We start from the raw sequence: 57,671 nt of genomic DNA, 5'->3' as shown, positions 1-57,671 counted from the left end.
TCGTAAACGAACTTCTCGTTCGCCATGGTGTTCAAAAAGAATGGGTTGACCAGGTTGTCTACGGTCAAGTAGTACAAATGCCTGAAGCGCCAAACATTGCGCGCGAAATCGTGCTTGGCACGGGCATGAATATTCATACCGACGCTTACAGCGTATCTCGTGCATGTGCGACGAGCTTCCAGTCAACGGTAAACATCGCTGAAAGCATGATGGCAGGCACGGTACAGGTAGGCATTGCTGGTGGTGCTGATTCAACGTCGGTATCACCTATTGGGGTTTCTAAGAATCTTGCGCGTGCGCTGGTTGATTTACAGAAAACCAAGACCCTTGGCCAAAAGCTAAACATCTTCAAGCGTTTAAGCTTAAAAGACCTAGCGCCTGTTCCTCCTGCGGTAGCAGAGTACTCAACCGGTTTGTCGATGGGACAAACGGCAGAGCAAATGGCGAAAACGCATCAAATATCTCGTGAAGAACAAGACAAGCTCGCACACCGCTCGCACAGCCTAGCCGCTGAAAGCTGGGAAGCAGGCAAGCTGTCTAGCGAAGTGATGACCGCTTACGCAGAACCGTATAAAGGTGCGCTTGAGCGCGATAACAACGTACGTTTCGATTCTAAGCTTGAAGGCTACGCGAAACTTCGCCCAGTATTCGATAAAAAGTACGGCTCGGTAACAGCTGCAAACGCTACACCGCTTACCGATGGCGCCTCTGCAGTGCTTATGATGACAGAAAGCCGAGCGAAAGAGCTAGGTTATACGCCGCTTGGTTACATTAAGAGCTACGCGTTCTCGGCAATCGACGTGTGGGAAGACATGCTAATGGGGCCGTCGTACGCGACACCTATTGCGCTAGACCGCGCAGGCATGACGCTAAATGACTTAACGCTAATTGAAATGCACGAAGCGTTCGCAGCCCAAACCCTAGCGAACGTTAAAATGTTCGCAAGTGACAAGTTCGCTAAAGAGAAACTAGGCCGCGACAAAGCGACGGGCGAAATTGACATGGACAAGTTCAACGTAATGGGTAGTTCAATTGCCTACGGTCACCCGTTTGCCGCAACCGGCACACGTATGATCACGCAAATGCTTAACGAACTAAATCGCCGTGGCGGTGGTACAGGTCTTCTTACTGCATGTGCTGCGGGTGGTCTTGGTGCCGCAATGATTGTGGAGACAGAATAATATGAGTCAGGAACAAGAAATGACAAATGAAGTTCAGCCAACATCAGGCGCATTTACGTTAACTAAGCAAGATAATGGCGTTGCTATTCTTAGCATGGACGTACCTGGCGAGAGCATGAATACGCTTAAAGCTGAGTTTGGCGATGAGATATCTGCCATGCTTGATGATATTGAACGCGACAGCAGCATCAAAGGTGTGGTGTTAACAAGCGGCAAGCCAAGCTCATTCGTAGCAGGTGCCGATATCACCATGCTAGCAGCGTGTAAAACTGCGGAAGATGCCACAACGATTGCCGCTGGCGGCCAAGCCATTTTCGATAGAATTGAGAACATGAAGGCTACCTTTGTTGCGGCTATTCACGGCCCAGCGTTAGGCGGTGGTTTAGAACTAGCATTAGCGTGTCACTACCGTGTATGTACCGATTCACCTAGCACTCAGGTAGGTCTACCGGAAGTGCAGCTAGGCTTGTTGCCAGGCAGTGGTGGTACTCAGCGCCTTCCTCGCCTAATTGGCATTCAGCAAGCGATGAAAATGATGCTTACTGGGTCTCCAGCACGCGCTAAGCAAGCTAAAAAGTACGGTATTGTAGATGATGTGGTACCTCACAGTGTTTTGCTAAAGGTAGCTGAACAGTTTGCGCTTAAACGCAAACCAGAAAGAGAAGCGCCGCAAAAGAGTGTGATGGACAAAGTGTTAGAGAAAACCGGCCCGGGCCGTAACATGATGTTCAAAAAAGCGCGCGAAGCGACATTTGCCAAAACCAAAGGTAATTATCCAGCGCCAGGTTACATTATTGATGTAATTGAAACAGGCATGAACGAAGGGATGAAAGCGGGGCTTAAAGCCGAAGCTGAAGCCTTTGGTAAGCTTGTTATGACGCCGGAATCTTTCCAGTTACGTCAGATTTTCTTCGCTACGACAGAAATGAAGAAAGAAAACGGCGTTGAAGGTGTTAAACCTGAAAAAATGAAGAAAGTCGGTGTGCTTGGCGGTGGTTTAATGGGTGGTGGTATCGCCTATGTAACGTCGACCAAAGCCGGTGTACCTGTCCGTATTAAAGACGTGCGTGCTGAAGGCATAGCCAATGCAATGAAATATAGCTATGACATCTTAAACAAAAAGGTGAAGAAGCGTTTCATGCGCAATAGTGAAATGCAGAAACAGTTGGCGCTTCTTACCGGTACGCTAGATTATAGTGGCTACCAAGATGCTGATATCGTGGTTGAGGCGGTTTTTGAAGATTTAGATCTTAAGCAAAAAATGGTGGCGGATATTGAAGAGAACTGCAAAGAAAGCACGATCTTCGCGTCTAATACGTCGTCTATTCCAATTACACAAATTGCAGCTAAAGCAGCACGACCTGAAAACGTGATTGGTCTACATTACTTCTCGCCAGTAGACAAAATGCCGTTGGCCGAAGTTATTGCTCACGATAAAACGTCTGACCAAGTCATTTCATCGACGGTAGAGTTTGCTAAAAAGCAAGGCAAAACGCCGGTAGTTGTTAAAGACGGTGCGGGTTTCTACGTAAACCGTATTTTAGCGCCGTACATGAATGAAGCGGCAAACCTCATTCTTGACGGTGAGCCTATTGAGCACATCGATAAGTCATTGGTTAAGTTTGGCTTCCCTGTAGGCCCTGTGAAACTACTTGATGAAGTGGGCATTGATGTTGGTACTAAGATTATCCCATTCCTTGTAGAGGCGTTCGGCGAGCGCTTCACTGCGCCAAGTGCTTTCGATAAAGTACTTGCAGACGGCAGAAAGGGTAAGAAAAACCAAAAAGGGTTTTATTCTTATGAAGGCAAAAAACCAGGTAAAGAAGTGGATGAATCAATCTACGAATTACTTGGGCTATCGCCTTCTGCCAAACTAAGCGAAAAAGAAGTTGCTGAACGCTGTGTATTAATGATGCTTAATGAAGCAGCGCGCTGTTTAGACGAAGGCGTTATCCGTAATGCGCGCGACGGCGACATTGGCGCTATCTTCGGTATTGGTTTCCCTCCATTCTTAGGCGGCCCGTTCCGCTATATGGATACACTGGGAATTAAACACGTTGTTGCTCGTTTAAACCATTATGCTACTGCTGTAGGTGATAAATTTGCACCTGCTGAAGTGTTAGTAAAAATGGCAGAAAACGATCAAAAGTTTTACAGCTAAGTTTATAAAATGTTAAAAGCCGGGCGTTGCCCGGTTTTTTTATGTCTAATGGGTATTTTTGCTGGTTTATTGTTCTATTTTGGGTAGAATTCCTGCGGTTAAAAAATGAACGTGTCAAATTGTTGGCGTCAATTATCAGTAAGTTAAATTGAATAATTGATGGGGACAAGTAACCCCACGTAACTAGGTCAAACAGGCGGAGGCAGTGTGATTTCACTCGTAGTATTAAGCGTTATCTTCTCTCTATATTTTTATGTAGAAGCGTTTAAATGGGGGATGAGCGCGAAAAAGTGGGCGATAGCGGGTTTTGTGTTAGGTCCAATCTTACTGCCCATGTTCTCAATCTCTCGCCATATACATTGGCGCAATGCAGTAGGGTTTAACAACCTTTATATTTCTGCGTAGTCTTTCCTAGCGGTCTGCTGAAATAAGTAAGTGGGGCGTAAAATACAGGTATAAAAAAAGAGAGCGTTGCTCTCTTTTTTTGAAATACTGTGCTTCAGATTAGAAGCCAACGCCGTAGCCACCACCAGATTGTGGCTTAACATACTCTGGTTGAGAGATGGTTTCTTTTTGCGACTCAGGAGCTTGTTTAGCGCCTTCTTGCTTGTCGGCAGCAACTGGGGTAGCGGTAGAAAGTACTAGTGCAACTGCGTACTCTTTTAACATGTTAATTTCCTCTGATTATTTTGAACGAACAAACAAAACCGATTTTTTATATTTGTCATCGGTACTTAATACTTAGCTAAATGCGTGCCAGAAATAATATTTTTTAAGATTTCCTTTATATTCAATGGGTTATAGTTTGTTTTTGGTGCGGGGATTTATCGACGTTCATAAGCGCCATTTTAATGGCACTAGAGTTTAATAAACTAAGGTTGAATAGAGGCATGACTTTGCCTAAAGCTGCAATGAGTGGCGTCAAGGAGGGGAAAGTAAACGCCCTATACGCGAAGTAAAAGGTAAGGGCGGTTAAAAATTGGAGTGGCCGAGCAGCGTATGAAGTTTTTGATTCTCGGTGAGAAGCTTCTCGAAGCGCTCTGCATTTAATGGTCGGCTGTACAAGAAGCCTTGCAACATCTCACAATCGTAGCGACGTAAAATATCTAGCTGTGCTTCTTCTTCAACGCCCTCCGCTACAACTTTTAAGCCTAAATTGTGGGCAATATTTATAATGGCAGCTGCCATATGACGGTCCACATTACTTTTTGCAATATCGTCAATAAATGCTTTGTCAATTTTTAGTGTGTTTAGTGGGAAACGCTTTAAGTAGGCTAGCGACGAGTAACCTGTACCGAAATCGTCTAGCGCTAGGTGAATACCTCTTTCGCGAAGGCGAGTCATCATTTGAAGGCCGTTTTCAGGGCTTTCCATTAGCGTACCTTCAGTTATTTCGCACTCTAAATGTAGTGGTGACAAACCAATATCGCTTAAGATCTTGTTTATTCTATCGTCTAAGTCAGGTAGCTCGAACTGCTTTGCAGAAATATTAACGGCTACACGACCACTAAACAAACCTTGGTTTACCCAGCGTTTGGTATCTGCACAAGCCTTTCTTAGCACTTGTTCACCAATTTCTATAATTTGACCCGTTTGTTCTGCCAGAGGGATAAATTGCCCAGGGCTTACTATGCCCTTTTGGGGGTGCTCAAAGCGCACTAAAGCTTCCATGCTGACTAGCTTACCTGAGGCTATATCAACTTTCGGCTGGTAGTAAACCGTAAACAAGTCATCTTTAATACCTTGTCTTATAAGGTTTTCGATTTGCAGTTGCCTAACGGCGTTTTGATTCATCTCTCCGCTAAAGAACTGGTAGCTGTTACCGCCATTGTTTTTAGCGAAATACATGGCTGTGTCGGCGTTTTTCAGCATTTCTTGGGGAGAAGTGCCGTCGTCAGGGAAGAACGCGATACCAATACTGGCACCCAATACAAACTCTTGCTTATTAATGATAAAGGGGCGAGATAAAGTGTCTAATAGGTTCTGTGCGTAATGCGTTACCGTGTGGATATCGGCATTGTCTTCCATTAACACGCTAAATTCATCACCACCTAAACGATAGCAAGTCGCACTCTTACCCGTAATTCTCTGTAAGCGCTTTGCTATTTGTTTAATTAATATATCGCCCGTTTGGTGACCTAAAGAATCGTTTATTTTCTTAAAGTTATCCATATCCAAACAGAGCAGAGTATGTTGTGCTCCTTTCCGCACCAAGTTCTGGTGGCTAGCTTGGAAGAACGAACGATTCGGAAGCTCTGTGAGCGGGTCAGTATTAGCTAGTTTCAATAGTTCTTTTTCAGTACTTTTTCGTGACGTGATATCACTAAATACGCCTACAAAATGGCTTATTTTTCCGTCATCGTCATGGACGGCGTCTATATTTAATTCCATTTCATAGCGCTCGCCGTTCACTCGCACACTTTCTACTTCACCTGACCAGTTACCTTTCGCTTTTAGCGTTTTCTTAATTTCTTCTGTAAACGCGTCTGGATATAGATGGAAATGCATATAGCTTGCTAATGCTTGATCACGGGTTTCGCCGGTGTAACCGCAATATGCATTGTTTACACTTATGAATTTAAATTGGGTATTAGTTATGAATACACCTTCAGAAATATTCTCAATTGAACGCTTAAATAGATTCAGCTGCTCTTCAGCTTCTTTTAAGTGATGAATATTCTTAAGCGTACCAGTCATTCTTACCGGCTGAGAATTGTGGTCTCTTTCAACCACTTTTCCGCGGTCAAGTATCCAAATCCACTGGTTCTTAAATGTCTTTGCGCGGTATGCGAGCTCGTAGAAGTCGCTATTACCTTCAAGATGGTCTCTTAGAGCAGTTTTAACACGGCTTACGTCGTTAGGGTGTATGTTTGCATCGTAAGCGCCTGTAGTGCGTATATCATCTTGAGGAAAATCAAGAGTGCCCCACGTATTTGCACGGTAAACTTGGCCTCTGTATACGTCCCAGTCCCACAACTCATCACCTGAACTCCATAGCGTCAGTTTAAGGCGTTCTTCCGACTCTTTGATGGCAAGCTGATTGGCTTTTCTTATTTGATATTGGCGAACGATGAACGCAAATATCGCGAAAGCTATTAAACAATAAAATACCAAAGCGACGGTATGGAGCCATGGAGGACGTTCAATAATTATCTGCAAGTTTTTACTTTCAGACCATGATTTCCCGGGCTCTTTTGCTTGAACTGAAAAAGTGTAGCTTCCAAAGGATATATTGTTGAATTGTGCAGACCTTTCATCGTCAACATATATCCAATCATTTTCAAAATTAGAGAGCTTATAACGGTAAGTAACTTGATTAGGGTAAACAGGGTTTACTGAGCCGAATGAAATACTGAACCTGGTTTCATCGTGCTTAAGCGTTAACTGACTTACGTAGGTTATTATTTCCTTGGAAGAGAACGAATGAGTTGAATCATCTCCTTCCATTGAGTTTCTTTTGGATTTAGCGACTGAACCAAAGATGTTGATCTGATATAACTGAGGAGCTAGGGTTTGTAGGATGCCTTCAGCATCAGAGTTTGCGTTTTTGGATATTCTTATAAAGCCTTTGTTGCCACCAAAGTAAATAATGTTGTTTCTAGTAGCAATTACAGCGCCTTCACCCAGTGAGTTAAAGTCTAGTTGCTGATTTGGTATACTCTCAGCTTCTCTGAGTGAAGGAAGAAGCACTTTGTGGACACCCTTAGCGTCAGAGTACCAAATATTGTTGTTTATAGATGTTGTAGACGTGATAAATCCACTTTGGTTATCTCGCTTTTGTTTTTTGACCAAAACAAGGCTTTCTTCGTCTAGTTGGATGACACCGTCGGAACGAGTAGTTAGCCAAAGCCCATCACTTGTTTGGTGAATTCCATATACAAGAGAGTTAATGCCATTGGTTGAATCCAATACCTTTGTGATTTGCTGCTTTTCAACTGAATAAACAATTAGTTTTTCTCCAGCTCTAAACCAAACCCTCTTTTTGTCATCGGCATAGATAGCAAACATTTTTCCGTATTCTTGAGAAAGGTTTTTTTGAGGAGTTGCCGGCTCACTCTCATTAGGCACATCATCAAAATCTATTGAATGAACATCTTCATTAGGAAGTTGGAACCATATTGCAGATTCACTTTTAAAGATGTGATCAATGAATGAACCTTCGAAGTATTTTCGTAGTGTTACTAGTCCATTATCTGTTTCTGCAAGTACAATCAATCCTACCGACGAAGCAAGCCAAATATTGTTGTTGTTATCTATCTCAATGTCCCAGAATGAGCTATTGACATCTATATCTTGAGGCAAATTGAAAAACGATACATTACCGGTTTCTTTCGAAATTTTCCCCACGCCTTTTTGCTGAGAAACAAGAAACAGTTCGTTTGAGCTGTTTTCTGCGAAGCCCCAAATAGTTGAATAATTGTCTTCAGTATGCCGTTCCGAATTAAACACGGGTTGGAAGTGAACACTGGCAAAATCGGGGTGATATTTAAAAGCTCCCCGATGAAAGGTTGCAGCCCAAACAACACCCGTTCTATCTTCTATAACCTTAATTATGATTTCTGGTGGGATTCCTGTTGTGTTGTACGTTTCGGCGTTTAAATGTATAACTTCAGGGTTATAAGCTTCAGTTACTGGAACTGCTGCGCCGTCAGAAAGCAAAAACAACCCTATAAAAGTACCAATCCAAATATCGTCATCAACAACCGATATTGAAAATGAATTTACCTCTTCTTCAACACCTAAATCTTTACTTTCAATTTTCTTTAGAATTTTCCCATTTGACGCAATTACTATAAGTCCATTATTAGTCGCCAACCAATAGTTGCCGTTAATCACTGATATGTCATGGAGCGCTCGAATATCAAGTGAAACACCCCAAGGATTCACTTTTTTTACGTCATGAACCTCTAAGGTCTCTGTATCTATAAGTTTTGCGCCAAACTTATTTGAGCCCACCCAGATACGATTGGCTTCTTCGAAGATAACTTTAATGAAGCTTTCTTCATTGAAAACCTGAGTCAGAACACTTATTTGCGATCGTTGTTTGGAGTATCTATACAAGAATTTGCGATCCGCGAAGAGAATATCGCCATTTTTGGACTCTGTAATTGCTGTTATTAAATCAGTTTTTATTACCGAGTTTTCTTTATTGAAAACTTTGAAACTGTCGGTTTCAGGCTGATAAAGCGCTAGTCCCGAGTGTGTGCCTACCCATAATTGCCCCTCCGAATCCACAAACAAGGATTGAATGTACCCTGAAGGTAACGAATTCGGGTCTACATCTGAGGGATGGTATTGTTTTACATCATAACCAGAGTATCGGTTAAGGCCGTTTGACGTTGCAAGCCAAATGAAACCCATGTCATCTTCCACAATGTCTAATACTGCGGTATCCGATAGACCATGCTGCTTATTTAGCTCTGTAAAATGAAGATCAGAAACCTCTATCGCCTTTGCAGAAGAAAAAAGAATTCCTGACAAAGCCAACAAAAGAAGAGAAATTGAATAAATTAGGGTTGAGCGCACCTACACACCTTTGGCATACGCCATTTATTATTTTTTTATTTTACTGGCGGCATCCCTAACAGCCAGAATAATAAATATGCCGAATTAACTAAGCCTCTACAAGGACTTTTTAGTAATAACAAGAATGATGGTTTACTTATTAACCAACCTTGTCTGCGAATACCACTGGGTATCGGCAGATTGGTTAAAATCTTAACGACCGTGGCACGTGCCTACAATGCAGCTTTAGTAGTAAGGAATTTCTTTTTTGAATTCAGAAATACTGTTAATCGTTCGTTTTTCTTGCGTGGGAATACTCTCAAATTTTCCTCGAGAGAAAAGCACCAATTCCCCGCAGCGCTCTCGTTTAGCGAGTTGATGCGCGAAGTCTTGAATCTCTTCGAAACTCAAGCCTTTGATTCTTTCAGCAAGCTTTGCATTTCTATTAAACTCTAAATCTTGCGTACCCAAACTTACCCATAAACGCTGTGACTTCATCGAAAGTGTAAGGTCTCTCTCTTCTAACTGCTTAATAAGGTTTTGTTGGATAGTCGGCCAATAAAAACGATAGAACTCTATTTCATTGAGTTGCTGGAATAAAAAGGCGGTCATTGCATCTAGCAACTGCTTTGGACTGCATTGCGGGCTTTGTATGTAAAATGCCATTCCGGGGTGTTGATTATGTGGTACATAGCCTGTACCGACTATGTATCCCAATTGCTGTTCTGTTCTTAACGAATTGAAGAACGGTGCTGCCAGCATCTGTTCAAGAACCATACACAATGCGGTGTCGGTGAGGCTCGGAGAAGGCGCTTGTAAATAAAGTACGACCGCTGAGTCATCGTGATTACACAACACTTCGTGATAAAGAGTTCCGCCCACAGGCAGCTTAGATACGGCACGAGAAAGGGGACCTCCTCCTGCATTTTTACAATGGCTATGAAGCGATGTCGAAAACGCCTTTGCTTCATCGCTTGTCCAGTTGCCATGCATAAATGCCTCTACAAAATAATGCTCAAAAGCTGCACTGCGACAGCCTAGCATCTCGTTATAAGAGATGTTTTCTATCACGTCTAATAATTCAACTGGCGCTTGCGTGTTGCGTTGAATAAGAACACTTAAACGAGAGAATAAACGGTTAGTCGGCTTATTTAACAGTGAATTATGAAGGTTTTGAATTTGAAGTGCTTTGTGATGTTCAAAGGCTCTTTCGTCAGGAATAAAACCGAGAACGGCGTCAAGAAGTTGACTTGCTAACAATGTCTGCTGATTCGTAAAACCACGGGTGTGTAGGGTAAATCCAGCTTGATGCCCATAAATCCGATAGTGAAGTCCTGCTATTTCAGCTCGGTAGTATTTAGCTTGGAGATGATCGTTAAGTGCGCCGAGCCAAATTCGCTTGGCCGCAACAGAGGTCAAAGAGTCTGAAAACTGAGCGGCGTCGAAAGAGATATAAATATCGCCTTTGGGGCTATGGAATTGTTGGTCCTGAGCGAACCAAAATCGATAGCCACCATTATCTACCAACCTATTTGGAACATTAAACCCCGTTTCAGGGAGGATAAGCGTGTATTCGCTCGCCAAATAAGGGTTGGGTGGGGGAAGACACAATTCTGGAATTTTCTTTGCGCTTTCAAGTGAATGTATTAGCGCATCGTCGATGTCTTCAACGCTATATTCAGCCTCATAAAATGCGCAAACCTGAGTGGTTTTAACATCTTTTGATATAACCTTTAAACGAAGGTTCTTGGGCGTGAAAAAGGACAGAGCATGCTCAATTATGCTTCTGTCATAACTACCAATAGTAGAGCGAAGTCTATTTAATTCGTCAGGTTCGAATATAAATTGATGCTGTGCATACTCAGTTATGATCCCAAGCGGCTTCACATTTTCTTCGTACTCTAAAGCCAGCGCGTTTAGCTGCGACTTTTCGTGAAAGCGCCACTCTTCAGTCGATGCTTCTCTAATTAATTCGATGTAGCCAAATAGTGCCTCTAACACCTGCGCTTTGTGTTTAAGGCCTTCCTGGGTAAGCTGAAAGCTCACATTAAAATCTTTAAATTTATCGCCTTCTATGCCAGAGCCCGCTATCAGGTTTAACGCCCAATCTTTTTCTTTTAAATAGGCAAGTAGGCTTCCTTCACCTTCGTCACCAATCAAATGGCTGATGTAGTTCAGCGGTTTGGTTTTGTAGTCGTTCTGTAAAGCGGGGAGGGCAAATGTCACTATCATACGTCTAGCAGATTGCAGCGGATGAATGTTGATTTGAATGCCCAGTTCATTTTCTGTGTAAAGCGAAGGCCAGTCGTCAGAGGCTAACTGTCCACTTGGCAATGTCCCAAAACACTGATTCACTAACGCCTCGAGTTGACGTATTGGCATAGGACTGGCTATGCACAAGCGCATATTAAGCGCACAGTAATACGATTGGTGCAGTGCCTTTAGGCGCCGTTTAAGCTCTGTACATTCGTGTTGAGAAAAGGTATCGCAATTGCCTACAGAAAATTTTGCAAAAGGATGTTCTGGATTACATGTCTCTTTATGAATTTGATAAAGGCGGCGAAGGTCGTCTTTTTTCTTAAACTCAAATTCAGCATGAATGTTCTTTATTTCGTTGGTTAGTGCGTCTTCTTCAAATAAGGGTTGCCTAAGCATATCTGCAAATGCAGGCAATGTTTGCGCAATAGCGTCACCGCTGCAATTAAAATGGTAATTTGTGTACTCGGTACCTGTCCACGCGTTGATTGTGCCGCCGTGTTGCTCAATGAATCCATTTATAGCATTGGGTTTGGGCAAATGACGGCTACCCATAAAAAGCATGTGTTCAAGAAGATGGGCTAACCCTTGGCAATCGTTTGGGTCATAAAAGTGTCCGGCTCTTACCGCCATTGAAACAAAAGATTCACTCGCTTCTGGCGTGTGACATAACATGGCACGCAACCCATTAGGTAAAGTAACGTGATGTGCGTTTTCTAAATTTATGGTGTTGTTCACATTGTCTCGTTTTTGGTCAAGAGCACCTTACTGCTGGAGCGTCTATAAAGAGAAACTTCACAAAACGTTAAATAATGTACGAAAATTCTCACTATTCGCGGTTTAGCGCTAGGCGTAGTATCAGCTCTCTGATATCGTTAGCATACTTTCATTAATACTATGCGCAATGTTATGTCAGGTCAAAGTAGCAACGACGACATTTATCTTTTCATTATGCGTCACGGTGAAGCAGAAGCGCCCAGACTCGATGATAAAAGCAGGCAACTTACACCATTAGGTAGAGAGCAAGCCAAAACAGCAGCTTTATGGTTAAAAGACCAATATTGCCAGAAAGGCATTGTGGACTTAGCGCTTGTGAGCCCTTATCGTCGAGCCAAACAGACCCATGATATGGTATCGCTTGATATCATTGCGAACAAAGTTGAAAATAATGAAGATATTGTTCCGGAAGGCTCGCCAAGACTGGTGAGTGATTATATTGATGGACTTCTTCACGCCGCGGTCAATTCCAAAAAACCAATCAAAAAACTTCTTGTTGTTAGTCACATGCCGCTAGTTAGCTATCTCGTTGATGAACTGTGCCAGTCTTACACCACAAGTTTGTTTTCTACGGCCTCAATTGCTGTTATCAAGTACTCTTTAAAAGAGCACAAAGGCACGCTGGTAACGCATTATCAAGGACTGTAAACGCCTTGCTCCTTCTTAGCGATTAATTTCGGAAATTGAACAATTAATCGTTAAGTATATTCCCACATGGTCGATAGACTCTTTGAGAGTGTCAAAGTTTATTCTATTGAAGGGTTGGGAAATGGACAGCAAATCTATTCCTGAGCTCCTTAAACGTTCATTGCAATCGCATATGGCGGAGGCTGATTTACGTGAAGATAAGGAGACGCAGGATATTATTGCCAAATTATCTGAATTGTCAGATAAGGTCGCTGCTGCGAAAGCTAGAGCGCTGGCAAATAGAGCACAGCGTCTAGCTGACGAATCAAAAGGTTAGCTGATAAGGCCGAAAGGCAGGTTAACCACCAAAACGTTTAGTGGTCGTTATTCGACTCTTTAGGTGCAACATAGTATTCCGGCATGATTCTGACGGTTTTTATCATGCTTTCTGAAATGTCTACAATTTCTAACGGATAACCCGCCAAACGCACGCTTACTTTGTTCTCAGGAATATCTTCAAGATACTCAAGTAATAAACCATTAAGGGTTTTAGGGCCTTCCGTAGGCAGGTTCCAATCCATTTCTCTGTTCAATTCCCGGACGTTGGCACTACCATCAACCAATACTGAACCATCCTGTTGTACGTGTGCTTCCTTACTGTGGTCTGGAACCATACTGGTGGTAAAGTCACCGATAATCTCTTCAAGAATATCTTCAAGAGTGACTAGACCCATAATGTCGCCATACTCATCAACAACCAGAGCAATGCGCTCTTTTTCGGCTTGAAACTTATACATCAGCGTGTGCAGCGGGGTAGATTCAGGCGTGTAGTAAATCTCACGAACTGCGCGAAGCAAGCTTGATTTAGTGAACTGGTCTTTAGATAGAAGGCGCAGGGCGTCACGCACATGCACAAAGCCGACCGCATCGTCGACACTGTCTCGGTATAATAAAACACGGGTATGTTGAGCATGGGTTAACGCTTTTTGAATTTTCTTCCAATCGTCGTTAATGTCGATAGCAAAAATTTCAGCACGTGGCACCATGATATCTTCGGCCGTTACGCTTTCTAAGTCCAAAATACTCACCAACATATCTTGGTGTCGCTTAGGGATCATGGCACCAGCTTCAAAAACCACGGTTCTTAACTCTTCTCGACTTAACGAGTCGTCACTTCCACTTGCAGGACTAATTCTTAGCAAAGCTAGAATGCCGTTTGTGATACCGTTAATTGCTGCCACAAAAGGGTACAGCAAGGTAAGCAGTGGAAGCAGAATAATGGAGCTCGGAAATGCCACTTTTTCTGGATACAGCGCAGCTAGTGTTTTCGGCGTTACTTCTGCAAAAATAAGTAGGACCAGCGTTAAGCCAAAGGTAGCAGCAAACAGCCCCCAATAGTCACCGAATAAACGAATACAAAGTATGGTTGCAAGCGAGGATGCTGCAATATTAACTAAGTTGTTTCCGATGAGAATAAGGCCGATAAGGCGATCAGGTCGTTCTAGAAGTTTAGCAACACGTATAGCTGAGCGGTTGCCTTCTCCTTGCAAATGCTTGAGTCGATAACGATTAATCGACATCATGCCAGTTTCTGAACTAGAGAAATACGCAGATAGTAATATGAGTACGCCGAGCGCGATAAACAGCGTACTCGTTGATATGTCGTCCAATTAATGGGTTCCTGTCTTAACTTAGGCTTCAAATGTATTGATTTGAGGTGCGAGTTTCAAGGGAAAATTGTTGATATGCCCCTAATTAACTAGATAACACCAAAAAGTGACAAGCGCCGCCGAGCCGCCTAAAAAGCAAGCTCGGCAGCGAGCTCAGCAATAAATACAGGGAGTTTTAAAGAAGAAATTCGCGAACTAATTTGCTACCAAAATAGGCAAGGGACAGTAGCGTCACACCCAAGACTGTCATCACAATAACTTGTCGCCCGCGCCAACCCCGAAGTTTCTGGCCTATTAAAAGAATGAGAAAAACAACGAGAGCGGCCGCTGATAGCACCGTTTTATGCGCGTAAGTTTTGTTAAACATATCTTCTAAGAAAACAAACCCGCTAATTAGTGAGACGGTTAGTAAACAAGTTCCCGCAAGCAACAGCTTGAACAAAATGTTTTCTACAAGCATTAAAGGCGGTAGTGATGAATGTAGTAGCGCAGCACCTTTTTGCTTTAACCGGTAGGTAATGTAGGACATTTGCAGTGCGTATAAGAATGCAATGACCAAAGTGCAGTAAGCAAACAATGACAAACTAATATGGATAACTAAGCCCGGCTGCAGCTCTATGTGCATGATGTACGACACGGGAATAAACTGTGAGGCGAGTACCGTAAGACTTGCAAAGCCGAAAACAACAGGAAGTAAAATAAGATTAGGAATGGCGCGGGCAAATATAAGCATGGATACTGTGATTATCCACGACACTAATGAAAGTACGTTGGTTACACTCATGTCTTGCCCAGGCGCGACAATAATAACGTTGGTGAGAAAAGCGATATGTGCAATTGCCCCAACACTAGCGATGGCTAGCCCCAATCGCTTATTCGGGCCGTCTTGGTGTACGAATTTGCCAATAAGTACTGCCGCAGCTAATGCGTAGAGTAAAGCAGCAGAAATGGCGAAAAGGGTGTTCATGATGCGTCCTGTAATAGGTAGGTGACGTCTTCACCGACTGAGTCGGTATTGATACTGCAACTTGCAAGTAAATTCAACCATCTCCTTGATTTTGTTTGTTTCACACCCACTTTTAGTGTGGGTATAGGATCATGGAAGGACAATTTTTACTCCATATCGACTTCGAAATTCGTACATCAAATTTCGACAACCCTTGACGCAAAAGTTTAAAAATTTAACCGCAATTGTGGGTACGTTACCGTTCGCTTTTACGTTACAATGCGGGCATTACGTCTGAAATAAAAAGAAGTTTCATACTATGTTTGAGAATTTATCAGAACGCTTAGGCCAGACATTACGAAATGTCAGTGGTAAAGGGCGTCTTACTGAAGACAATATTAAAGAAACGCTACGCGAAGTGCGTATGGCGCTACTTGAAGCCGACGTTGCGCTACCCGTAGTAAAAGCGTTTGTTGCACAGGTAAAAGAGCGTGCAGTTGGTACCGAAGTAACCAAAAGCCTCAAGCCTGGCCAAGTATTTATTAAAATCGTTCAGTCTGAACTAGAGTCGGTGATGGGGGAGGCGAACGAAAAGCTTAACCTCGCAACTCAACCTCCGGCTGTTGTGCTTATGGCGGGCTTACAAGGTGCGGGTAAAACTACGTCTGTAGGTAAACTTGCGAAATACCTAACTGAGCGCGAGAAAAAGAAAGTGATGGTAGTGAGTGCCGACGTTTATCGTCCGGCCGCTATCAAGCAGCTTGAAACCCTTGCCGGTGAAGTGAATGTAGCTTTTCACCCGTCAACGATTTTACAAAAGCCCATTGATATCGTTAACGATGCCATTGTTGAAGCGAAGAAGAATTTCTTCGATGTACTACTAGTGGATACAGCAGGTCGTTTGCATGTCGACAGTGACATGATGGACGAAATTAAAGAGCTTCACGCTGCTGTTAAGCCAATTGAAACTCTGTTCGTGGTTGATGCCATGACCGGTCAGGATGCTGCGAATACGGCAAAGGCGTTTAACGACGCGCTACCGCTTACCGGTGTAATACTGACCAAAGCAGATGGTGATGCACGAGGTGGTGCTGCACTGTCGGTTCGTCACATCACGGGTAAACCTATCAAGTTTATCGGTATGGGCGAAAAGGTTGATGCACTTGAGCCTTTCCACCCTGAGCGTATTGCGTCTCGTATCTTGGGCATGGGCGACGTACTTAGCCTTATCGAAGAGGTTGAGCGTAAAGTCGATAAGTCGAAAGCGGAAAAGCTGGCCAAGAAGGTACAGAAAGGAAAAGGCTTCGACCTGCAAGACTTTAAAGATCAGCTTGAGCAAATGAAGAACATGGGCGGCATGATGGGAATGCTTGATAAGCTTCCTGGCATGGGCGGTATGTCTGACAAAATTAAAGATCAGGCAAACGACAAGCAGTTCAACCAAATGGAAGCCATCATTAATTCAATGACCCCGGCTGAACGCGCACGTCCAGATATGATTAAAGGGTCGCGTAAGCGCCGTATTGCGGCAGGCTCAGGTACGCAAATTCAAGACGTAAACCGTTTGCTTAAACAGTTTACGCAAATGCAGAAAATGATGAAAAAGATGTCTGGCGGCGGCATGAAGAAGATGATGCGCCAGATGAAAGGCATGATGCCTCCGGGTGGCGGTTTTGGAGGCCCTGGTGGTCCAGGCGGCCCGGGTGGATTCGGCGGTCCTGGCGGGTTTGGCGGAGGCGGTGGCTTCCCACCACGTTAAAAGACTATCGCATTACTTAACAATGCTTAAAAACCTCAATCGCAGCAATGCATTGAGGTTTTTTTATTTTTTTTGCATCCAGTTTCACTCATCAATCGTTTGGCTTGTTGAACAGGACGTGAGCAGTACTTATCGCATCGCGTTTAAGTGACGTCTCTTCACGAATCAACAAGTACGGAGATGAAGATGGAATTTAATAAAACATCACAGTAAAAATTAAAACTGTCACTGTTGGCGACGGCAATGGTTCTCGCGCTAAGTGCCTGCGACGGTGACGACGGAACAAATGGTGTCGATGGGACTGATGGCGCGCCTGGCCAAGATGGTGCACCCGGTCAGGATGGAACCCCAGGCTTTGCGTCAGCGACTTTCTTGGTCGCAAACAATGGCGATGACAACCGCAATACTGTTACCTCGATTGACCAAAACGCGAACGTCTTATCCACGGTAACCACAGGAGCCAATGAGGGGATTGTATTCACGCAAAGCGGAAGCTTGGTACAAGCTGGCGACAGTGATTTACCGTTATTAAGAACGCTTTGTAATTTTGAAGCTCAAGCCGACTACATGATGAGTACTGGGCATGAGATAACGGGCGCAACTACGGGCCTTGTTAATCCGAAAGGTATTGCCTTTGCTGAAAATGCAGGTTTAGTTATGGTGGCTGACTTTAACGGTCAAAAGGTTAGCGTATTCGGTGGCCAAGCAGCAGGCAATGTTGCACCGATTGCAGAAATAATGACCTCAGCAAAACCATGGGATGTGGCCTATGACGAACAAAGCGATAGATTGTTTGTTGCACTGACCGATGGGACACTCGCGGTTTACGATAATGTCGCTGGTTCTGATTTTGCGCCCACAGTTATGCGTTCAGTGGTGCCTTCAGATGCAGACGGAAATCAAATATCGATTAATCTGCACGGTATCGCTTACGAGCCTATGTCTAATCGTATGGTATTGTCAGACGTTGGCGATGCTGCAATTGCTGATGATGGTCAAATTTTTGTTTTAGAAAATGCCTCTACGGCTGATGGGGCTGCTGTACCAAGCAGAGTGATTGGCGGCGCATCTACCCAGCTTGGTAATCCAGTAGACATTGTTTTAACCGGTTCTGATCTTCGCGTGGCGGAAAAATCCAATGACGCCATTTTGGTGTTCTCAAACATATTCAACGGTGCTAGTGGCGACGTTGCACCAACGCTATCAACGCCTTCAGTAAAACCAGAGTCGTTGGCCGAGTTAACTCAGCTGAACGAGATGAAAGACGCATCGGACGATGGCATAACTACCATGCCTATTATGGGCCTTTCGGTATCAAGTAACCCTGCAAGCGAAGGTGCAACCACGGGGCAAGTAGCGCAATACAGCGCTGTACTTTCCAGTGAGCTAAGCACTTTTGACGCTGGTATGAGCATTGAGAGTGCCGCTTTCACGGCTAGCGGTGATGGCGTCATTACCTTCGATGATGTTGAAACCTCAACGGGTGGTTTACTCGTGATTAATCGCCTCAAAACCATGCGAGACGGTATGATGTATAGCGATAGTTTCGACCACATGATTGCGGGTAGCGATACAGGCTTGATTGCACCTAAAGGGTTAGACATTGCCTCAGAAGCAGGTGTGGTATTTGTGGCAGATGTTAACGAAGCTACTCCTGCCGTTCGCGTATTCTCGCCTTGTGCGTCAGGCAATGTTGCGCCTCTATTAACACTTGAAGCGGCCAACGGGGCGCGCCCTTGGGATGTGGATTACGACCCATCAACTGATAGCGCGTATCTGGCGTTAACTAACGGTTCGGTTGCCGTGTTTGAAGAAGTGATGCGCAAAATGGAAAGCGGTGAAACCGTAATTACGGGTGAAGATAGGCTGATTGTCCCTGCAAGTGGTGGGACAGCATTTGCCGCGCCAACCAACATCCATGGCATAGACTATGATAGCCAAAGCGATAGTTTGGTCATTTCTGATGTAGGCAGCGCAGCGGATGCTACTGACGGTAAATTGTACGTGATTCCTGGCGCAGGCAGTGCCGATGGCATAACGGATGTATCCGTCAATATTGCAGGACCGAACTCAATGTTGGGTAATCCGGTAGACTTGATGCTCAGCAATGGTCATGTATATGTTGCTGAAAAATCAAATGGCATGATCCTGCGCTTTGACAATATTCTAAATGCAGCCTCGGGTGATATTACGCCCAGCTTTAGCATGATGTATCCCGCACCAGAGTCGGTAAATGTATTGTCAGTGAAGTAAAACAGCTGATAGACAGCTTTATAGAAACCGTTCATTTCATCGCTGTTCTATGAAAGCTCAATGCTTTCGCTAAAGCGGCACGTACCTAATCAGTACGTGCCGCTTTATATTTATTTGGCGTTATTGGGATATTCAAAAGCTTTGCCAACTAACTTTTAAACAATAGCATGCTTTATAACCAACAAATCACCGCGCATCTGTGCAAATTCGTGAATTCATAATACACTGACGGGCTACATCGTGCGCATGTGCTCGCTTTCTTTCAGGTATGCAACTTTTACCCTATCAAAGCAGGTACAGTTTTGTGCTGTGTGAGCGTTCACGCGGCAGAGTTATTGATACAGGAACACTATGGCAGGCTTAAAACGTATTATTCTTATCGACACGCATTTACCAGGCGTGGTCGAGCTAAAGCTTGATGGACACACCAATATTTGTGGTACCAATGCGTCGGGTAAAACCACGCTTCAACGACTTATTCCCGTGTTTTACGGTGAATATCCTAGCCGCGTGGTACCGGCAACCCGTGACAGCTTTGAACGCTGGTATTTGCCTCGTTTATCTAGCTTTATTATTTATGAATACACGCGTGCCGAAGGTGACCTGTGCCAAGCAGTGTTAAGCTCAAATGGAACTGGCGTTAATTATCGTTTAATTGGCAAGCCATTTGAAATCAGTGATTATTTGATAGAGCAAAAGAACGGCAAACACGCCAGTGTAAGCAGCGCCGAGCTTGCACGTGCCATGAAGCGTAACAACATATTGGTTACGAGCTTACTTAATACGAAAGACTTCCGTGCAATCATTCAAAACGATCACGGTGTGCTAAACCAGAGTAACAATGCCCGTGAGCTATTAGGTTACGCCAAAATCTTTAGTCTTTGCGAACCGTCGAAACACATGCGCCACATTGAGAAGTTGGCTAAAGCGGTTCACTCTAAAGAAGGCAAGATGGAAACTATCAAGGCCATGATTGCCGCCATTTTAGAAGAGGATGGTGTTACGCCACCTACTTCAGGCCTAAGCCGCCACCGCGTCGATGACTGGATTAAAGAATGTCACTTAATTAAACAGTTCGACAAAATTCGCCCTGAATTTTCTAAACTCGAACAAGCTGACATGGCGCTAACCACAACAGAGCAAGTGCTTGCTAACCTTAAGCATAGCTTCGAGCTTGATAAGACCTACTTGGCTGCGCGCGTTGAAACAACAAAGAATGAACTGGATGAGAATAGCTTCCAGCGCAAACAAACGGACAGCGAGTGGGGTGATACCCGTGATCACCTAAACCAGGTAATTTCATCTGCTCGCGCTGATGTTGAGAAGTTCACCAGTGAACTTGATACGGTAGAGCGTGAATTCGATAAATGGCAAGACGAAAATATTGAGCAGCTTAAAGAAGACGTGGCAAATCTAGCGCAGTGGCAAAATGAAAAGGCCATGGCCGATAGTCGCTATGTACTGCTTACTGAAAAACACCAAGATATTGAGTCGGCCTACAACAAGCGCTTGGCTGAGCTAGGTGAAAAGCTGTCAATTACCCTGGAAGAAATGTCAGCCGCACGCCAAGAAGCCGCAGAAAATAAAGCTGAGCAGCAGCAGAGCGAGCGTGAAGCATTAAGTCGCATTCAGAGCGACTACAATAGTCAGCTAAGCGCGCTTCAGAACGATTACCAAAATAGTTTGAATGAGCTAAAAGTTGCTGAAGCTGAACTAAAAGCTTCACTAAGTAACGCAGGCTACAACGAGTTTGAACAATCCCAGCTAGATATTCTTGATGCGGCCATTAAAGAAGCATCTATCAATGAAGATGCAGCGCGCGGTGAGCTGCGACAAGCGCAGCAGGCGCACAGTAAATCAGTTGAGTTTCGCAAAGAATGTTCAAATGCGTTAGATAAAGCGCGCAACGCCTTTCAACAAGAAGAAAAAGCGGTTAACAAAATTAATGCACTTCTTTACCCTGGAGAAGGCTCGCTACTTGAGTTCTTGCGCGCCAATGTCGATGACTGGGAGTTATCCTTAGGTAAAGTTGTTCGCCCTGAGCTACTAGAGCGCACTGATTTAGCGCCTGCTATGGCAAAGGATGCACAAGGCGACAGCCATACCTTTATGGGCGTTAAGTTAGCACTTACTGAACTTGATACCCCAGACTATGCCTTTACCGAGCAAGCGCTTAAGCAGCAACTGCAAGAAGCTGAAATTCGTCAAGCCGCTGCCCTTGCTGCGCAAAACGAATGCGAACAGCGCTTGGCGAAAGCGAACGAAGATGTGCGCAACGCCGAGCTTGTGGTTACCCAAAAAGACAACGCCGTTAAAAGTGCCGAAGCCAGCCGTAAACGTGCACAGCAAGACCGCGATACGGTACTTAGCGAATATCAGCAGGCGCTTTCTGCACGTAAGCAAAAAGCCAAAACTAAGCTTGAAGCGAATCAGCAGTCGCAAAAGCAAGCGAAGGCGCAGTTTGAGCTTAGTCGTGACGAAATCAAAGATCAGCAGCGCGAAGCGGAAACCGAACACAAATTCCATTGGCAGCAGCTTATTGCTGACAGTGAAGCACGTATATCTCAGCTTGATAGCGACATGCGTAAGGCGAAAGACAATGCCGCCCAAGACCGCAAAGATATGCAGGATTGGCTAGAAAGCGAATTGAGCAATCGCGGTGTGGATGTTGATGAAATAGGTCAGCTTAAAAAGCAAATCAATAAGCTTAAAGAAGACATTACGCGCACTGAAACCCACCGTCATAAAGTAGCCGACTACGAGCGTTGGTACACTAACGTGTTTACCAAGCAAAAAGTGGTATGGCAGGAAGGCTTGTCTAAGTCGCGTAAGTTATTGGGCGAATCTGAGCGTAATTTAGCCAGCAAGCAAGCAACCTATAAAGCTAACCGCGAACAGCTTCAAGAGCAGCACGGGCAGCTTGAAACTACGCTTAAAACTGCCAGTGAGCACCTAGAACAGGTTAAAACCTTAAGTAAATCTCTTGCCAAGCTTACGCTTCAGGCAGGTGATGAAACGGCTGAAATTAAGCACGACGATGTAAGTATTGGTCAGCGTATTTCAGAAGTGCAAAGCCAGCTTCAAGAGCGCGAAAACTTACTAAGCGATATTCGCGCCTATGTAGAAAGATTCGACCAGCTTATTGCTGCGCAAGCGGGTACAGGGCTATCTGATACGTGGGAGCGCGCCCGTGAAGAGTGTGCAACGCTAAACGCCCACGGCGTGAAGAGCTTTGATCACCGCCGAATGGTGTCGCATTTAGCACAGCTTCTAAACGTGATTGTTCCGCAGAAGCTACAGGGCTTGCGTGAGCAAGGCCGTATCTTTGGTGCCGATCTTTCGCAATACTACTTTGTACTTGCCGATATCGACAAACGCATTGTGTCGCAAAGCCGCCGTATTACCCAAGAGGTCGACGGCGACCTTTCTCTTGATGGTGTATCAGACTCGGCTGTTAAAATTCGCTCACGTATTAGTGAACTTGAATTCTGGCCCGAACTTGAGCAATTCAGAAAGCTCTATGAGCACTGGATGGAAGAGGGGGCTAACGAGTTACCAGAGGAAGAGTACGGTCAAAGTATGCGCCGGGTTCTTGATATTCTTGGCCGTGCAGCGCTTACGGGCGGCATTAGCAAGCTACTTGATATCGAGCTACACCTTCGTGAGGGTAAAAGTGACCTTGTCATTCGTACTGATCGCCAGCTTAACGAGTCATCAAGCCACGGTATGGCCTACCTTATTCTGTGTAAATTCTTACTCGCTTTCACCCGTCTGCTGCGCGGCGATGCCGACGCCACAGTGCATTGGCCGATCGATGAACTAGGTACACTTCACCAAAACAACGTGAAGAAAATCTTTGAAGCGTGTCAAAACAATAACATTAGTGTAGTCGGCGCATTCCCTAACCCAGAGTCAGAAGTATTGACGTTGTTTGAAAACCGCTACTTGATAGATAAGGTAACCCGCCAACTGCAGGTGGTTCAGCCAAAAGCAAGTTCTATAGGGGCGCGCATTAAACAGAAAAAAGAAGCAGAAAAGAACGGTGAAGTAGCAGGTGAGGAGGCATCAGCATGATGACAGAACAAGGCCGTGTACTAAGTGCACTTCTACAAGGCGCGTTTATTTGTCAGGTGACCGATGAAGAAGCATGGCGTTTTCTTAAATCAAGAGACAACGCTGCGCAGTTAGAACCTCATTTAGCGTTATTAAATCGTACATTATCGACCACCGCTGAGGGTGACGTATTCTTTGCCAGCTTCCTCACTATTTGTGAGAACGAGCGCAAAGTGCTTACACAGCAGTTCCAAGATACAGCATCTAACCTAGTGCCTCTGGTAGAGTGGTTGCTGCTAGTTCAGCAAGCCAATGAATCTGATATGCCCATTACCATGGGTAGCGCGATTCGATTAAACGAGCTGCAAACTACCATTGAAGACACCCCCGCCTATGCTGAGCAGTTAGAGAAAATATCGCGCTATCGCATGTTTGGTTCTACCAGTGTGAATTTGGATGGTCAGCTAAAGCAGGTGTTTAAACGCTTAACCGAAATGGGTTATCTGATTAAGCCAAACCCAGATAAACAGATTTATCTGGGCACTGGCAAAATTGAACACCTTTACGAAATGCTACGTTTCATTGATGAAACTGAAGCGCTGAGTTTATCTGAGCAGGCGGAGGCCGCTATTTCGCAAGGTAGCTTGATATGAGCCAGGTGTTAATTCAGGCAGGGACTAAACTATTAAACGCATTGGGTCGTCACAGCGACCTTATCATGCAGGCGTACATTAATGGTTCGGTAAAAGAGCGCGATCACAGCCCTAAGGTGTTGGAACAGCTTGTTCAACTAGGCGTATTATGGCGTCCGGAAGCGCAAAGCGAACTGCGTTTGAAAAGCGCGGTGAGAACCCTTTTAGAGGGGAGCTTACAAGACGAACGCAACCGAACTATCAACGCTAATATTGGTGCGTCGCTGGCAAGCCTTAAAACCCTAACCGAGCACTATAAAGAAGCCCTTCATTACAACAAGTACAATGAAGCGGCAGCCCACATGGGCGATTTAACCGAGCATGTCTATCAACTTTCAGAATCATTGAGTAATAGCGTACGTGTCATGTTTGGCCGTATTAACAATGAGTTTGGCTACGTGTCTTCGGTTGAAGCTAAAATTCGCGAAAATGAGCTAGCGCAAGGACAGGTAACCGACTTACTTGCCCAGCTTGAGTGTTTCCGCTTCGATGAATTAAGTGAACTGGCTGGTTCTAACCGTGAACTTCGTCACTTGCTGGTGGTGTCGCTACAGCAGCGCTTTGCCAAAGCCGCACAGGAGCTGTCAGTAGTACAAGCACGCTTATTAGACTTGTTGGGTCGGTTCAGAGAGTTCCAAGGTCGAACACGCTTGCTTAAAGGCTTCTTGCTACACATGGAGCAGCAGCCTGATTTTGCGCCAGGCAACTACGCTAACCTGACTAACGTACCTGTGTTGTTTAACCAATCGGACGCGATTATTGCTAACGCTGCCCCAGACGTGAACAACGTTGAGCATGAAGCCGATTACCAAAATATAGTGGCGTCGTTAACCCACGTACACAAACGTCAGACTAAGCACGAAGACACGAAACCAGTCGATATTGATGTGACTGAGCAATCGACCTTGTCACTTGAAAAAGATCCATTGCAGCAAGCGGTAGAAGCGTATTTCTGTGAAGTCATCGATTCTGGTCAGCCTAAAACGGCGCTGGATTACTTTGAAGAACAGGCTTTAGACTTTGACCCTGAAGTGTGGATTTATCAGGTGATCGGGGGGTATCAAGCCTTAAACGATGAAGATAAGCAGTTTTTTGCATTAGAATCCCATGGTAATAACGATAAAGTCTATACGGGCAATTTCTACATTAACGATATCACGTTGGGCTTGCGTTAACGTCATTTCTTAATCTTACCCATCGCCTATCAAGGTAAAGTCTGGCCCACGTTTATCAAGGGTGTGCCAGGCTTTCATACAACGTCAACGGTTCAAATTTAAACGTAAGTTAACAATGTTGATTAACTTCGTTCTTTTCTTTTTCACGCCAATTTTTGCGATGTGTGACACTTGGAACCTGTCAAAAAACACCTATAATGCAATAGGTGTTTACACTTATTTAACATTGTGAACTAAAAGCTTCATCGCGGCGTAACACTATCGTCAATTCAGCGGTCTACATTATTAGCCCTGTTAAACCTTGGAACCAAGTTAAAGGTTTATAGGTCCTATCGTAGTTCAACAACGACGCGTTATTGATGCTTTGGGTGTTAAATAGCTCGGTGTAGACACAAAAAAATTATCGCTACTGCTAGGACGCAGAGCATGTTGCGGTACTGCCGCGTACAGTACGAAGAGGAAGAGTGTTATGCAATTATCAGAAGAACAAAGTTTTAACCAAGCCCTTATCAAGCTTTCAGTATTACTTTATCAAGTCGACGGAATGGTCACACTGTCGGAACAAGACTACCTGAATGCAATGGTTGAGTCTTTAGACTGGCAAAGCCCAATCTGTCGCGAAGCATTTCTAAACGACACGATATACCAAACGCGAAAGGCCATTGACACCGGTGATGCCATTACGTTTTTACGCAGTTTGAAGCACGACCTATCGTTTGATGCCGAGAAAACGTTAGAGGTTGCAATGGCTATTACGGGCGTTGATGGCGAGCGAAGCGAGGAAGAAACCGAACTTCTATCATTACTTACCCATAAATTACTCGCCAAAGCTTTAGTTTCGGGTAAAGATACACTGCAATAATCGCTTTTTATTGCCACAGACCTAAACGTTAACAATGCCAAATTTTACCGTTAAAGCAGCACACGCATGTGCTGCTTCTCTCGCGCTGTTCTTATTGAGCGGCTGCCATTCGTCGCACAGTTCTCAGTTCAGCGCCAGTGCACAGGCCTTCCCGGTTGGTGTGCAGCCTTTCGATAATTACCTAAATGAAGTTGAACGTTACTTGCTTGAACATAGGGCATTTATTTCTGACGACAAAGCACAAGAAATGTCCATGAATATGCCATTTGAATGCGGCACACAATACCGCAATATTGGCGTCTTGTTAGTTCATGGATTGGGCGATTCACCTTACTTTTTTCGTGATGTTGCCAACGCCATGTGTAATGAGGGGATTCACGTAAGAACCATCTTGTTGCCGGGACACGGCTCAAAACCCGGAGACATGCTAAATGTTAGCTATCAGCAGTGGCAGACAGAAACTAATCATCACATACGACTATTTTCCGAAGAAGTAGACAACCTCTACATTGGTGGCTTTTCGACGGGCGCTAACTTGACCACAATAGCAAGTTTTTCGATGGCTGAAGAGCTTGATATAAAAGGGCTAATGCATTTTTCACCAGCCTTTAAATCACGCTTCTTTGTGTCCCGTTTAGCGCCTTATATTGACTCATTATTTCCCTGGCCTAATGTTGAAGAAGAAGATAACCCAAGCCGCTATAACTCCACTGCAATGCCAGGGTTCGCTGCCTATCAAGAAAGCGTAAATGTGCTTCAAGATTTATTCTCTAAATCGGAAAAAGAAAAGCGTGCGTTGAATTTACCTGTGCTTATGGTGGTGGCAGAAAAAGACAGTGTGGTTGACACAAAAAAAGTATCTGAACAGTTTAGAGATAATTTTACTCATCCACACAAGTGTTTATTGTGGCAGGGTGAGGGTGAACCCGATGTACCTGAAAATACACTCGTCATGCAAACCATGAAGGTTCCGGAGCAGCGAATTAGCGCAGCCTCCCATATGAGTACACTTTTTTCAGATAAGAACCCGCTATATGGTACTTCGAGTGACTTTCGCATATGTGATAACGGTCAAGGTAGTGACGCTGAAGCGCGCTGCAAAGCGGGCGAAGAAGTGTGGTATGGGCCGTGGGGATTTGAGCCCGATAACGCTGATGAAGAGTTAGCAACTAATAAGAAAGATAAAGTGTATGCAAGGCTAACCTACAACCCTTACTTTGATAGAATGGTCGATCAACTACTCGCCTTTACTGGTAAAGCCAAAGTCAAAGCGTTCTGTAGAACCTACTAGGGCAGTAGGTTCTTAATCCATTTGAAAGCTCTAGCATCAGCCGTTTTTTAATAAAAAAACGCCCAAGCCTTAACGCGGGTAGTAACACTTGTTGTTACAACACACGTAGCTTGGGCGTCTCTCTTAATTCTCAAAGCAAACCTAGCGCACAGTCGCCGTTTAGGTGCCGCTTAAATAGGCATAGCGCCTACTTAAGCGGGTAAATCCTAGGAATGCTGTGCGTTGGCTTCTTCCATTTCCTTCTCAAGCTTAGCGCTTTCGTCTGCACGTGGCTTGGTAAATCGGGCAAGTGCAAGATACAAAACCGGTGTCAGGTAAAGGGTAAATACTACGGCAATACCCAATCCACCAAATACGACCCAGCCAATAGCATTACGAGCTTCTGCGCCAGCGCCTGTGGACAGAATGAGCGGCAGGCCACCTAGTATTGTTGAAACCAGCGTCATCATAATAGGGCGTAATCGCACTCTACCAGCCTCGACAATAGCATCGTAAATATCATAGCCTTTATCGCGAAGCTGGTCGGCAAATTCAATCAAAAGAATCGCGTTTTTGGCGAGAAGACCTATCAACATTACCAAGCCAATTTGCGAGTAAATATTAATGCTGGTGCCGGTTAAAAACAGGGCATAGACCGCGGCTGCAATACCAAAAGGAACGGTAAGCATAACCACAACCGCACTGTTCACACTTTCAAATTGTGCAGCCAATACAAGCAGTACAATAATAAAAGCCAACACATAGGTAAGCGCTACTTGCTTAGACGTTTCTTCATAAGTTTGTGCTTCGCCAAGAAACACAAGTCCGATACCGTTCGGTAATGATTCTGCTGCTAGATTGCGAATATTTTCCACTACATTACTAAGCGCTACGTCTTCGGGCAATTCCATTTCCAGCTTAATTGCGCGGCGCTGTGCCTGACGCTCTAATTCAGCGGCAACACCTTCTTCACTGATGAAAGCTACGCTAGAAAGAGGCACCAAGTTTCCGTCGGTACTTTTCACATACAAGCTAGTAAGCTCAGATGGATCTAATGTACTGCGATTATTAGTTTGCAGCATGATAGGGATAGATTGGTCGCCCACATTCAAATCTGCGATATCATCGCCGTTCACTGCGGCGCGCAGGGTACTTGCTATATCGGTAAGCGGCACGCCCAGTTCTTCAGCACGGCGTCTGTCAATATTTACTCTCATCTGAGGTTGAGTAGGGTCGTAGCTTATTCTCGGTCTACCTAGTTCAGGTAGTGCATCTTCAATCTGACGAGAGAACGCTTGTGAAGCTTCGAAAATGTTTTCATAAGTGTCGCCAGTTAATGCTATTTCAAGCCCGCCGCTTTGACCGCGAAGGTTCAAACTATTGCCGCCGAAGGCACTACCTGGCGCACCAGGAATTTGCTGAAGCTTAGGGCGTATTTCATTTACTACTTCTTGCAGAGATTTGTCTCGGTCATCCCAATGCTTCAAAGGCGCTGTGATAAAGACGATGTTGGGATCCCACGAACCGACTACCGTGTAAATGGAATCTATGGTGCCGTTATCCACATAGGGAAGCAGCAGTTCTTCCATCTTTTCAGCTTGTCTGTCCATAAAGTTTAGGCCAGCACCGTCTGGACCTCGTGCAAAAATACGAATTGTGCCTCTGTCTTCGCTTGGCAGTAATTCATTATCGATATTTTGCGATAAAATATAAGCGCCACCGCCTGCTGCTAAGCTTAACACACCAACTACCCAGCCATATTTGAGCGCTTTTAATAATGACGCCTGATACAGGCGCAAACAAGCGTTGCCAAAACGGCCAAAGGTCTTGCTAAACAAACCGCTTTCTTTCGCTTCTTTCACCTTAAGTCGGGCGGTAAGTGCAGGAACCAAGGAAAGGGCAACGAAAGATGAGATTATAACAGCGCCAGCTAATACGCCTCCAAACTCCCTGAATAAAAGCCCTGCAGTAGAAGGAAGGAATGCGATGGGAATAAATACTGAGGCGAGTACTGCGGTTGTTGCTACTACTGCGAAGAATACTTCTCGTGTGCCCACCACGGCTGCCGCACGGGCACCTAGACCCATACTTCTGCGACGCTGTATATTTTCAGAAACCACAATAGCGTCGTCTACTATCATGCCTGTTGCCAATACAAGAGCGAGGAGGGTAAGAATATTAATGGAAAAGCCCATGCCCCAAATAATAGCCAGTGCACCCGCTAGCGAAACGGGTATCGAAAGGGCTGGGACGATGGTGGCACGCCATGAACCAATAAACACTAAGAGGGTGACCACCACTAACGCCACGGTCAGGCTGAGAGAGACGACCACTTCTTTAACCGAGTCGCGGATAAACTCTGCATCATCGGACGTTACTACGATATGCATATCAGTAAAACGCTTGTCGAGGTCTGCGACCATGGCCAGCACTTCATCTGAAATCTCAATAGTATTAGAGCTTGCTTGACGTATTACGCCAACGCCTATGACTGGCGTTCCATCCAAACGAACTACGCTGGTGGTGTCGGCAGGGCCGAAGTACACACTGGCAACATCATTAATTCGAATGTCACCGCTTACAACAATGTTACCCACATCTTCTGCCGATACCGAAGTTGCATCAGCTCGCACGATTAACGCTTGTTCGGCAGATTGAATACTGCCAGCGGGTACATCAAAAGGCGCAAGCGATAGTGCATTAGCAATGTCACTCATCGATAGGCCAAAACTGGTTAATCGTAGAGGATCCACAGAAACGCGCAGCACACGCTCTCTTTCTCCATCTAACATAACGTCGGCAACGCCAGGAATGCTTAAAAACAATGGTGCTACATCGGTGTCAACACGTTCGGTGAGCGTCTCCATGTCCAAGGTATCACTTGAAATAGCAAGGCTTACAACTGCCTGAGCGTCGCTGTCGGCCCGAATGATCGATACTTGTTCGACATCTTCCGGAAGCTGTCGCTGAATTCGACTGACCGACTCACGTACTTCGTTAGCCGCGTCTTCCAAGTTAACGCCGGGGCGAAACTCAACCCGAACACGGGCAGAGTTTTCTTCACTTTGCGCATAGATGTCTTTGACGCCACTTACACGCGCAACCGCACCTTCAAGGCGACCAGTTACTTCGGCATCTACTGTTTCAGGAGATGCGCCGGGAAATTCCGCTGTAACGGTTACCTGAGGTGTATCTACATCGGGCAGCTCGCGCACTTCAAGACCGCTCAATGCAGCAAACCCAGCGATAGCAATAAGTAGGTTTAGTACAACAATAAGAACCGGGCGTCGAATAGATAGCGATGGTAAGTCGCTAACTGAAGAAGATAGGTTAGGATCACTCACCTTGAGGCCCTCCGGCCAGTTCGGTGGTAATTTCTTGTCCGGTACGTAAGCGCTGTACGCCTTCGGAAATTAGCGTGTCACCCTCTTTAATGTCACCCGAAACAAGAATAGTTCCTCTAAGACGCTGATGAACACTCACGTCAACACGTTTAGCCTTACCGTCTTCGGCAAGCCATATGTAAGCGCCAGTAGCTCCCCACAAAAGTGCGGCTTCTGGAATGGCAGCAAAGCGATCGCCTTCAATGCTTAAATTAACCCGAAAGCTCATGCCAGGACGGAACTGATCGGAAGAGTTATCCAGTAGGGCTCTTGCGCGAAGGGTTCTGTCAGTTTCGCTAATACGTGAATCGACCTGTGCTATTTCAGCTTTCACTACTTTCTCTTTATCACTCCAAGGCTCCAGCGTTACATTTGGCGCGTTGAGTAACACAGGCAATGCAGCTTCAGGCGCTTTGAAGTTAATAAAGAGTTTGCTTCTGTCATCCAGTGTAGTGATCACAGTCTGCTCGTTAATGCGATCGCCTACTTCAACGTCAGTTATGCCCACAACACCGTCAAAAGGCGCAACGATGTGTCTATCTTGTAAATCGGCTTGAGCTTCTTCCAATGCAACTTCTGCAAGATCACGTTGAGTGCGAGCTAAATCTAATTCGCTAACCGGTACTGCGCCTTGTTTGTAGCTTGAAGCTAATCGTTCTACAGTGCGCTGTGCATCTTCCAAAGTGAGTTTTGCGCGTTTTAACGCTGTTTGCTGTCGTCTGTCGTCAAGGCGAACAAGTACTTTGCCTTTTTCCACCGCTTGGCCGGGTACAAAGTTAATTTCTGTAACTTCGTCGGAAACGGCAGGGTATAACACGATTGAACGAACGGCTTCTGCACTGCCTACTGCTTCCACTTTGCGCGTTTCGTTCATAAATTCAATGGGCTTGGTTACAACAAGTTTAGCCTGTCTGTCCCCCATAAATTGTGCATTTGCAGTTGGCACCATCATCAAAAAAAGAGCGCAAAGACCTGTCCATGTCTTCATTGCACCATAGAATGAATTTTTCATTTTAAACCCGTAGCGTTATTGGAACCTGTGCAGAAAAAGCTGCTGGCCCTTTATTTTTGTATTACCAAAACGTATGTTTTGTAGTCGATTGGTCGACCTCGTTGTTTGTACCGTATAGCACCACAGGCGGTTCAGCTAAGCAATTGCAGTTCGGCGTATTCCCTGTACAGGGTATCGCTTTTCATTAACGATGCATGGTCGCCGCTTCCTACGACCTGACCTTTATCCATAACTAATATGCGATCGGCGTGCTGCACCGTCGCAAGTCGGTGAGCAATCACGATGCTGGTTTTACCTACCATTAATCTATCTATCGCTTGTTGAACCATACGCTCACTCATCGCATCAAGCGCACTTGTTGCTTCATCGAGGAGTAAAATTGGGCGGTCGGCCAAAATAGCGCGAGCAATAGCAATACGTTGTTTTTGACCGCCAGAAAGTTTTACGCCTCGTTCGCCTAACTGTGTGTTGTAGCGCTCATCTAGGTTATCGATAAATTCGTGGGCAAATGCCTGCTTCGCTGCATTTATCACGGCGTCGTCACTTGCATGTGGGCTGCCGTAGCGAATATTTTCCAACACGGTATCAGCAAAGACGACGGGCTCTTGGGTAACTATCGCAATATGTTGGCGCAGAACGTCTACAGGCATTTTGTTGATAGGCGCACCATTGAACAGTATTTGTCCGGCACTTGGGTCGTAGAAGCGCATTAATAATTGAAATAGCGTTGTTTTGCCTGCGCCACTTGCTCCTACCAGAGCAAGACGTTCTCCTGCTTGAATGTTAATGTTTAAATTATCAAACAAAGGTTTGCTGTTGGGGTAAGCAAAGCTGACATTTTCCAATTCTATTTTTGGTGCCGCTTTGGAGATTATCGGTTTAGCGCTTGCTCCTTTTAATGCTGAGTACGTTGAAGAAGCAGAGGCTTCAGCTGTGTCACCATTCAAAGATCGAATAGAAGGCTCAGTGGTAAATAGCTCGTACAAACGCTCACTTGCACCAACACCTCGCTGTACTTCACCAATGACTTCGCTGATTGTGGCCACACTGCCGCCAGCCATTACGGCATAGAAAAGGAAAGCGGAGAGTTCACCTACGGTCATAGTGCCGTCTAATACTTGTCTTGCCCCCACCCAAGCAATAAAGATGATGGCCGTCATACTGATACACATGATGCAGCCAATAAGTAGTGAGCGATAGTGAATACGCTTTTTAGCTACGTCCATGGCAAGCTCTACCTTTTTAGAGAAATGCATTCGTTCGGCATTTTCAGCGGTATAGGCCTGTACGGTCATAATTTCATGGAGACTTTCATCAATGCGTGCACCCAAGTCTGCCACTTTGTCCTGGCTTTCTTTGGCATAACGGCGCACTTGAGGCGCCAGTACCTTGATAGGAACCAGCACAGCGGGTACTGCAACAATTACACAGAAGGTAAGAAGGGGACTAGAAAACGTCATAAGTGTCAATGCACCAACGAAAGTCACGACCGAGCGAAGGGTCATCGACAAACTCATTCCCACTACAGTCTGGATAATTGTAGTGTCGCTGGTAAATCGAGAAATGACCTCGCCAGTTCTAAGTTCTGCAAAAAATGAAGGCGGAAGAGACAGCAAGTGCGCATATACCTGGTTTCTGATATCAGCACTAACCCGCTCGCCAAGCCAAGTCATTAAGTAAAAGCGCGCATATGTCGCTAAACAGGCCACGATAGTAATGGCTAGCACCAATACTGTGGCTTTGTTTAACGTATCCGCTGCGTTTTCTATGAAGCCGCTGTCGATAGCGTACTTAATGCCTTGCCCAAGTAAAAGCCATGCAACTGCGGCCGTGAAAAGTGCTATAACTGCACCTACAACGCGCGCTTTGTAGCGAAGTAAATGTGAGCCAATCCACTGTAAGACTTGTTTGGTTGATACACTAGCGAGTGGTGTTGTCAAAATTACCTCTTCATGCGCATAACTAATTCATAGCGTTGATTTCGCTACGCTTATTAAAATTCATTATTTGGATTATACGGCAAAGCATGTACATTGGACGTAGGCAATGCGATTACAGCGGCAGTATTTACGCTGGGATGAAAGTTAACGTCGCAGAAGCAAAGCAAAATAGTTAAAACGGGAAAATAACGATGAGTGAAACACGTACTTTGTATTATGTTCATGATCCAATGTGCAGTTGGTGTTGGGCATTCGTTCCTACTTGGGAGCAAATACAGCGTGAGTTACCCAACGACATTGAGGTTGTCTACTTGCTTGGCGGGCTCGCACCGGATAGTGATTTACCTATGCCGGAACAAATGAAACTTACTATTGCAGGCTATTGGCAAACTATTCAAGATCGTGTGCCTGGAACACAATTCAACTATGATTTTTGGACAAAGTGTCAGCCTCGTCGTTCGACCTATCCTTCGTGTCGAGCAGTTCTTGCAGCAAAAGCGCAGGCTAGAGATAGCGATGAAGCAAAAGCATTAGAGAAGGCAATGATCAAAGCAATTCAAGAAGGGTATTACCTGAATGCAAGAAACCCTTCGGATTTTGATACCTTGATAGCATTTGCTAAAGAAATAGGGCTTGATGCCGAGCAATTCGAATTGGATCTCAATAGTGAAAGCACAGAAAAGAAGTTAAATAATGAAATCACTATGTCACGCAGCATCGGCGCCCAAGGCTTTCCCAGTTTAATACTCAAATCAAACAAATTTGCCGGGGTAGAAGAGACAAAATCACAAGAGCTTAAAAAGCCACAATGGCAAAACGTTCCCTACGACTATAACGACGCAAGTGTAACCCTGCTTCGTCTTTAAATTTCACGAGATTACCTTTCCCCAATACGAAGACAACAAAAACGCTGCCGTTAATTGTTTGTTTGTTGAGCCTTGCTAGTTGTGGTGCTCCTTTCGACGATGATTAAAGTGCTGCTATCGACAATGATTAAAGTAATGTCACCGAGCACGCGCTAATTATAAGTTAAGCAAGACTTTTACTTGCATTGAGTGGCGATATCCGTATAATTCGGCGGCCTTCTAATTGGCGTCTAATTTTTAGTCGTAGTTTGAAGGCTTAAGTTAACGGTAACGCTACAACGAGTTTGAGGCATTTATGGTTACTATTCGTTTACAGCGTGGTGGCGCGAAAAAGCGTCCATTTTATCAACTAGTGGTGGCTGATAGCCGTCGTGCAAGAAACGGTCGTTTCATTGAAAACATCGGTTTCTTCAACCCAACTGCACAAGGTCAAGCGGAACGTCTTCGCGTAGATCTAGAACGTGTTGAATACTGGGTTGGTGTAGGCGCGAGCTTATCAGATCGCGTTTCTAGCTTGGTAAAAGAAGCGAAAAAATCTGCAGCGTAAGCTGTTATTAACTGGTGGTATAGATGAGTCTAGCGTCTGACAAAGTGATTGTTGGCAAAATTGGTGCACCGTACGGTGTTAAAGGTTGGGTCAAAATCAACAGCTATACAGAAACGCCAGAAGGTATTTTTGATTACGCGCCATGGTTTCTTGGCGATGAAAAAGAATACCAAATTGACCAGTGGCGACCGCACGGTAAAAGCCTCGTTGCAAAAATTGTGGGCGTTGATAGTCGAGATGATGCTGAGCGCATCAAAAACTTGGATATCAACATAAATGCTTCACAGCTGCCTGATTTAGGCGACGAAGGGGTTTATTGGCGTGAGCTCACCGGCATGAAAGTAGTAACAACGCAAGGTTACGACTTGGGTGTGGTGAAAGAAGTGTTTAATACAGGTGCTAACGACGTGATTCACGTTAAAGCGAATGTAGGCGATGCTTTTGGTCAAAAAGAAAGACTATTACCTTTTGTGTTCGACGAAGTCGTACAAGAGGTGGATAAGGAAGCGAAGGTCATTAAAGTTGACTGGGACCCGGGGTTTTAAGTGACACCGGAAAAGTGGTTCGGCGTTGTTAGCCTGTTTCCAGATATGTTTGCCCCTTTTACCCAACAGGGTGTTATAGGTCGAGCAGTTAAGTCTGGAACGTTATCGGTTGACACCTTCAACCCCCGTGACTTTACACATGATCGCCATCGTACAGTAGACGATCGCCCCTACGGAGGCGGACCCGGTATGCTGATGATGGTAAAACCGCTAACCGACGCAATACAAGCTGCCAAGAAAGTTGGTGGCGAAAAAAGTAAGGTGATCTACTTATCACCACAAGGGAAACCCCTTGACCAAGCAGGCGTACAGCGCCTTGCTAACATTGACCGCACAATTTTAATTTGCGGCCGATATGAAGGCATCGACGAGCGAGTAATCGAAAGCCATGTAGATGAAGAAGTCTCTATTGGTGATTACGTGCTAAGCGGCGGTGAACTGCCAGCAATGGTTCTTATGGACGCGGTTGCTCGATTAGTTCCTGGCGTGTTGGGGCATAAAGCCTCAGCAGTTGAAGATTCTTTCACTGACGGTCTTTTGGATTGTCCGCACTATACGCGGCCCGAAATACTCGATGGTCAAAAGGTACCTGATGTGTTGTTAAGTGGGGACCATGAAAAAATTAGGCAGTGGCGATTGATGCAATCATTAGGTAGAACCTGGCAGCGTCGCCCTGAATTGTTAAATCACCTAGCTCTGACTGAGGAGCAGCAGCGTTTGCTTGAATTATTCCAAGCGCAACTGCAGCAAGATGACAGTTAACTAGGACGAGAGGATATGATGAGCAAAGTCAGTCAAGATATCATCAAAAAAATCGAAGAAGCACAGCTAAAGACTGATGTTCCTGCGTTTGGTCCAGGTGACACAGTAGTTGTTAAAGTTCGCGTTACCGAAGGTGACAAAGAGCGTCTTCAGGCTTATGAAGGTGTTGTTATCGCTAAACGTAACCGTGGTCTGCACTCGTCTTTTACCGTGCGTAAAATTTCTAGCGGCGAAGGCGTTGAGCGTGTGTTCCAAACACACAGCCCGGCAGTTTCTTCAATTGAAGTGAAACGTCGCGGTGCGGTTCGTCGTGCTAAGCTTTACTATCTACGTGAGCGTTCAGGTAAATCTGCACGTATCAAAGAGAAGCTTAACTAAGATTACTAATCCTTGCGTTATTGTTAACTTCGAAAAAGCCCGCTTTAAGCGGGCTTTTTTGTGCCTGAAATTCGATCCATTCAACCTGTTTTTTAATACAAACATTAAGGTTTCTTAATAGAGAGATGGATGAGTACAGAATACTTTATCGTGTTAGGCGTTGTTGGCGTCGCATTTTTTGCTGTATCGGGCGCATTACTGGGGCATGACAAAAGTATCAATGGGTTTGGCATCGTCGTTGTCGGCGTGATGACAGCCCTTGGCGGAGGTACTTTAAGAGACCTCCTATTAGGAAAACCTATTTTCTGGGTAGAAACCTCAGAGTATCTACTAGCAACCTATTCAGCTATATTCGCGACAGTCTTATTCATTCGCTACATGCCTTCACCTTCCAATTTTTACTTTATACTTATCGACACCATAGGGCTTGCTATTTTTAATGTCATAGGCATCGAGAAAGCACTTATTAGTGGAACCGGAATGATTGTCGCCTTAACGATGGGCATGACAACCGGTATCTTTGGGGGCTTGATGCGCGATGTGGTTTGCAGAGAAGTACCTTACGTTATGCGCGGAGATGTTTATGCGAGTGCATGTTTTGCAGGTGGTCTCACTTACGCCGCCTTGTTTGCCCTAGATATCCCTTACATTTGGTGCATTTTAGGTTCTATCTCTGTAACAGTTTTACTAAGAATTGCATCGTTGCATTGGGGGGTTAAAGTCGATCTTTTTAGGAAGAGAACACCAAGGCCTAACTAACAGTGTAGAGTCCAACATCGATATGCCCGTGAAGAGTCTTATTAGCAGATGTCGGTGAAGCGTCTTAAGTGACGCTCCACCATAGCACCTATTATTGTTATGCCATGAGTGAAAGCGATTCTATTAACGGTTTATTCTCGTTATCGATAGTGTGGATGATATGTTTATGTAGACGCTTTTTGTGTTCGCCAAAAATACCACGCTTTTTATCAAAGGTCTTAGCGTAGTTCAGCGCACCTTCCATCAAGCTTTCTTGTGTATCGTACGCCTTCTCTACCACGTGATCTTGCTCTAATTCTTTACCAGACACTCGCCTTCCGGAAAGCTTCATTTCATTAAATCTGTAATACGGCATCGCTTTTTTAACAAACTCAATCATACCGGGCAGAAAGGGGATTGATAAATCTACTTCAGGGAAACAGAAGAAGCCTTTGTCTGCGCGCATAAATCTGAAGTCACAAGCGCACGCCAAAATTGCTCCGTTTCCGAAGGCGTGTCCGTTGATTGCAGCAATAACGGGAAGAGGGAACAGAAGCAGCGCTTTAAACACGTCATCCATACCGTACATAAATTGCTTTATTTCCTCAGTGCGAGCTGCTTTCATTGCTGGCATTAGCCAGTCTGTGTCTATACCTAGACTAAAGCATTTCTCATCATTTGATGTGATCACTAGTGCTTTACAGCTTTCATTACTTTTAATGGTATTTAACGCTGAAAGCATCTCCTTTGCGAAGAGAGGATTGTGGCGGTTCTCTCCATTTTGCATGGTTAGCATGGCGACGTCGCCAGTGTAGGTTAGGGCTAAATTTTGCATTGTATTCTCATTATTATTCCATTGTCGCAATGATACAAAATCCTGACAATAAATGAGAAATTTAGCTTATTTATGTTGGTCAATTACGTCATTAAATTCGTGGATCATTTGAAAACGTAAGGACGGGATGTCACTACAAAGCGTTTGACTAATGAGGTAATTCGGAACAAGCCTCACTGTCGGTTAAAAATTGTGCTATCTCTATGCACTATTGCCATTCAGTCATGCTCATTCGCTTCGAATCTACCCTAGATTAAAGTATTATTCGTTATTACTTGCGCGATTACGCTTGAGTTGCTAAAAAGTCAATGACGTTAAAGAAATATAGAAAAAGCTAGTTGTACAATAAAGTTTACACGCAGATTGCACACTCTTTTGGCGTTTAATGTTCCGTTTTTTATTTGTAGTTAAGAGAGTAAGAGAGCTCCCATGATCAAGGACACCGTAAATAATGTTCACGTAAGTACCGAAGATGTACTTATAACCCCTGAAGCGCTTAGTGCTGAATTGCCTGTGTCAGACAAAGCGTTAGCGGCTATCTCTGAGTCTAGAAAGATTGTTTCAGATATCATTCATCGTCGCGACCATAGATTGCTTGTAGTGTGTGGACCATGTTCTATACACGACGTTGAAGCCGCGAAAGAGTACGCACTTAAGCTTAAAGAGCTTCATGAATCATGCAAAGACACGCTATTTATCGTTATGCGTGTGTACTTCGAAAAGCCGCGTACCACAACAGGTTGGAAAGGTTTAATTAACGACCCGCATATCGACGGTACATTTGATATTGAAACCGGTCTTCGTAAGGCAAGAGAGTTGTTAATTTGGCTTGCAGAATTAGAGCTGCCTGTTGCAACAGAAGCACTAGATCCAATTAGTCCGCAATATCTTGCAGAGCTATTTAGCTGGGCTGCTATCGGTGCGCGTACCTCTGAATCGCAAACCCACCGTGAAATGGCCAGCGGCCTGTCTATGCCTGTAGGATTCAAAAATGGTACAGATGGAAGCCTAGATATTGCCATAAACGCCCTTAAATCGGCCGCATCGGGTCACCGCTTTATGGGAATCAATAAGCAAGGCCAGGTAAGTATTATCGGGACCAGCGGTAATCCAGATGGCCACATTATTTTGCGCGGTGGAAAGCAGCCTAACTACGACTCGGTTTGCGTATCAGAGTGCGAGATTGAGTTGCAGGATGCTGGTTTAACAGCGGGCTTAGTAGTAGATTGCAGCCATGCAAACTCTTCAAAAGATTATCGCCGTCAGCCATTGGTTGCACAGAACGTGGTCAATCAAATTCTAGAAGGCAATCAGTCTATCATTGGCGTTATGTTGGAAAGTCACTTGAAATCGGGTAATCAAAAAGCTGAAGGTAAAAAGCCAGAAGAACTTGAGTATGGTGTTTCAATTACAGACGGATGTATTGATTGGGAAACAACAGAGAACTTAATATCTCAAACCAGAGATAAATTAATAACTGTGTTACCCTTACGCCAAAATAAGCGCACGGTGGCATAAATCCAAGCAACGCCTAAAGTGGCAAGAAAAATTTGCCACTAAGCCCCGTGCCATTTGATTCAAGGATAAGACAGAATGGCCGATTTATCGCAGCACTTAAAAAAGTTAGATACGCTGCGTGAAGGTATCGACGAGCTGGATACCCAGCTTGTCGAATTACTCGCAAAACGCAATCAAATTACAACCCAGGTCGGTCAGATTAAGGCTGAAGCTGGTATGCCCGTTTATGTACCAGAGCGTGAAAAAGCGTTGATCGCCTCCCGCCGTGCTCAGGCAGAAGCACTTGGGGTTTCGCCCGATCTCACCGAAGACTTATTACGTCGAGTAATGCGAGAGTCTTATCACACGCAAAACAACAAATATCGCTGTGTGAAACCTGATGTCGACAACGTTGTTGTAATTGGTGGAGCAGGGGCACTTGGCCGTGTGTTTGTGAGCTTGTTCGAACGAAGTAATTACAACGTTTCAGTTGTGGAAAAAGACGACTGGGAAAGTGGTATAGCAACATCGTTATTAAGCTGTGCTTCACTGGTTGTTGTTGCAGTGCCTATTAATCTAACCGAAGCCGTGATTAGCAAGCTTACTATGCTGCCAGAGGATTGCGTGCTTGCAGATATAACCAGTATTAAAGCTAAGCCACTTGAGGCGATGCTTGCCGCACACAATGGTCCGGTTGTTGGACTGCACCCCATGTTTGGTCCTGACGCGCCTGGCATGATTAAACAGGTAGTGGTAGTGTGCGACGGACGTGGCAGTGAGAAATACAGTTGGCTCATTGAGCAAATGCGAATTTGGGGTGCTACCATTCACGACTCCAGCGCACAAGAACATGACCAAGCCATGGCTTACATTCAGGTAATGCGTCACTTCAACACGTTTGTGTACGGGCAGCACCTAAAAGGTGAAGATCCCAATCTTGAATCACTCACCATGTTTAGCTCACCTATTTATCGCTTAGAACTCGCGATGGTAGGTCGACTGTTCGCTCAGTCACCACAGCTATACGCAGATATTATCTTTAATAACCCCGACAATTTCGCGCTTCTACGCCGCTTTTATGAACGTTTTGGGATTGCATTGTCATTACTTGAGAATGGCGATAAAAAAGGGTTTGTCGAACAGTTTATGAAAGTCGGCGCGTGGTTCGGAGACTATGCGAAGAAGTGCTTGGTAGACAGCAAACAGATGCTGTTAAAAGCGGACGATGGTCAGCTTTTAAGAGATAAGTAGTTCTAACAGACTGTTAAGAGCCAAAGCTAATTTAAGGTAGCCAACGTGACTCGCTCTCTTCGTTTGCCAATTACCAATATTTTCGCTGATGGCGGCTATAGTGTGAGAGCACATGTAGGCGCGCATCAGCAAGCAGTTCATCTGATTCTAGATACGGGAAGCGCTACGCTTGCTTTGGGCCACGCGCACTATCATGTAGAAAAAGATAATTATGTTGAGTTTACCTACTACTCTCAATCCATAAAATATGCAGAAGGCAGTTGGCACGGCCCTGTGGTCAAAACGACAGTGCACCTTGGCATTTTTGGTCATAGTGTGACGCTACCTCAAACTTTCGTCGCGATTGCAAAAGAGCCAAATTCGCCCGAACAACCTTGCTTCAAGAAAGCTGACGGAATTATGGGGTTGGCGTATCAACCACTAAATCACGCTTATCGCTACTGTGATGAAACCAAAGAAAAACTAAGTGAGCATGACTTTTATAGTGCTTTACTCTCGGATTCTGTAGAAACTGAACAAGCTGAACTAAACGTAGATAAGCCGATTGCCACAACGTTGCCCAGCTATTTTTCATATCTTGAGCAACAACATATAACAGCGAATAAGTTTGCGTTCTGGTTGCATCGTTCAAGCATTTATAACGTCGACGGCAACTGCCTTACCGCTGCGCTAGCTCATCGAACAAATCATGGGCTATTTGTGGTTGGTGAACCCCTATTTCACAAAGACTTATATTCGCCTCCTTTGTTGAATGCGAAAGTGCTTCACGACAAGTTTTATAACGTCACGTTGAAAGCTATAGAGTGCGAGGGTGTGGCCACTAATGCGCCTGTGTTGAAAGCTTCCGATCAAGCTCGCTGGTGTTCAAATGCTATTGTCGATACAGGTGCTACTGTCATAGGCTTACCAGAGTCGCTGTATGATGATGTGATGGGTCAGATTCACGCGTGCGTTGGAAATGCCGATGTGTTGCTCGCGCCATTCACGGCTTTTTCGTTACAAGAGCAAGGTATTCCATTAACGGAATTAGATCTTACAAAATGGCCAACGCTAACGTTTATACTTGAGGGGGAAGACGGGGAAGACATAGCACTAAAGCTTCCTCCTGAAGCATATTGGCAGATACACGCACCGTCATATAACTTTGCGTCCTTTAAAATCTTTCCCTTAAAACACTGGCCAAATCAAACTATTCTGGGGCTTCCGCTGATTTCTCAATACTATACAATTTTTGACAGAGCAAGAGGTGAATATGGCGTGGTGTCCTTCGCACACAAAGTCACTGCTGGCCAAATAGTTGAAACACTAAAGCAGATTTTTAAAAATAATAACTGACATCAAATAAGAACAATAAGGGAATTTTAATGCAGCGGGGTAGTTTGGTTTGCGTGGGAACTGGCATGATGGTTGGCGCGCACATGTCGCCAATATGTCAAAGTCATATAGAACAGGCCGACGTCGTATTTGTATGCGTAGCCGAACACTATATGGAAGCGTGGATCACGTCTTTAAACAATAATACCGTCAATCTTCAATCATTCTATGAAGATGGAAAAGACCGTCACGAAACGTATGCTCAGATGACTAATGCGATGCTAAATAAGGTGGAACAAGGTCAAAAAGTTGTTGGGGCGTTTTACGGTCACCCCAGTGTATTTGCAAAAGCGCCGCTAGACGCAGTAAACAGAGCCAAACAAAAAGGCTTCGAAGCATACATGCTACCTGGTATTTCCGCGGAATCGTGCCTGTATGCTGATTTGGGCGTCGACCCTGGGGCAGTTGGTTGCCAGCATTATGAAGCCAACCAATTCCTTAAATTCAAACGGGAAATAGATACCGCTGCATACTTAATTTTATGGCAAGTGGGTGTTGTCGGCGACTTTTCAAGCGCTGTATATACTTCAACGCCGCTTCAGCGAAAAAAGCTCACAGATAAATTACTGTCAATTTATAACGCCGAGGACACTGCTATTTTGTACGAAGCAGCAACGTTACCTATTGAAGATTTCAGAGCAGAAAGTATTGCTATTGCCGACTTGCATGAACACGAAATTAATCAACATACAACGCTGGTTATTCCACCGGTAAAAACACTAAAGCTTGATGATACTGACTACTCCACAAATAGTAATTTATGCAATTCGTAACGCATCGTTTTACTTGCGAACTGCTTGATGATAAGTGGGCTGCAGAGGCGGCAGCGCTGTATCAAGATGAGAAAGTAATGCGGTTAATTGGCACGCCCCTGACTAAAGCCGAAAGTGAGCGAGTGACTAGTGGATTCATTGAAGCAAACCGTCAGCCTTGGCCAACGCAGAAAGTCTGGGTAATAACTTGCAATTACACAAAAGCATTTTGCGGTATTCAGATGTTACGTAAACATACTCACAAGAATAGCGCAGAGATTGGCATAATGTTAGCTCGAAAGATGAATGGCAAAGGGGCTGCTCGGGAAGCGATGGGAGCCTTGGTTGACTACGGTATTTCACATGTAAATCTCGACCGCATCGTTGCTCAGTTCCAAATACGCCATTTGGCAACACGGCGATTAGTTACTCAATTGGGCTTTGTTAAGAAAAACGACAGTTTATCAATGGGAAGCAAAAGCGAACTAACAACCTATACTTTTGAACGCCTTTGTAACTGAGTTATCGTCAACCGAACGATTAACCATAAGTTGCCCTTAAACGCGACGCGTGTGTCCACTCGCACTGGTATTATATGTCAAAAAGACTATACGTAATTGATTAACATCCCATCAATTTGTTGATAATCTAGTATTAACTAAAAATTATAAGCTGAATACACACTCATGAAGGCGCTAAAAGAATTACTAGCAATTGCACAAGATGCATCTAAACAACGCAACTCAGACATTATTGCTCAGTTCAAAGCTGATCACGCTGATGAACTTTCAAAAGACAAAGAAAAAATGTGGTGTCTTTTGATGCCAGAAGACGAAGAGCAAGAAGCGCCAGGAGATGCACCAGACAGTGGCGAAAAGAACCAAGCTTCAATCCACTAACCGTGATAGTTGAAAATGCTGGCTAGACTATTAATAGGGGCGTTACTTTGCCCCTTTTTCATATTTCCGCTTTCTGCTGACGAAATTGATCAGCAGTTAGTGCGCGCTGATGCACTTCGCAGTCAAGACGTGGAGGCGTTTCGTACGTCATTGTCTGCTCTCAGTAATAAATCAGCCTCCTTCTCACCGGCCCAAGTCCAATACTTTAACTATCTCAATGCTTATAGTTTATCGTATTCAGGAAAACTCATAGAGGCAGTTCCGCTTTATGAAAGTGTTTTTCAAAGTGCTTCAGATAAATCGTTACAACTACGAGCCAAAAATTCAATTCTCAACAACTACGCGTTAGTTCGGGATTTTCCCAAAGCACTTCAGCAAATTCCTGATATTGTTCCTCTACTTTCGTTAGCGAAAGATAAAGATAAGCACCTTTCAATTTTGACGATTGCGCTTTTTTATAATCAGTTGGAGGAGTTTGAGCAGAGTTTGCAGTACAGTGCTCGCGTAATTGGACAAGAGCTTTCTTCCCGCAATGCGTGTCTGGCTCACAATCTGCGTAGTGAGTCGCTGCATAATTTAGGACGACTTGACCGAGAAACGCTAAATACAACCATTGAGGTATGTAATGCGAGTAAAGAGCCAATCGCTCTGAATCTAGCAAAATTATGGCTTGCTCAACTGATGTTAGCATCGCCAGACAGTATCGCAGGGGCGTTAGACGCCTTACTTGCTATCCAAGCAGATGTTGAAAGTACTAACTATCCACGATTAACGTCAGAGTACTATACAGCGCTAGCACAAGCCTATTTTGCCAATAAGCTCTTTCATAACGCACAGGAGAGTGCGCTTAAAGGCGCGGAGCTTGCAAAAGGCATGGGATATTCAAAACCCAGAAAAACGGCATATTATATACTGTACCAGTCGGCAATAGAGAAAGGGGATAATGCACAAGCATTAGATGCATTCATTCAATACGCTGAGGCTGATAAAGCGTACCTTGATGAGTACAACGTTAAGCAAATGGCGATTCAACAGGCTAAGTTCGATAACCTCGAGAAGAATATCGAAATTCAGCTACTGGACAAAGAGAATAGCCTACTGAAAGCACAAGCAGCACTTTCCCGAGAAGAAAAGCAAAATCACAGGCTGTTGATAACATTGCTTGCTTCCACCACGATACTTGTCCTTATGTGGGCAATAATAAATCGTAAGTTACATGCAGCACTTAGGGAAAAGGCGCAAACTGACTCGTTAACAAAAGTGGCGAACCGTCACTATTTTACTGAGTTGGCATCGAAAGCGCTTGATCGAATGTCAGAGCAGCAGGACGTATTATCTTTTGTAATTTTCGACCTTGATCACTTTAAGTCAGTTAACGATAGCTACGGCCATCCAACAGGCGATTGGGTATTAAAAGCAGTAGTTAACGCGGTGAGGAAACACTGCAGAAAAGAAGATGTTTTCGGGCGCTTAGGTGGTGAGGAGTTCGGCCTACTATTACCAGGGTGTAATGAGAAAAAAGCAAAAGAAATAGCGGAAAGTATGCGCAATAGTATCCGTCAAATTGATACAGCTGAAAGCGGTTTTACCTTCGATATTTCAGCAAGCTTTGGTATCTCCAGCACTGCGTCATCAAAGTATCAATTCGAGGCGCTGTATGCCAATGCCGATGAAGCTTTGTATGGCAGTAAAAAGCATGGCCGCAACAGAGTTTCTGTCTTCCAGGTTAATGGTGAAAGTGACGTTGGTAATGTTGGGCAAGCCTTTCAGCCTGCCTAAACATTACAACGAAAGAAAGTAAACAATGGGGCGTGTGCTGGCTTAATCAGCCAGTGCACTCGCCGCGGCCACTTTGGTCGGGCTAATTTCTTCGCTTGGATAGCAGCCCAATACTTTGATGTAGCGGGTAATACCACGCAATGCATCAAGGGCATTTTGTACAGGGCCATCTTCTACGTTGCCTTCTACATCAATGTAGAACATCTCTTCCCATGGATTACCTGGAATAGGACGCGATTCAAGCTTCGTCATATTGATGCTGTTCTCTCGTAGCACCAACAAGGCCTCTACAAGTGCACCTGGCTTTTGGATGGTAGACATAACAAGTGTTGTTTTAGCAGGAACTTGAAGTGGAACCACTACTGGGTTGCGCGCAACAACGATAAAACGGCTATGGTTTTCTTTTTGGTTTGCTAAGTTACTCTTTATTGCCATTAGGCCGTACAAGTTACCACCCGCTTCGCTGCCTATTGCGGCTACGTCATCGCGTTTAAGCTCACTAACTGTCAACATGGCAGACGAGGTGCTGTCCATGGTTTTCACTTCTACGTTCCCTAGTTCTGCTAAGAAATGGCTACACTGAGTGAACACTTGAGGGTGAGCGTAAAGCGTTTTGATTTTATCGATACTGGTGTTGGCTCCCACTAACAATGTATGGCGGATAGGGTGGGTGAGTTCACCAATAATACTAAGTTGGGTATGCTGTAGTTGGTCATACACTTCATTGATACTGCCAGACGTCGTGTTCTCAATAGGCAATACCGCGTAATCGGCTTCTGTACTTTCAACTTTGTGAATAATTTCTGCAAAGCTCTGACAGCCAATTTCCAGCAATTCGCCTGGGCGACGAGAGAAGTACTTTTGAGTTGCTAGATAAGAGTAAGAGCCCTTGTCGCCCAAGAATGCCACTCGGTTTAAGGGCAATGTACTGCCAGGGTTAGCGCGTTCAGCAAGCATAGCCTGCTGGTTTAAAACAGAGTCTTCAATAATAACGTGGAAAATTTGTGTCACATAATGAGGGTCTAAGCCGATGTTTTGGCCTTCTTTTATTAGGCGCACCAATAGCTGTTCTTCTCGCTTTTGATCTCTCACAGGAATGTGATGCTTTATTTTCGTCTCAGCCACTTCGTTGGTTAACTTTCTGCGTTCTGAGAGTAAAGTAAGTAATTCACTGTCTAAAGCGGTAATCCGCTCTCTAACAGTATCTAATGCATTGTCTGACATATCATTCCCGTGCGTATCGTATAAGAAAATTCTGCTAAAAAAAAACCTCCCGGTTGGGAGGTTTTCATGCATGTAGCCGCGCCTCCCTAGTTAAAGGATGTAAACGCAAAAAAGAAAAGTGCTACGTGCATAGTATTCTGTTTCATAGGTTTGAATGTATGTTGAACGCCTATGTGTGTCAACCCATTTTTACAAATTGAATAGTTGTTTTTAATGTGGAGGGCTTGAAAAAGTGATTAAAATGCGCTTTTGGCTTTATAAAAAGCCAAACGGTTAGGGCATGAAGCGTTGGCAGGTGCCGAAAATAAGCACCGGCCGCTGGGTAATTTGAGAACGTCGTTTATATTTTAACGCTTAGTTACCTAATAGTGCTGAAAGCATTTGTCTTACTTCGTTGGGCTCAAAAGGCTTATCGCATAGCGCGTTCACACCTGTTTGCTGAATATTAGCCATATGTGCACTGTCAGCTGACTCTGACGTTACCATGATAATCGGTATATGTGTGGTTTCTGGATTAAAGCGGATAAATTCCGATAGTTCCCTGCCATCCATTTCGGGCATATTGTAGTCGGTAACCACGAGGTCAAAAGGTTCATCTTTTATATAAGTTAGCGCCATTGCGCCATTCTCAGCTTCTTTTATGCGTTGAAGTCCCATGCCTTCTAGTACGCGTCGAATATGATTACGCGCTAATTTACTGTCATCAACAAGTAGTACGCGAACGTCGTGTACGTCAAATAGTTCTAATTCTAGTTCATCGTGGTTAATTAGGTCTAAGCTTGCGTTTAACGCACGAGACAAGTGAAGTGGTTCAAATGGTTTAGGAAGAATTGCCGCAACACCCGCCTGCTTAAACTCTTCTAGTTTGCTTAAACGATTTTCACTGGAAACCAACATGAAGGGGATTGTTTTAAATGCGTCGTCTTCTTTGATGAATTTAAGTAGTTCTAGTGCGGTTCCATCTTCGTAGTACATCGCGCTTACGATTAGGTCAGCACCGTGCGCTTTTACCGCTGAACGAGCTTCGGAAAGGGTACTGACGGGGTCAATTTCCTTTACGTGCTCTTTTAACAACAAAGTGGTGATGATCTTTCTTTGTGTGTCAGAAGGCTCAACTAAAATAATGTGTAGATCAGAAATTGACAGCTTTTCCATTTCAGACTCTTTTTGTTATATGTTTATGAAAAAGTGAGAGCTCGCTAGCTGGCTAGCGTTACATTAGCCCCCAGCAAGCTTAACTTTATACCCTTTATCGGTCAGTAGTGTGCGGAGCTTTTCCCTGTCATCAGTTTGTACTTCAATGACACCGTCTTTCACTGCGCCGCCGCAACCACATTTTTTCTTTAGCTCAGAGCCTAGTTTTTTCAGCTCATCAGACGCGAGGTCTAATCCCTTAATCAGAGACACCCCTTTTCCTTTGCGACCTTTAGTTTCCCTGTGAATACGAACAACGCCGTCAGAAGACACCGAACGCGCTTGCTCTTTTGGCTCAGGCTTTATTTTGCCGCTTTCAGTACTATAGACCAAAAGGGCGTCTTGCCAGTCTTGCATACATACCTCAATAAATTGCGTCTTTCCATCTAAATGGCGATAAAAAAAGCATTACCATACGAAAGTTTAAGATGACTTTCATGGCGATGTGTAAAAGTTCAACTAGTATAAGAATAGCAAAGTTAAAAGCATGTGATGAAGCATTTCTGCTTACATTTTTAAGGAGCGAATATGGAAATAACGTCGAGCTATCAAAATCAAGGGAAAGTACTAGTGGTAGATGTAGGCACTAAGTTTGACTTTAGTAAGGTAGAAGACTTCAGAAACGCCTATGGCGAACTGGGCGCCGATGTCTCTCACATCACCGTAGATTTATCGCGTACTGAATACATGGATAGCTCTGCCTTAGGTATGTTGTTAAACATGCAAAAGACACTCGCTGAAAGAGAATTAACCTACAGTATCGAAAATGCCCGTCCTCAGGTTGCTAAAATCCTGAAAATATCTCGATTCGATAAAAAGTTCGACATTAAGTAAGAAAAGCAAGTCGCTAAATTAACATTTTATCGAAGAAACATACGTGAAGATCCTCATTGTTGACGACGAGGCTATCAACCGTACATTGCTTACTAACATGCTTTATAACGCAGGTTATAAAGAGTGTATCGAAGCGGTGGATGGTGTTGAAGCTATCAAAAAATTTACGCACGAAAAACCCGACTTGGTTTTGTTGGATGTTGTGATGCCTGGGCTCAGTGGTTTTGACGTTGCACCCAAAATACGCAAGCTTGCGAAAGGGCCGTATCTACCTATTCTTTTTATCACCGCTTTAGAAGATAAAGAAAGCTTAGTGAGGTGTCTGGAAGTTGGCGGGAACGACTTTGCCACAAAGCCCTTCGACCGACACATTCTAATTGCCAAAATTCGAGCCCACTTAAAAATACGTGCTTTGAGTGAACACATAGAACAGCAAAATAAAGCACTTCGTTTATTCAATCAAAGAGTGGCGAGAGAGCACGCCATTGTGGAACATATTTTTAGCCACGCTATTGTCAATCGACCCGAGGTATTGGCGCATTTCGACTGCTTCCTAAAGCCAGCTGAAACCTTTAATGGCGATCTCTTTCTATGCGAATCAAGCCCTAGTGGTGGTATTTATTTTGTGGTGGGAGATTTTACAGGTCATGGTTTGGCGTCAGCAATTGGTGCGTTGCCTGTAACCCGAGCCTTTCAAGAACTCAGCCAGCAAGGGGTATCTATTTCTGAGATTATTTCAGAATTAAATCGAATTTTAATTAAGTTTCTACCAAGTGACATGTTTATGGCCGCAGTGGTGGGCGAAATTAATGCGGGGGGCAATAGAATCAACTTATGGCAGGGTGGAATGCCGGCTGTCATTGTTCCTGCGAAAACTGATTTAGCGCTGCGCTGCATCCCCTCACGTCACATGGCATTAGGGATCCTAGACGAGCATGAACTCAACACCGATTGCGATACCATTCAATTAGGATGCAATGAACAGCTTGTAATTTGTAGCGACGGGCTAATTGAGAGTACTAATCAAGAGGGAGAAATGCTTCTTGAGGAAGGCTTGGTAAGAATAGTAAAAGAGCAAATGCAGACGCATGGGAAAATAGAATCCAATTCACTTTTTCTTAAGGCGAAAGAGCATTGCGCAGCCTCTTCATTTCACGATGATGTCACGCTAGTCGTGTTTACCTCTCAATCCATTAAAACGCCCGTATCACCAAAGATGGATTTTGGATTGCCATCGGTGCATGAAGTTGCGCTTGACGCACAACATTTGAAACAGCCTGACATTCTTCAACGCGTGCTACAGCTTGCGGGGCAATGTGAGGACATTCAAGCGGTGCGTTCGATAATTTATACCGTGTTGTCGGAACTGTTTAATAATGCGTTAGAGCATGGGATCTTGAAACTCGACTCAAAACTCAAAGCTGATAGTACAGGGTTCCATCAATATTACGAAAACCGCGAGGCTTCACTAAAAGCGCTTAGTCACGGGCGAATTAATATTAGGATAGAGTCTTTACCCCTTAAAGGTAAGGTGCTGATAGCGGTTGAAGATAGTGGTGAAGGCTTTGAGTGGAATAAGGCAAGTACGGTAGGCCGGCGTCATTCCGTTCATGACGAAAGCTTTGGGCGTGGGCTCCCTTTGCTTCACGCGCTGTGCGAACGAGTGTGGTTCGAAAATGGCGGGAGTAAAGTGATTTGCTTACTTGATACTAAAAGTTAGGCGCCTTTAGAAAATATATTTACGAGCAAAATGTTCATATTCATGTTTCTCTGAGGGCTTTTAAACTCTCACTTTACAGCTCTAGTCGCTGAATACAGTTTACATAGACTTGCTTACTTGGTCATCGCTGTAAATCTGTCCATCTAATCCAGCAATTAATCGAATTTAGCTTTTACCGAGTAAAAGTTTTATCGATACTCAAATTTCATTAACCGCGGGCGTTTCTGCGGTGACACAAGAAGTAGGGCCCCATGCTGAAATCATTTCTTAAACTTTTCGAAGACACGCATAAGCGCACAGAGCCAACGTATACCGTTGAATTGGCGACTGCTGCATTACTTAGTGAAATTGTAAACGCTGATAATGAAGTAACGGATAGCGAGAGAAGTGAATACGAGAAACAGCTCAGAAAGCATGTAAACATAGATGAGGAAGCGATGTCGTTGTTGCTTGAAAGAGGGCAAGAGACGGCTGACGATTCAATTGACTTAGTGCGTTTTACTCAAGTACTAAATAAACACTGCAGCGCTGATGAGAAAAGAGATGTGATAAAGAGCCTCTGGGCTATTGCATACGCGGATGAATCTTTAGCGCCTCTTGAAGAGAGTACTATTCGTCAAATAGCTGATTTATTGTACGTTCCCCATAGCCAATACATTAAAACTAAACTTGAAGTAGTTGAAAGAACATAGCGTTCATCATCACTCAGTTAGTCTTTTTTGTATTAGCTAAAAAAATGGATTCAAATTTAGCGACCTGTACCTTACTATTGTGAACAAATAATAATAAAAGCTTAGCGGTGACAGTGCTGTTTCAGAGCCTATGGCATCACTTGCTTACAACAGCTTGCAGTACTGAAGTAAGGGTAGTTGAGTGTTTAGAACGTTGAAAATCCCAATTGGGCTTGTCATTGCATTGACGATGTCGGTGCTGGCGCTCTCTGTGGTAATTGTTAATAAATTAGAACACAACGCTTCTGTGGAGGATGTGGTTAAAGGCAATACCGCGACGTTAAGTAACGCTTTGTCGCTGCAGTTATCGGTTGTCATGGAGCGAAGTCCCGGTGATAACGCATTATTTTCCTCTCTTTTTCAACCGATAAAAGAACACGATAATCTTATTTCCGCCACGCTATATGACAACGACTATCAAGTCATTTCCACTATTCAACCTGATTCCTTAAGCCAGCTTTCCAATCAATCTGTTCCACTTGATCCTGCAGAAATTCCATTTGGTGTTACGCAATACGACAATGTTATCACTGCCCATCAAATTGTAGGCAGTAGCCTATACCCACTTGGACATGTTGTTCTTTATGTGGACATTGAAGACACCATGGCGGCAAGTTCAGCCCGCCAGCTCATTAAGCAAGTGCCTATCGTTATCGCGGTTTGGCTGCTTTGCACTGGCACTTGTGTCTTTATTTTATACCGTTTGATTTCTCCTATTGGGTCGCTGAGGCAGTTTACTCAAGAAGTATTTGAGTCAAAAGATTATGCGCTGCGCAGTTCACTTAATACATCTAATGAAATTGGACAGTTATCGAATAACATTAATAGTTTATTGGATACCATTGAAGTTGAGTTACTTATCAACTTTGAGCAAAAGCAAACATTGGTTGATCAACAGGAAACCATGTCTCGTCTGGCAAACTTCGATAGTTTAACCGGTCTTCCCAATCGACAGTTTGTTCTCGATAACTTAAGACTTGAGCTAGCCAGAGCCAAAAGAAATGATGAAGACTTACTGCTCCTGTTTTTTGATTTAGATGGGTTTAAGGGCATCAATGATTCTTTAGGACATGAAACCGGAGATCTCATTCTCATAGAGGTTGCTGACAGAGTTCAGTGTTTGCTGCGCGACGGCGATTTATTCGCGCGACTGGGAGGGGATGAGTTCTTAGTACTGCCCGATAGAGATGTGACTACTGACCAAGCGCAAAGCTTGGCAACGCGACTTATTACCGCATTTGATGAGCCTTTTGAACTGCGTGGCTTATCACTAACGGTAGGTTTAAGCGTTGGAATCGCTACGGCTTCTGATGCGGGCTACGACCTAAGCGAACTGATGAGCAATGCAGACCTTGCAATGTATCGCTCAAAAGCGCGAGGGCGGGGCAGCTACACACTGTTTACACCTGATATGGTTGAGTCGCATAAGCGTAAACTCCACTTAGCTAACGGTATTGAGCAAGGAATCAGCAACGATGAGTTTGTTGTTTATTACCAGGTTAAAGTTAACAACGAAGGGAACGTAATAGGCGTAGAAGCGCTTATTCGTTGGCAACATCCTGAATTTGGCTTGGTCATGCCGAACGAGTTTATCCCCATTGCTGAGCAGGGCGGTAAGATCACTGCAATTACCCGTTGGGTAATTAAGCGCGTTTGTATTGATATGCCAGATTTAAAACAATGGGCCACGTCTCCGTTTAGAGCCTCAATCAATTTGTCTGGACATGATTTGCGAAGCTCGCAGCTGTTTGACTACATCTACAATACTTTCAAGCTCTATGACATCAACCCAGAAAACATTGAATTTGAAGTGACAGAAAGTGCGTATCTAGAAAACTTTACTCTTTCAAACAAGTTCTTCAGACGCATCGGAAATATGGGGTGCGCCATAGCTCTAGATGATTTTGGAACGGGTTACTCCTCGTTAAGTTACCTGACGCAAATCAATATCGACACGCTAAAAGTTGACCGACAGTTTGTAATGGAAATTCAAACTTCAGAACGAAGCCGTCTTGTGACTGGGGCAATTATTGATTTGGCGAAAAGGCTGTCACTCTCGGTATGTGCTGAGGGCATAGAAAACCTTGAACAGTGGAATTATCTTAGAGAGCATGGATGTGACAATGTGCAAGGATTTATGTTTAGCAAGCCCATCCCCTTATCGGAGCTCACTTGCTCTCCCTCTCATTACAGCGATAGCAGTTTCTCTGTATAGCAAGGTATCGATAACACCACTTTGACATACAGTGTTTCAAAGTGGTGTTTCTTTTTTGCAACATTTAACCTGTATGCTGAGTGCTTAATAGTACATTTGTTTATATATGATTCTGTTTTTATTGTGTTTTTTCTTTTTGGTCTGAAAATCGCATAAGCAGTTTGAATGCAATTATGATAGTGGTTAATTGAAGACTAGTGGTAGTATCCATGAGCTTTAATAGCAGAATAACCTGATAACACAGGGCTGGTATCAAAGCGGATTGAGAAGGATTTTAAAAGCGTTTAGCGGAGGATTCATGATGAAACGTCTCGAAAAAGTTTTCTTAGCACTTTGTGCTGTTGCTGCAGTACAAGCCATTTCAGTAGCGGACGCGTACGCAAGTCCAGCGCGCTCGTTGATGCAGGAATTAGACACAGATAATGATGGTCTGATATCACTTAAAGAAGCGGTTCGACACACAGGTCTACTGCGCAACTTTGGGCTGATTGATGACAACGAAGATGGCAAACTTTCCGAAGCCGAATTGGCAAAAAGCAAGTTGACGCCAGGCAATGAAAAGCTCACAGCAAGTGAGTAGATAAAATAATATATTTAAGAGGGTAAGGTTCTGATAAACAAGGTTTCGTTTGGTGAACGCTTGGTACAACTTGGTTCACTAAGGCAGTTGACGCTAGGTAGTTTTGTACTGGCCCTTATCCCTCTTATAGCCTTACTTTGGCAAAGTCAAAGCGACTTAGCCAAAGTGGGTCAAATGACAACACTTGAAACACGGTTTGTTGTCGATGTTGTTAGCGACATGCAAAGACTCGATAACGCGGTCGTTGACGTAGAGCGCAGCATTCGCCAATTTGCTGTGTTGAGAAATGATAGGGTGGCATCCCTTTCTGATAACGCCATCGATCAATTTGCCGTGGCCGCTGACAATCTATGTCAGGCTCTCTCGGTACCAACTACCTGCACGCGACTTTCAGAACAGCTAAATCAATTAGCCGAATATCGAGCGATTGAAGACCAGCTTTTACTTAATGCCTACCTTGCGTCAGTGGGCGATAGCGTCGACCAGCTTCGCGACGATGTAGAAGCCGCTATTACTGAACGTGTCAAAGTCCAGCAAGATGATTTAAATGCCATGCAAGCAAAACAAGCTTGGTCTACAGCTATGCTTGTAAGCGTTTCGTTATTGCTAATACTGATGGGGAGTCAACTTATTGTGAACCCCGTTAATAATTTAAAAAAGATTATAAGGATCATGGCCCACAGCGATGGTCAGCTTCCACCCCTTTCAAGACAAGCGCCAAAAGAACTGATTGATGTAGAGAAAGATTTACATTGGCTTTATGATCGACTACAGCAGTTAGAGCATATTAGAACCGCCTTGCTGCGACACGCTGCTCACGAGCTCAAAACTCCGCTTGCCAGTATTAAAGAAGGCTGCAGCTTGTTGTCTGAAAATGTGGTGGGCGAGTTGAATAACAGTCAACGCGAAGTACTTTCGCTACTTACTGCTAGCACGCAAAGGCTCAACACGCTGGTGGAAAAGTTGCTCGACTACAACCTGCTGTTGCAACAAGCTCAGCCGAAAATGGTACAAAGTGACGTTAGTAAGTTAGTTTCTGCTTGTTTAGAAGATTACGCGCTCGCCATTCAGGATAGAGAAGTGGAAGTAAAGATAACTGCGTCCGAGGTGCGTATAGACGAGGAGCTGTTTAGAAGAATACTTGATAACTTGGTGTCCAATGCTGTGGCGCATGGCGCAGTGGGAAGACCGATAAATATTAGCCTTTATAACGAAAACGATAATCTTGTACTCGATGTTGCCAATCGCGGTAAGCGTATTGCTCCAGAGTCAGTACATACTTTATTTGAACCTTTTATCCGAGGAACCGAGCCGAGAAACGACAATGTCATTGGGACGGGTTTAGGGTTATCAATTGTTGCCGATTGCGCTCGACTGATGCATGGTGATGTGCGTGTTGTAGATGTAGACTATGCCGATGTTTGCTTTAGAGTGACCATTGGGCAACAGGAAAAATAAAATGAGAATAAGTGGTTTAATTGTCGCCTTACTGGTGCTGACAGGATGTCAGAGCTTAACCAGAAACAACGACAACGCAGGTGAGCCAGAAAAGGTGACGCCTGTAGCTAAAATAGAACGTGGCCTTTGTTTATTTGTTGAGCCTCCACAGGGGTTCGAGCACAATTGCGATGCAACCTATTGGCTTAACGCGTGGATTGACGCGGCCAACCAACCTTGGTTAGAGCGTAAGCAAGCATTAAAAGCGTTAGGTGATACAGCATCTGACACACTTCACGCCTACGTTTTAACACTACCAACAGATACACCTTATCAAGACAGGTTGCGCGCGCAGCTTGCCTTAAATGATATTGCTGGAACATTTACACCCACTGCGCAAGAAGTGGTGACTGTTATTGCTGCGTCGCACAACAATCAGATTATGCAGCTTGAATCTGCCATGGTGGTGTTGGAGCAAGAAAATACTTCTCGTGGCGAGAAAGTAAAAGCACTTGAAATTGAAGCAGTTAACCTGCGCAAAAAACTAGAAGAATTGTTGCAGATTGAAGCAACACTGATGGATAAAAACAGGAGTACACAACAGTGAGCGAAAAGGCGAGTAGTAACCCTAACTTATTGTTGGTAGATGACGATAAGAGCTTATTGCGCTTATTAACCATTCGTCTGGAAGGCGAAGGTTATGAGGTGACCGCAGTGGAAGACGGTCAATCAGCGTTAAGAAAGCTTCAAAACGACAACTACGATGTAGTATTGAGTGACTTGCGTATGCCGGGCTTAGATGGTCTGAGTTTGTTTGAAGAGATTATGGGAATTAGAAAAGATATTCCTGTAATTCTGATGACGGCTCACGGCACCATTGCTGATGCGGTAGCAGCCACTCAGCGTGGTGTATTTGGGTTTTTGCCTAAACCTGTCGATCACGATGAATTACGCGCGCTGCTGCAAAAAGCACTTAGCCAGTCTCAAGCTGCTCAGCCTGGGGATTGGGCAAAGGACATCATTACCCGTTCTCCAGAAATGCTAAATGTACTAGACCAGGCGTTCCGCATAGCTCAGCGTGAAGTGTCTGTGCTTATTAGCGGCGCGAGCGGTACAGGTAAAGAGTTACTTGCTAATGCCATTCATAAAGCCAGTAACCGCAGCGACAAACCATTTGTGGCTATTAACTGTGGAGCATTACCTGAAAACTTGCTTGAGTCTGAGCTATTTGGTCATGCCAAAGGTGCGTTTACCGGTGCTGTAGCTGCTCACCCTGGTCTGTTTAGAGAAGCCGACGGCGGTACCTTGTTCTTGGATGAGATTGGCGATATGCCGATGACGCTGCAGGTAAAACTGCTGCGTGCATTACAAGAGCGTCAAATTCGTCCAGTAGGTAGTAGCAAGCACGTAGATATCGATGTGCGTATCATTTCTGCAACGCACAAAGACTTGCACAAAGAAATGGAAGAAGGCACCTTCCGCGAAGATTTATATTACCGTCTCAACGTGGTGAACCTAAAACTTCCGTCGCTAAAATCGCGAAGTGAAGATATTCCACTTCTAGCTCGCTCGCTGCTGCAGCAAAGCGCACAGCGTCATGGCGTGAATGTAAGCCAATTTTCTGATGACGCTATGCAACAGCTGGTAACCTCATCTTGGCCAGGTAACGTACGTCAGCTTGTGAATGTGGTCGAGCAGTGTGTTGCGTTAACGCAAACGCCTGTTATTCCGCTTCACTTAGTAGAGCAGGCCTTGTCTGCCACTAAACAAAGCTGGCCAACGCTTACAGAGGCTAGAGATGCGTTTGAACAGCAATACTTGCACAAGCTTCTAAAAATGACCGACGGCAATGTAACGCGCGCGGCAGAGCTTGCAGGTAGAAACCGTACAGACATGCATAAACTTATGAAAAAGCATGAATTAGACGCAGCTGATTTCAGATAGACATAGTGCTTAGAGAGCTATTAAACGCATCACTTTTTAGTGATGCG

At 44.5% G+C, this 57,671-nt stretch carries 45 protein-coding genes (1 of these 45 running past the window's edge); 33 read left to right on the top strand and 12 right to left on the bottom strand.

The window, feature by feature from the left end; genetic code table 11:
• The 3 genes from fadI to ACFI6J_RS13055 form a co-directional block, all read left to right on the top strand.
• Positions 1-1,181, top strand: partial view of an acetyl-CoA C-acyltransferase FadI gene (gene fadI, locus ACFI6J_RS13065; RefSeq protein WP_014948809.1) — the 3' portion only. Its footprint begins 130 nt before the window's first position; the window shows 1,181 of its 1,311 coding nt (coding positions 131-1,311); its start codon lies off the left edge, out of view; it ends in the stop codon at positions 1,179-1,181.
• A gap of 19 nt (positions 1,182-1,200) precedes the next feature.
• Positions 1,201-3,342 (top strand): fatty acid oxidation complex subunit alpha FadJ, encoded by a 2,142-nt coding sequence (gene fadJ, locus ACFI6J_RS13060; RefSeq protein WP_014948810.1) that lies wholly within the window; start codon positions 1,201-1,203, stop codon positions 3,340-3,342.
• A 207-nt stretch (positions 3,343-3,549) separates the two neighbouring features.
• Positions 3,550-3,747, top strand: a complete 198-nt coding sequence (locus ACFI6J_RS13055; RefSeq protein ID WP_014948811.1) for a hypothetical protein — start codon at positions 3,550-3,552, stop codon at positions 3,745-3,747.
• Positions 3,748-3,846: 99 nt separating this feature from the next.
• On the opposite strand, the gene ACFI6J_RS13050 is transcribed toward ACFI6J_RS13055, so the two are convergent.
• The 3 genes from ACFI6J_RS13050 to ACFI6J_RS13040 form a co-directional block, all read right to left on the bottom strand.
• Entirely contained in the window at positions 3,847-4,011 is a 165-nt protein-coding gene (locus tag ACFI6J_RS13050) for a hypothetical protein (protein ID WP_014948812.1), read from the bottom strand.
• Positions 4,012-4,314: 303 nt separating this feature from the next.
• The gene (locus ACFI6J_RS13045; protein WP_061485197.1) at positions 4,315-8,868 is read right to left on the bottom strand and encodes an EAL domain-containing protein; all 4,554 of its coding nucleotides are present in this window, start codon (positions 8,866-8,868) and stop codon (positions 4,315-4,317) included.
• Between the two features lie 225 nt (positions 8,869-9,093).
• A complete protein-coding gene (locus tag ACFI6J_RS13040; protein WP_061485199.1) occupies positions 9,094-11,841 on the bottom strand; it encodes an insulinase family protein in 2,748 nt (915 codons plus the stop codon).
• Between the two features lie 171 nt (positions 11,842-12,012).
• On the opposite strand from ACFI6J_RS13040, the gene sixA reads away from it, so the two are divergent.
• Together sixA and ACFI6J_RS13030 are read left to right on the top strand one after the other, a co-directional pair.
• Positions 12,013-12,528: a phosphohistidine phosphatase SixA gene (gene sixA / locus ACFI6J_RS13035; RefSeq protein ID WP_014976012.1), complete on the top strand. Its 516-nt coding sequence runs from the start codon at positions 12,013-12,015 to the stop codon at positions 12,526-12,528.
• A 121-nt stretch (positions 12,529-12,649) separates the two neighbouring features.
• A complete protein-coding gene (locus ACFI6J_RS13030) occupies positions 12,650-12,844 on the top strand; it encodes a hypothetical protein (RefSeq protein ID WP_014978722.1) in 195 nt (64 codons plus the stop codon).
• 37 nt (positions 12,845-12,881) lie between these two features.
• Here the strand turns inward: ACFI6J_RS13030 and ACFI6J_RS13025 are convergent, their stop codons facing one another.
• Together ACFI6J_RS13025 and ACFI6J_RS13020 are read right to left on the bottom strand one after the other, a co-directional pair.
• Entirely contained in the window at positions 12,882-14,177 is a 1,296-nt protein-coding gene (locus ACFI6J_RS13025; protein WP_014948817.1) for an HlyC/CorC family transporter, read from the bottom strand.
• A 175-nt stretch (positions 14,178-14,352) separates the two neighbouring features.
• Positions 14,353-15,144 (bottom strand): cytochrome C assembly family protein, encoded by a 792-nt coding sequence (locus ACFI6J_RS13020; protein WP_171337573.1) that lies wholly within the window; start codon positions 15,142-15,144, stop codon positions 14,353-14,355.
• A gap of 298 nt (positions 15,145-15,442) precedes the next feature.
• Here ACFI6J_RS13020 and ffh point away from each other — a divergent pair, with 298 nt between their 5' ends.
• From ffh to ACFI6J_RS12985, 7 genes are all read left to right on the top strand, one after another.
• Positions 15,443-16,882, top strand: a complete 1,440-nt coding sequence (ffh, locus tag ACFI6J_RS13015; RefSeq protein ID WP_171337574.1) for a signal recognition particle protein — start codon at positions 15,443-15,445, stop codon at positions 16,880-16,882.
• A gap of 243 nt (positions 16,883-17,125) precedes the next feature.
• The gene (locus tag ACFI6J_RS13010; RefSeq protein ID WP_462586203.1) at positions 17,126-19,135 is read left to right on the top strand and encodes a hypothetical protein; all 2,010 of its coding nucleotides are present in this window, start codon (positions 17,126-17,128) and stop codon (positions 19,133-19,135) included.
• A gap of 351 nt (positions 19,136-19,486) precedes the next feature.
• Positions 19,487-23,209 carry an ATP-binding protein gene (locus ACFI6J_RS13005; RefSeq protein WP_269349270.1) on the top strand — a complete coding sequence of 1,241 codons (3,723 nt, stop codon included), beginning with the start codon at positions 19,487-19,489 and terminating at the stop codon, positions 23,207-23,209.
• Positions 23,206-23,841 carry a condensin complex protein MksE gene (locus ACFI6J_RS13000; protein ID WP_462586202.1) on the top strand — a complete coding sequence of 212 codons (636 nt, stop codon included), beginning with the start codon at positions 23,206-23,208 and terminating at the stop codon, positions 23,839-23,841. The genes ACFI6J_RS13005 and ACFI6J_RS13000 overlap by 4 nt, the downstream gene beginning before the upstream one ends.
• A complete protein-coding gene (locus ACFI6J_RS12995; RefSeq protein ID WP_110287768.1) occupies positions 23,838-25,055 on the top strand; it encodes a phosphoenolpyruvate carboxylase in 1,218 nt (405 codons plus the stop codon). The genes ACFI6J_RS13000 and ACFI6J_RS12995 overlap by 4 nt, the downstream gene beginning before the upstream one ends.
• Before the next feature lie 469 nt (positions 25,056-25,524).
• Entirely contained in the window at positions 25,525-25,917 is a 393-nt protein-coding gene (locus tag ACFI6J_RS12990; protein ID WP_156078094.1) for a TerB family tellurite resistance protein, read from the top strand.
• A gap of 34 nt (positions 25,918-25,951) precedes the next feature.
• The gene (locus ACFI6J_RS12985; RefSeq protein WP_462586201.1) at positions 25,952-27,208 is read left to right on the top strand and encodes an alpha/beta hydrolase; all 1,257 of its coding nucleotides are present in this window, start codon (positions 25,952-25,954) and stop codon (positions 27,206-27,208) included.
• Positions 27,209-27,414: 206 nt separating this feature from the next.
• Here ACFI6J_RS12985 and ACFI6J_RS12980 read toward each other — a convergent pair whose 3' ends face one another.
• The 3 genes from ACFI6J_RS12980 to ACFI6J_RS12970 form a co-directional block, all read right to left on the bottom strand.
• Positions 27,415-30,531 carry an efflux RND transporter permease subunit gene (locus tag ACFI6J_RS12980; protein WP_462586200.1) on the bottom strand — a complete coding sequence of 1,039 codons (3,117 nt, stop codon included), beginning with the start codon at positions 30,529-30,531 and terminating at the stop codon, positions 27,415-27,417.
• Positions 30,524-31,582, bottom strand: a complete 1,059-nt coding sequence (locus tag ACFI6J_RS12975; protein ID WP_462586199.1) for an efflux RND transporter periplasmic adaptor subunit — start codon at positions 31,580-31,582, stop codon at positions 30,524-30,526. The genes ACFI6J_RS12980 and ACFI6J_RS12975 overlap by 8 nt, the downstream gene beginning before the upstream one ends.
• A 131-nt stretch (positions 31,583-31,713) precedes the next feature.
• A complete protein-coding gene (locus ACFI6J_RS12970) occupies positions 31,714-33,522 on the bottom strand; it encodes an ABC transporter transmembrane domain-containing protein (RefSeq protein ID WP_239301469.1) in 1,809 nt (602 codons plus the stop codon).
• A 191-nt stretch (positions 33,523-33,713) separates the two neighbouring features.
• Between ACFI6J_RS12970 and ACFI6J_RS12965 the strand changes: the two genes are divergently transcribed.
• The 6 genes from ACFI6J_RS12965 (at position 33,714) to ACFI6J_RS12940 (ending at position 37,379) form a co-directional block, all read left to right on the top strand.
• A complete protein-coding gene (locus ACFI6J_RS12965) occupies positions 33,714-34,388 on the top strand; it encodes a DsbA family protein (protein WP_069943969.1) in 675 nt (224 codons plus the stop codon).
• Positions 34,389-34,683: 295 nt separating this feature from the next.
• Positions 34,684-34,935 (top strand): 30S ribosomal protein S16, encoded by a 252-nt coding sequence (gene rpsP / locus ACFI6J_RS12960; protein ID WP_014948832.1) that lies wholly within the window; start codon positions 34,684-34,686, stop codon positions 34,933-34,935.
• Positions 34,936-34,958: 23 nt separating this feature from the next.
• Positions 34,959-35,480: a ribosome maturation factor RimM gene (gene rimM, locus ACFI6J_RS12955; protein WP_014948833.1), complete on the top strand. Its 522-nt coding sequence runs from the start codon at positions 34,959-34,961 to the stop codon at positions 35,478-35,480.
• Positions 35,481-36,242: a tRNA (guanosine(37)-N1)-methyltransferase TrmD gene (gene trmD / locus ACFI6J_RS12950; RefSeq protein WP_014948834.1), complete on the top strand. Its 762-nt coding sequence runs from the start codon at positions 35,481-35,483 to the stop codon at positions 36,240-36,242. It begins immediately after the preceding gene.
• Between the two features lie 18 nt (positions 36,243-36,260).
• Positions 36,261-36,620, top strand: a complete 360-nt coding sequence (rplS, locus tag ACFI6J_RS12945) for a 50S ribosomal protein L19 (protein ID WP_024015986.1) — start codon at positions 36,261-36,263, stop codon at positions 36,618-36,620.
• Positions 36,621-36,749: 129 nt separating this feature from the next.
• The gene (locus ACFI6J_RS12940) at positions 36,750-37,379 is read left to right on the top strand and encodes a trimeric intracellular cation channel family protein (protein WP_156086128.1); all 630 of its coding nucleotides are present in this window, start codon (positions 36,750-36,752) and stop codon (positions 37,377-37,379) included.
• Positions 37,380-37,476: 97 nt separating this feature from the next.
• Here the strand turns inward: ACFI6J_RS12940 and ACFI6J_RS12935 are convergent, their stop codons facing one another.
• Entirely contained in the window at positions 37,477-38,193 is a 717-nt protein-coding gene (locus ACFI6J_RS12935) for an enoyl-CoA hydratase/isomerase family protein (RefSeq protein WP_061485220.1), read from the bottom strand.
• Positions 38,194-38,622: 429 nt separating this feature from the next.
• Between ACFI6J_RS12935 and ACFI6J_RS12930 the strand changes: the two genes are divergently transcribed.
• The 7 genes from ACFI6J_RS12930 to ACFI6J_RS12900 all read left to right on the top strand — a co-directional run bounded on the left by ACFI6J_RS12930 (position 38,623) and on the right by ACFI6J_RS12900 (position 45,745).
• Complete coding sequence (locus ACFI6J_RS12930) at positions 38,623-39,711, top strand: 3-deoxy-7-phosphoheptulonate synthase (RefSeq protein WP_061485222.1); 1,089 nt, start codon at positions 38,623-38,625, stop codon at positions 39,709-39,711.
• 75 nt (positions 39,712-39,786) lie between these two features.
• The gene (gene tyrA / locus ACFI6J_RS12925; RefSeq protein ID WP_061094610.1) at positions 39,787-40,941 is read left to right on the top strand and encodes a bifunctional chorismate mutase/prephenate dehydrogenase; all 1,155 of its coding nucleotides are present in this window, start codon (positions 39,787-39,789) and stop codon (positions 40,939-40,941) included.
• Positions 40,942-40,986: 45 nt separating this feature from the next.
• A complete protein-coding gene (locus ACFI6J_RS12920) occupies positions 40,987-42,276 on the top strand; it encodes a pepsin-like aspartic protease (RefSeq protein WP_061485224.1) in 1,290 nt (429 codons plus the stop codon).
• Positions 42,277-42,305: 29 nt separating this feature from the next.
• Entirely contained in the window at positions 42,306-43,088 is a 783-nt protein-coding gene (locus ACFI6J_RS12915) for an SAM-dependent methyltransferase (RefSeq protein ID WP_156086129.1), read from the top strand.
• Positions 43,076-43,588, top strand: coding sequence for a GNAT family N-acetyltransferase (locus ACFI6J_RS12910; protein ID WP_061485228.1), 513 nt, complete (start codon positions 43,076-43,078; stop codon positions 43,586-43,588). Before ACFI6J_RS12915 ends, ACFI6J_RS12910 begins: the two co-directional genes overlap by 13 nt.
• A gap of 165 nt (positions 43,589-43,753) precedes the next feature.
• Positions 43,754-43,966: a hypothetical protein gene (locus ACFI6J_RS12905; RefSeq protein ID WP_061485230.1), complete on the top strand. Its 213-nt coding sequence runs from the start codon at positions 43,754-43,756 to the stop codon at positions 43,964-43,966.
• Positions 43,967-43,981: 15 nt separating this feature from the next.
• Positions 43,982-45,745 (top strand): GGDEF domain-containing protein, encoded by a 1,764-nt coding sequence (locus tag ACFI6J_RS12900; protein WP_231506439.1) that lies wholly within the window; start codon positions 43,982-43,984, stop codon positions 45,743-45,745.
• A gap of 42 nt (positions 45,746-45,787) precedes the next feature.
• Here the strand turns inward: ACFI6J_RS12900 and pheA are convergent, their stop codons facing one another.
• The 3 genes from pheA to yciH form a co-directional block, all read right to left on the bottom strand.
• Positions 45,788-47,041, bottom strand: coding sequence for a prephenate dehydratase (gene pheA / locus ACFI6J_RS12895; RefSeq protein ID WP_197044398.1), 1,254 nt, complete (start codon positions 47,039-47,041; stop codon positions 45,788-45,790).
• Between the two features lie 282 nt (positions 47,042-47,323).
• On the bottom strand, positions 47,324-48,124 hold the full coding sequence (locus ACFI6J_RS12890; RefSeq protein WP_014948846.1) for a response regulator: 801 nt from the start codon (positions 48,122-48,124) through the stop codon (positions 47,324-47,326).
• A gap of 63 nt (positions 48,125-48,187) precedes the next feature.
• The gene (gene yciH / locus ACFI6J_RS12885) at positions 48,188-48,520 is read right to left on the bottom strand and encodes a stress response translation initiation inhibitor YciH (protein WP_014948847.1); all 333 of its coding nucleotides are present in this window, start codon (positions 48,518-48,520) and stop codon (positions 48,188-48,190) included.
• Positions 48,521-48,691: 171 nt separating this feature from the next.
• Between yciH and ACFI6J_RS12880 the strand changes: the two genes are divergently transcribed.
• From ACFI6J_RS12880 to ACFI6J_RS12845, 8 genes are all read left to right on the top strand, one after another.
• The gene (locus tag ACFI6J_RS12880) at positions 48,692-48,997 is read left to right on the top strand and encodes an STAS domain-containing protein (protein ID WP_014948848.1); all 306 of its coding nucleotides are present in this window, start codon (positions 48,692-48,694) and stop codon (positions 48,995-48,997) included.
• 43 nt (positions 48,998-49,040) lie between these two features.
• Complete coding sequence (locus ACFI6J_RS12875; protein ID WP_462586198.1) at positions 49,041-50,717, top strand: SpoIIE family protein phosphatase; 1,677 nt, start codon at positions 49,041-49,043, stop codon at positions 50,715-50,717.
• A gap of 251 nt (positions 50,718-50,968) precedes the next feature.
• Positions 50,969-51,409: a tellurite resistance TerB family protein gene (locus ACFI6J_RS12870; protein WP_014948851.1), complete on the top strand. Its 441-nt coding sequence runs from the start codon at positions 50,969-50,971 to the stop codon at positions 51,407-51,409.
• Between the two features lie 181 nt (positions 51,410-51,590).
• Positions 51,591-53,663, top strand: a complete 2,073-nt coding sequence (locus ACFI6J_RS12865) for a putative bifunctional diguanylate cyclase/phosphodiesterase (protein ID WP_462586197.1) — start codon at positions 51,591-51,593, stop codon at positions 53,661-53,663.
• Between the two features lie 298 nt (positions 53,664-53,961).
• A complete protein-coding gene (locus tag ACFI6J_RS12860; RefSeq protein WP_342290539.1) occupies positions 53,962-54,243 on the top strand; it encodes an EF-hand domain-containing protein in 282 nt (93 codons plus the stop codon).
• A 60-nt stretch (positions 54,244-54,303) separates the two neighbouring features.
• On the top strand, positions 54,304-55,701 hold the full coding sequence (locus ACFI6J_RS12855) for a sensor histidine kinase (RefSeq protein WP_014948855.1): 1,398 nt from the start codon (positions 54,304-54,306) through the stop codon (positions 55,699-55,701).
• Position 55,702: 1 nt separating this feature from the next.
• Positions 55,703-56,287: a hypothetical protein gene (locus tag ACFI6J_RS12850; protein WP_014948856.1), complete on the top strand. Its 585-nt coding sequence runs from the start codon at positions 55,703-55,705 to the stop codon at positions 56,285-56,287.
• Positions 56,284-57,624, top strand: a complete 1,341-nt coding sequence (locus ACFI6J_RS12845; RefSeq protein WP_014948857.1) for a sigma 54-interacting transcriptional regulator — start codon at positions 56,284-56,286, stop codon at positions 57,622-57,624. The genes ACFI6J_RS12850 and ACFI6J_RS12845 overlap by 4 nt, the downstream gene beginning before the upstream one ends.
• Positions 57,625-57,671 lie beyond the last annotated feature (47 nt).

The organism is Alteromonas sp. G4i13, from assembly GCF_054960505.1.
Note: the sequence above shows the minus strand (reverse complement) of the source record. Positions and strands in the feature narration are given on the sequence as shown.

What these genes read in the sequence shown, in the direction of transcription:
- ACFI6J_RS13000 (WP_462586202.1), top strand. Translation starts at nt 23,206, where the DNA reads ATGATGACAGAACAAGGCCGTGTACTAAGTGCACTTCTACAAGGCGCG.
- fadJ (WP_014948810.1), top strand. Translation starts at nt 1,201, where the DNA reads ATGACAAATGAAGTTCAGCCAACATCAGGCGCATTTACGTTAACTAAG.
- ACFI6J_RS12995 (WP_110287768.1), top strand. Translation starts at nt 23,838, where the DNA reads ATGAGCCAGGTGTTAATTCAGGCAGGGACTAAACTATTAAACGCATTG.
- ACFI6J_RS12890 (WP_014948846.1), bottom strand. Translation starts at nt 48,124, where the DNA reads ATGGAAAAGCTGTCAATTTCTGATCTACACATTATTTTAGTTGAGCCT.
- rimM (WP_014948833.1), top strand. Translation starts at nt 34,959, where the DNA reads ATGAGTCTAGCGTCTGACAAAGTGATTGTTGGCAAAATTGGTGCACCG.
- ACFI6J_RS12985 (WP_462586201.1), top strand. Translation starts at nt 25,952, where the DNA reads ATGCCAAATTTTACCGTTAAAGCAGCACACGCATGTGCTGCTTCTCTC.
- rplS (WP_024015986.1), top strand. Translation starts at nt 36,261, where the DNA reads ATGAGCAAAGTCAGTCAAGATATCATCAAAAAAATCGAAGAAGCACAG.
- ACFI6J_RS12910 (WP_061485228.1), top strand. Translation starts at nt 43,076, where the DNA reads ATGCAATTCGTAACGCATCGTTTTACTTGCGAACTGCTTGATGATAAG.
- ACFI6J_RS13010 (WP_462586203.1), top strand. Translation starts at nt 17,126, where the DNA reads ATGGTTCTCGCGCTAAGTGCCTGCGACGGTGACGACGGAACAAATGGT.
- ACFI6J_RS12940 (WP_156086128.1), top strand. Translation starts at nt 36,750, where the DNA reads ATGAGTACAGAATACTTTATCGTGTTAGGCGTTGTTGGCGTCGCATTT.
- ACFI6J_RS12990 (WP_156078094.1), top strand. Translation starts at nt 25,525, where the DNA reads ATGCAATTATCAGAAGAACAAAGTTTTAACCAAGCCCTTATCAAGCTT.
- tyrA (WP_061094610.1), top strand. Translation starts at nt 39,787, where the DNA reads ATGGCCGATTTATCGCAGCACTTAAAAAAGTTAGATACGCTGCGTGAA.
- yciH (WP_014948847.1), bottom strand. Translation starts at nt 48,520, where the DNA reads ATGCAAGACTGGCAAGACGCCCTTTTGGTCTATAGTACTGAAAGCGGC.
- ACFI6J_RS12900 (WP_231506439.1), top strand. Translation starts at nt 43,982, where the DNA reads ATGCTGGCTAGACTATTAATAGGGGCGTTACTTTGCCCCTTTTTCATA.
- ACFI6J_RS13030 (WP_014978722.1), top strand. Translation starts at nt 12,650, where the DNA reads ATGGACAGCAAATCTATTCCTGAGCTCCTTAAACGTTCATTGCAATCG.
- ACFI6J_RS12975 (WP_462586199.1), bottom strand. Translation starts at nt 31,582, where the DNA reads ATGAAAAATTCATTCTATGGTGCAATGAAGACATGGACAGGTCTTTGC.
- ACFI6J_RS13050 (WP_014948812.1), bottom strand. Translation starts at nt 4,011, where the DNA reads ATGTTAAAAGAGTACGCAGTTGCACTAGTACTTTCTACCGCTACCCCA.
- ACFI6J_RS12880 (WP_014948848.1), top strand. Translation starts at nt 48,692, where the DNA reads ATGGAAATAACGTCGAGCTATCAAAATCAAGGGAAAGTACTAGTGGTA.
- ACFI6J_RS12930 (WP_061485222.1), top strand. Translation starts at nt 38,623, where the DNA reads ATGATCAAGGACACCGTAAATAATGTTCACGTAAGTACCGAAGATGTA.
- sixA (WP_014976012.1), top strand. Translation starts at nt 12,013, where the DNA reads ATGTCAGGTCAAAGTAGCAACGACGACATTTATCTTTTCATTATGCGT.
- ACFI6J_RS12860 (WP_342290539.1), top strand. Translation starts at nt 53,962, where the DNA reads ATGATGAAACGTCTCGAAAAAGTTTTCTTAGCACTTTGTGCTGTTGCT.
- rpsP (WP_014948832.1), top strand. Translation starts at nt 34,684, where the DNA reads ATGGTTACTATTCGTTTACAGCGTGGTGGCGCGAAAAAGCGTCCATTT.
- ACFI6J_RS13005 (WP_269349270.1), top strand. Translation starts at nt 19,487, where the DNA reads ATGGCAGGCTTAAAACGTATTATTCTTATCGACACGCATTTACCAGGC.
- ACFI6J_RS12870 (WP_014948851.1), top strand. Translation starts at nt 50,969, where the DNA reads ATGCTGAAATCATTTCTTAAACTTTTCGAAGACACGCATAAGCGCACA.
- ACFI6J_RS12905 (WP_061485230.1), top strand. Translation starts at nt 43,754, where the DNA reads ATGAAGGCGCTAAAAGAATTACTAGCAATTGCACAAGATGCATCTAAA.
- ACFI6J_RS12965 (WP_069943969.1), top strand. Translation starts at nt 33,714, where the DNA reads ATGAGTGAAACACGTACTTTGTATTATGTTCATGATCCAATGTGCAGT.
- ffh (WP_171337574.1), top strand. Translation starts at nt 15,443, where the DNA reads ATGTTTGAGAATTTATCAGAACGCTTAGGCCAGACATTACGAAATGTC.
- ACFI6J_RS12850 (WP_014948856.1), top strand. Translation starts at nt 55,703, where the DNA reads ATGAGAATAAGTGGTTTAATTGTCGCCTTACTGGTGCTGACAGGATGT.
- ACFI6J_RS12915 (WP_156086129.1), top strand. Translation starts at nt 42,306, where the DNA reads ATGCAGCGGGGTAGTTTGGTTTGCGTGGGAACTGGCATGATGGTTGGC.
- ACFI6J_RS13020 (WP_171337573.1), bottom strand. Translation starts at nt 15,144, where the DNA reads ATGAACACCCTTTTCGCCATTTCTGCTGCTTTACTCTACGCATTAGCT.
- pheA (WP_197044398.1), bottom strand. Translation starts at nt 47,041, where the DNA reads ATGCATGAAAACCTCCCAACCGGGAGGTTTTTTTTTAGCAGAATTTTC.
- ACFI6J_RS12935 (WP_061485220.1), bottom strand. Translation starts at nt 38,193, where the DNA reads ATGCAAAATTTAGCCCTAACCTACACTGGCGACGTCGCCATGCTAACC.